The 55646-nt window shown below is 68.8% G+C and carries 56 protein-coding genes, 2 tRNA genes, 1 other RNA gene and 2 pseudogenes (1 of these 61 running past the window's edge); 34 read left to right on the top strand and 27 right to left on the bottom strand.

The window, feature by feature from the left end; genetic code table 11:
* Positions 1-484: the start of a DNA polymerase III subunit gamma and tau gene (locus D1832_RS15590; RefSeq protein ID WP_206609398.1), read on the bottom strand. 2441 nt of this gene lie to the left of the window's left edge; the window shows 484 of its 2925 coding nt (coding positions 1-484); it begins with the start codon at positions 482-484; its stop codon lies beyond the left edge, outside the window.
* Positions 485-618: 134 nt separating this feature from the next.
* Here D1832_RS15590 and ffs point away from each other — a divergent pair.
* Positions 619-713: signal recognition particle sRNA small type (ffs, locus tag D1832_RS12115), an RNA gene on the top strand.
* Between the two features lie 70 nt (positions 714-783).
* Here ffs and D1832_RS12110 read toward each other — a convergent pair.
* Both D1832_RS12110 and D1832_RS12105 read right to left on the bottom strand, forming a co-directional pair.
* Positions 784-2121, bottom strand: coding sequence for an MFS transporter (locus D1832_RS12110; RefSeq protein ID WP_129664804.1), 1338 nt, complete (start codon positions 2119-2121; stop codon positions 784-786).
* 106 nt (positions 2122-2227) lie between these two features.
* Positions 2228-2317, bottom strand: a tRNA-Ser gene (locus D1832_RS12105).
* Between the two features lie 146 nt (positions 2318-2463).
* Between D1832_RS12105 and D1832_RS12100 the strand changes: the two genes are divergently transcribed.
* Positions 2464-3270, top strand: coding sequence for a LytR C-terminal domain-containing protein (locus D1832_RS12100; protein ID WP_165357913.1), 807 nt, complete (start codon positions 2464-2466; stop codon positions 3268-3270).
* A gap of 92 nt (positions 3271-3362) precedes the next feature.
* On the opposite strand, the gene D1832_RS12095 is transcribed toward D1832_RS12100, so the two are convergent.
* On the bottom strand, positions 3363-4907 hold the full coding sequence (locus D1832_RS12095) for a helicase HerA-like domain-containing protein (RefSeq protein WP_118914334.1): 1545 nt from the start codon (positions 4905-4907) through the stop codon (positions 3363-3365).
* A gap of 61 nt (positions 4908-4968) precedes the next feature.
* Here D1832_RS12095 and D1832_RS12090 point away from each other — a divergent pair, with 61 nt between their 5' ends.
* The 4 genes from D1832_RS12090 (at position 4969) to D1832_RS12075 (ending at position 7233) form a co-directional block, all read left to right on the top strand.
* Positions 4969-5262, top strand: coding sequence for a type II toxin-antitoxin system VapB family antitoxin (locus D1832_RS12090; protein WP_047312530.1), 294 nt, complete (start codon positions 4969-4971; stop codon positions 5260-5262).
* The gene (locus tag D1832_RS12085; RefSeq protein WP_118914333.1) at positions 5259-5774 is read left to right on the top strand and encodes a LytR C-terminal domain-containing protein; all 516 of its coding nucleotides are present in this window, start codon (positions 5259-5261) and stop codon (positions 5772-5774) included. The genes D1832_RS12090 and D1832_RS12085 overlap by 4 nt, the downstream gene beginning before the upstream one ends.
* A gap of 81 nt (positions 5775-5855) precedes the next feature.
* Positions 5856-5945 (top strand) — tRNA-Ser (locus tag D1832_RS12080).
* Positions 5946-6651: 706 nt separating this feature from the next.
* On the top strand, positions 6652-7233 hold the full coding sequence (locus D1832_RS12075; RefSeq protein ID WP_182434779.1) for a TetR/AcrR family transcriptional regulator: 582 nt from the start codon (positions 6652-6654) through the stop codon (positions 7231-7233).
* 84 nt (positions 7234-7317) lie between these two features.
* Here D1832_RS12075 and D1832_RS12070 read toward each other — a convergent pair whose 3' ends face one another.
* Positions 7318-7827, bottom strand: coding sequence for a ferritin (locus D1832_RS12070; RefSeq protein WP_118914330.1), 510 nt, complete (start codon positions 7825-7827; stop codon positions 7318-7320).
* Positions 7828-7928: 101 nt separating this feature from the next.
* Between D1832_RS12070 and D1832_RS12065 the strand changes: the two genes are divergently transcribed.
* The 6 genes from D1832_RS12065 (at position 7929) to D1832_RS12040 (ending at position 15247) form a co-directional block, all read left to right on the top strand.
* Positions 7929-8906, top strand: a complete 978-nt coding sequence (locus D1832_RS12065) for an NAD(P)H-quinone oxidoreductase (protein WP_118914329.1) — start codon at positions 7929-7931, stop codon at positions 8904-8906.
* A gap of 213 nt (positions 8907-9119) precedes the next feature.
* On the top strand, positions 9120-9842 hold the full coding sequence (locus tag D1832_RS12060; protein WP_118914328.1) for an ABC transporter ATP-binding protein: 723 nt from the start codon (positions 9120-9122) through the stop codon (positions 9840-9842).
* Positions 9839-10144: a hypothetical protein gene (locus tag D1832_RS12055; protein ID WP_118914326.1), complete on the top strand. Its 306-nt coding sequence runs from the start codon at positions 9839-9841 to the stop codon at positions 10142-10144. Before D1832_RS12060 ends, D1832_RS12055 begins: the two co-directional genes overlap by 4 nt.
* A 1-nt stretch (position 10145) precedes the next feature.
* Complete coding sequence (locus D1832_RS12050; protein ID WP_118914325.1) at positions 10146-12803, top strand: ABC transporter permease; 2658 nt, start codon at positions 10146-10148, stop codon at positions 12801-12803.
* 10 nt (positions 12804-12813) lie between these two features.
* Positions 12814-13341: a PadR family transcriptional regulator gene (locus tag D1832_RS12045; protein ID WP_047312535.1), complete on the top strand. Its 528-nt coding sequence runs from the start codon at positions 12814-12816 to the stop codon at positions 13339-13341.
* A 118-nt stretch (positions 13342-13459) separates the two neighbouring features.
* Positions 13460-15247, top strand: a complete 1788-nt coding sequence (locus D1832_RS12040) for an FUSC family protein (protein WP_118914323.1) — start codon at positions 13460-13462, stop codon at positions 15245-15247.
* A gap of 4 nt (positions 15248-15251) precedes the next feature.
* Here the strand turns inward: D1832_RS12040 and D1832_RS12035 are convergent, their stop codons facing one another.
* The 3 genes from D1832_RS12035 to D1832_RS12025 all read right to left on the bottom strand — a co-directional run bounded on the left by D1832_RS12035 (position 15252) and on the right by D1832_RS12025 (position 17466).
* Positions 15252-15575 carry an ASCH domain-containing protein gene (locus tag D1832_RS12035; RefSeq protein ID WP_118914321.1) on the bottom strand — a complete coding sequence of 108 codons (324 nt, stop codon included), beginning with the start codon at positions 15573-15575 and terminating at the stop codon, positions 15252-15254.
* 128 nt (positions 15576-15703) lie between these two features.
* Complete coding sequence (locus D1832_RS12030) at positions 15704-16393, bottom strand: ABC transporter ATP-binding protein (RefSeq protein WP_118914320.1); 690 nt, start codon at positions 16391-16393, stop codon at positions 15704-15706.
* Positions 16390-17466, bottom strand: a complete 1077-nt coding sequence (locus D1832_RS12025; RefSeq protein WP_118914350.1) for an ABC transporter permease — start codon at positions 17464-17466, stop codon at positions 16390-16392. The genes D1832_RS12030 and D1832_RS12025 overlap by 4 nt, the downstream gene beginning before the upstream one ends.
* Before the next feature lie 146 nt (positions 17467-17612).
* Between D1832_RS12025 and D1832_RS15880 the strand changes: the two genes are divergently transcribed.
* The 3 genes from D1832_RS15880 to D1832_RS12015 are packed head-to-tail and all read left to right on the top strand — an operon-like array spanning position 17613 to position 19529.
* Entirely contained in the window at positions 17613-18401 is a 789-nt protein-coding gene (locus D1832_RS15880) for a hypothetical protein (protein WP_241510998.1), read from the top strand.
* The gene (locus D1832_RS15585) at positions 18311-18997 is read left to right on the top strand and encodes a sensor histidine kinase (RefSeq protein WP_241510999.1); all 687 of its coding nucleotides are present in this window, start codon (positions 18311-18313) and stop codon (positions 18995-18997) included. Before D1832_RS15880 ends, D1832_RS15585 begins: the two co-directional genes overlap by 91 nt.
* Entirely contained in the window at positions 18930-19529 is a 600-nt protein-coding gene (locus D1832_RS12015) for a LuxR C-terminal-related transcriptional regulator (RefSeq protein WP_274541971.1), read from the top strand. The genes D1832_RS15585 and D1832_RS12015 overlap by 68 nt, the downstream gene beginning before the upstream one ends.
* A 36-nt stretch (positions 19530-19565) precedes the next feature.
* On the opposite strand, the gene D1832_RS12010 is transcribed toward D1832_RS12015, so the two are convergent.
* From D1832_RS12010 to D1832_RS11995, 4 genes and pseudogenes are all read right to left on the bottom strand, one after another.
* Complete coding sequence (locus D1832_RS12010; RefSeq protein WP_047312541.1) at positions 19566-20072, bottom strand: NUDIX hydrolase; 507 nt, start codon at positions 20070-20072, stop codon at positions 19566-19568.
* Positions 20069-21211: an AI-2E family transporter gene (locus D1832_RS12005; protein WP_118914316.1), complete on the bottom strand. Its 1143-nt coding sequence runs from the start codon at positions 21209-21211 to the stop codon at positions 20069-20071. The genes D1832_RS12010 and D1832_RS12005 overlap by 4 nt, the downstream gene beginning before the upstream one ends.
* Before the next feature lie 25 nt (positions 21212-21236).
* A pseudogene (locus D1832_RS12000) lies at positions 21237-21797 on the bottom strand (TetR family transcriptional regulator); the annotation flags it as partial.
* Between the two features lie 194 nt (positions 21798-21991).
* Positions 21992-23671 (bottom strand): FAD-binding dehydrogenase, encoded by a 1680-nt coding sequence (locus D1832_RS11995; protein ID WP_118914313.1) that lies wholly within the window; start codon positions 23669-23671, stop codon positions 21992-21994.
* A 104-nt stretch (positions 23672-23775) separates the two neighbouring features.
* On the opposite strand from D1832_RS11995, the gene D1832_RS11990 reads away from it, so the two are divergent.
* Complete coding sequence (locus D1832_RS11990) at positions 23776-24288, top strand: GtrA family protein (protein WP_118914311.1); 513 nt, start codon at positions 23776-23778, stop codon at positions 24286-24288.
* A gap of 37 nt (positions 24289-24325) precedes the next feature.
* Here the strand turns inward: D1832_RS11990 and D1832_RS11985 are convergent, their stop codons facing one another.
* Positions 24326-25099 carry a polyprenol monophosphomannose synthase gene (locus D1832_RS11985; protein WP_118914309.1) on the bottom strand — a complete coding sequence of 258 codons (774 nt, stop codon included), beginning with the start codon at positions 25097-25099 and terminating at the stop codon, positions 24326-24328.
* Between the two features lie 67 nt (positions 25100-25166).
* Between D1832_RS11985 and D1832_RS11980 the strand changes: the two genes are divergently transcribed.
* On the top strand, positions 25167-25889 hold the full coding sequence (locus tag D1832_RS11980; RefSeq protein ID WP_147362693.1) for a hypothetical protein: 723 nt from the start codon (positions 25167-25169) through the stop codon (positions 25887-25889).
* A 44-nt stretch (positions 25890-25933) separates the two neighbouring features.
* On the opposite strand, the gene D1832_RS11975 is transcribed toward D1832_RS11980, so the two are convergent.
* The 4 genes from D1832_RS11975 to D1832_RS11960 all read right to left on the bottom strand — a co-directional run bounded on the left by D1832_RS11975 (position 25934) and on the right by D1832_RS11960 (position 28205).
* Entirely contained in the window at positions 25934-26437 is a 504-nt protein-coding gene (locus D1832_RS11975; RefSeq protein WP_118914306.1) for a hypothetical protein, read from the bottom strand.
* A 75-nt stretch (positions 26438-26512) separates the two neighbouring features.
* A complete protein-coding gene (locus tag D1832_RS11970) occupies positions 26513-27538 on the bottom strand; it encodes an alpha/beta fold hydrolase (RefSeq protein ID WP_118914304.1) in 1026 nt (341 codons plus the stop codon).
* Entirely contained in the window at positions 27535-27915 is a 381-nt protein-coding gene (locus D1832_RS11965) for a DUF488 domain-containing protein (protein WP_118914303.1), read from the bottom strand. The genes D1832_RS11970 and D1832_RS11965 overlap by 4 nt, the downstream gene beginning before the upstream one ends.
* Positions 27915-28205, bottom strand: a complete 291-nt coding sequence (locus D1832_RS11960) for a YciI family protein (RefSeq protein ID WP_118914301.1) — start codon at positions 28203-28205, stop codon at positions 27915-27917. The genes D1832_RS11965 and D1832_RS11960 overlap by 1 nt, the downstream gene beginning before the upstream one ends.
* 77 nt (positions 28206-28282) lie before the next feature.
* Between D1832_RS11960 and D1832_RS11955 the strand changes: the two genes are divergently transcribed.
* Positions 28283-29779 (top strand): serine/threonine-protein kinase, encoded by a 1497-nt coding sequence (locus D1832_RS11955; protein WP_118914299.1) that lies wholly within the window; start codon positions 28283-28285, stop codon positions 29777-29779.
* A 14-nt stretch (positions 29780-29793) separates the two neighbouring features.
* Here D1832_RS11955 and D1832_RS11950 read toward each other — a convergent pair whose 3' ends face one another.
* Positions 29794-30969, bottom strand: coding sequence for an MFS transporter (locus tag D1832_RS11950; RefSeq protein WP_118914298.1), 1176 nt, complete (start codon positions 30967-30969; stop codon positions 29794-29796).
* Positions 30970-31079: 110 nt separating this feature from the next.
* Between D1832_RS11950 and D1832_RS11945 the strand changes: the two genes are divergently transcribed.
* Both D1832_RS11945 and arfB read left to right on the top strand, forming a co-directional pair.
* The gene (locus tag D1832_RS11945; RefSeq protein ID WP_047312550.1) at positions 31080-31520 is read left to right on the top strand and encodes a MarR family winged helix-turn-helix transcriptional regulator; all 441 of its coding nucleotides are present in this window, start codon (positions 31080-31082) and stop codon (positions 31518-31520) included.
* Between the two features lie 8 nt (positions 31521-31528).
* Positions 31529-31969, top strand: coding sequence for an alternative ribosome rescue aminoacyl-tRNA hydrolase ArfB (arfB, locus tag D1832_RS11940; protein ID WP_118914296.1), 441 nt, complete (start codon positions 31529-31531; stop codon positions 31967-31969).
* Positions 31970-32026: 57 nt separating this feature from the next.
* Here arfB and D1832_RS11935 read toward each other — a convergent pair whose 3' ends face one another.
* The 3 genes from D1832_RS11935 to D1832_RS11925 form a co-directional block, all read right to left on the bottom strand.
* Positions 32027-32575 carry an LURP-one-related/scramblase family protein gene (locus D1832_RS11935; RefSeq protein WP_118914294.1) on the bottom strand — a complete coding sequence of 183 codons (549 nt, stop codon included), beginning with the start codon at positions 32573-32575 and terminating at the stop codon, positions 32027-32029.
* A gap of 142 nt (positions 32576-32717) precedes the next feature.
* A complete protein-coding gene (locus D1832_RS11930; protein WP_118914293.1) occupies positions 32718-36326 on the bottom strand; it encodes a proline dehydrogenase family protein in 3609 nt (1202 codons plus the stop codon).
* Positions 36327-36424: 98 nt separating this feature from the next.
* Positions 36425-37204 (bottom strand): GAP family protein, encoded by a 780-nt coding sequence (locus D1832_RS11925; protein ID WP_182434778.1) that lies wholly within the window; start codon positions 37202-37204, stop codon positions 36425-36427.
* Positions 37205-37253: 49 nt separating this feature from the next.
* Between D1832_RS11925 and D1832_RS11920 the strand changes: the two genes are divergently transcribed.
* The 3 genes from D1832_RS11920 to D1832_RS11910 all read left to right on the top strand — a co-directional run bounded on the left by D1832_RS11920 (position 37254) and on the right by D1832_RS11910 (position 39901).
* A complete protein-coding gene (locus D1832_RS11920) occupies positions 37254-38420 on the top strand; it encodes a sensor histidine kinase (RefSeq protein WP_182434777.1) in 1167 nt (388 codons plus the stop codon).
* Positions 38417-39073, top strand: coding sequence for a response regulator (locus tag D1832_RS11915; RefSeq protein ID WP_118914289.1), 657 nt, complete (start codon positions 38417-38419; stop codon positions 39071-39073). Before D1832_RS11920 ends, D1832_RS11915 begins: the two co-directional genes overlap by 4 nt.
* Positions 39074-39169: 96 nt before the next feature.
* Positions 39170-39901, top strand: a complete 732-nt coding sequence (locus tag D1832_RS11910; RefSeq protein ID WP_118914287.1) for an AraC family transcriptional regulator — start codon at positions 39170-39172, stop codon at positions 39899-39901.
* A 13-nt stretch (positions 39902-39914) separates the two neighbouring features.
* Here D1832_RS11910 and D1832_RS11905 read toward each other — a convergent pair whose 3' ends face one another.
* The gene (locus D1832_RS11905) at positions 39915-40292 is read right to left on the bottom strand and encodes a hypothetical protein (RefSeq protein WP_118914285.1); all 378 of its coding nucleotides are present in this window, start codon (positions 40290-40292) and stop codon (positions 39915-39917) included.
* Positions 40289-40726: a hypothetical protein gene (locus D1832_RS11900; RefSeq protein ID WP_147362692.1), complete on the bottom strand. Its 438-nt coding sequence runs from the start codon at positions 40724-40726 to the stop codon at positions 40289-40291. The genes D1832_RS11905 and D1832_RS11900 overlap by 4 nt, the downstream gene beginning before the upstream one ends.
* 433 nt (positions 40727-41159) lie before the next feature.
* Here D1832_RS11900 and rraA point away from each other — a divergent pair, with 433 nt between their 5' ends.
* The 6 genes from rraA (at position 41160) to D1832_RS16020 (ending at position 46745) form a co-directional block, all read left to right on the top strand.
* Entirely contained in the window at positions 41160-41675 is a 516-nt protein-coding gene (gene rraA, locus D1832_RS11890) for a ribonuclease E activity regulator RraA (protein WP_118914281.1), read from the top strand.
* Positions 41676-41756: 81 nt separating this feature from the next.
* Positions 41757-42962: a hypothetical protein gene (locus D1832_RS11885; protein ID WP_147362691.1), complete on the top strand. Its 1206-nt coding sequence runs from the start codon at positions 41757-41759 to the stop codon at positions 42960-42962.
* 88 nt (positions 42963-43050) lie between these two features.
* Positions 43051-44133, top strand: coding sequence for a ferredoxin reductase (locus D1832_RS11880; RefSeq protein WP_182434776.1), 1083 nt, complete (start codon positions 43051-43053; stop codon positions 44131-44133).
* A 14-nt stretch (positions 44134-44147) separates the two neighbouring features.
* Positions 44148-45404 (top strand): fatty acid desaturase family protein, encoded by a 1257-nt coding sequence (locus D1832_RS11875; RefSeq protein WP_118914276.1) that lies wholly within the window; start codon positions 44148-44150, stop codon positions 45402-45404.
* A gap of 119 nt (positions 45405-45523) precedes the next feature.
* Positions 45524-46168 (top strand): hypothetical protein, encoded by a 645-nt coding sequence (locus tag D1832_RS11870; protein ID WP_118914275.1) that lies wholly within the window; start codon positions 45524-45526, stop codon positions 46166-46168.
* A gap of 208 nt (positions 46169-46376) precedes the next feature.
* Positions 46377-46745, top strand: a complete 369-nt coding sequence (locus D1832_RS16020) for a transglycosylase family protein (protein ID WP_052947189.1) — start codon at positions 46377-46379, stop codon at positions 46743-46745.
* A 10-nt stretch (positions 46746-46755) separates the two neighbouring features.
* On the opposite strand, the gene D1832_RS11860 is transcribed toward D1832_RS16020, so the two are convergent.
* Complete coding sequence (locus D1832_RS11860; protein WP_118914273.1) at positions 46756-47472, bottom strand: response regulator transcription factor; 717 nt, start codon at positions 47470-47472, stop codon at positions 46756-46758.
* A 287-nt stretch (positions 47473-47759) separates the two neighbouring features.
* On the opposite strand from D1832_RS11860, the gene D1832_RS16015 reads away from it, so the two are divergent.
* The gene (locus D1832_RS16015; RefSeq protein WP_118914271.1) at positions 47760-48497 is read left to right on the top strand and encodes a transglycosylase family protein; all 738 of its coding nucleotides are present in this window, start codon (positions 47760-47762) and stop codon (positions 48495-48497) included.
* A 3-nt stretch (positions 48498-48500) separates the two neighbouring features.
* On the opposite strand, the gene D1832_RS11850 is transcribed toward D1832_RS16015, so the two are convergent.
* Together D1832_RS11850 and D1832_RS11845 are read right to left on the bottom strand one after the other, a co-directional pair.
* The gene (locus D1832_RS11850; protein ID WP_118914270.1) at positions 48501-48917 is read right to left on the bottom strand and encodes a hypothetical protein; all 417 of its coding nucleotides are present in this window, start codon (positions 48915-48917) and stop codon (positions 48501-48503) included.
* A gap of 262 nt (positions 48918-49179) precedes the next feature.
* Entirely contained in the window at positions 49180-50073 is an 894-nt protein-coding gene (locus tag D1832_RS11845; RefSeq protein WP_118914268.1) for an alpha/beta fold hydrolase, read from the bottom strand.
* Between the two features lie 48 nt (positions 50074-50121).
* On the opposite strand from D1832_RS11845, the gene D1832_RS11840 reads away from it, so the two are divergent.
* The 4 genes from D1832_RS11840 to D1832_RS11825 all read left to right on the top strand — a co-directional run bounded on the left by D1832_RS11840 (position 50122) and on the right by D1832_RS11825 (position 53865).
* Positions 50122-50961, top strand: coding sequence for a histidine phosphatase family protein (locus D1832_RS11840; RefSeq protein ID WP_118914266.1), 840 nt, complete (start codon positions 50122-50124; stop codon positions 50959-50961).
* 50 nt (positions 50962-51011) lie between these two features.
* Complete coding sequence (locus D1832_RS11835; protein WP_118914264.1) at positions 51012-51518, top strand: acyl-CoA thioesterase; 507 nt, start codon at positions 51012-51014, stop codon at positions 51516-51518.
* Positions 51515-52189 carry a leucine efflux protein LeuE gene (gene leuE, locus D1832_RS11830; protein ID WP_118914262.1) on the top strand — a complete coding sequence of 225 codons (675 nt, stop codon included), beginning with the start codon at positions 51515-51517 and terminating at the stop codon, positions 52187-52189. Before D1832_RS11835 ends, leuE begins: the two co-directional genes overlap by 4 nt.
* A gap of 80 nt (positions 52190-52269) precedes the next feature.
* Positions 52270-53865: a fatty acyl-CoA synthetase gene (locus D1832_RS11825; RefSeq protein WP_118914260.1), complete on the top strand. Its 1596-nt coding sequence runs from the start codon at positions 52270-52272 to the stop codon at positions 53863-53865.
* Here the strand turns inward: D1832_RS11825 and D1832_RS11820 are convergent.
* Positions 53856-55544: pseudogene (locus D1832_RS11820) on the bottom strand (long-chain-acyl-CoA synthetase); the annotation flags it as partial. The gene D1832_RS11825 and the pseudogene D1832_RS11820 overlap by 10 nt on opposite strands.
* Positions 55545-55646: the final 102 nt, after the last annotated feature.

Genomic DNA, 55646 nt, shown 5'->3' with positions numbered 1-55646 from the left:
TCTCCGGCTCCGTGGTCGCGAAGACGAACTTCACGTGCTCCGGCGGCTCCTCGACGATCTTGAGCAGGGCGTTGAAGCCCTGCGGCGTCACCATGTGCGCCTCGTCGATGATGTAGATCTTGAAACGGCTGCTCGCCGGACCGAACGACGCGCGCTCACGCAGGTCACGGGCGTCGTCGACACCACCGTGCGACGCGGCGTCGATCTCGATGACGTCGACCGAACCCGCACCTCCGCGCGCCAGCGCCTTACACGAATCGCACACCCCGCACGGCGTGGGCGTGGGGCCCTGCTCGCAGTTGAGGCAGCGCGCGAGGATGCGCGCGGACGTCGTCTTTCCGCACCCGCGCGGGCCGGAGAACAGGTAGGCGTGATTGACCCGCCCGGTGCGCAGTGCCTGCATCAGCGGTTCGGTGACGTGCTCCTGGCCGATGACGTCGGCGAACGTCTCGGGGCGGTAGCGGCGGTAGAGGGCCGTTGTCATGGCGTCAGCCTAGTAGTGGCCACCGACAACCCGATGTTTCCTGGACATGCGGGCACAGGGGCCGCGGCGACCGCTCATCATCGGGGCGGGGAATGCGATTCGCGGACGCCGCCGGGTGCCCGGTAGAGTACGGGCAAGCCCCCCACGTGGTGGTACCTCTCCGAACTCCCCCAGGGCAGGAATGCAGCAAGGGTAGGAGAGCTCTTCCAGGTACGTGGGGGGCGCTTACATGCCCCGGCAGACTCCGCGCGCGAGCGCACACCGCCGCCCGGGCCATCGCACTACGGCAACGCCGAGCGTCACTCCGTCGAGAGCTTCGCGCGCTGCACCTCGAGCGCCATCTCGCCCTCGACGTCGATCTCTTCCGGCGCGCTCACGCCGACGCCGTTGACCTTCGGCGACAGCTGTCGCTCGACGACGATCGTCACCCACGCAGCCACGGCGCATCCCGCGACGAGCGCGACGGCGTACCACCCGGCGAGTGCGTGCCCGATGAGCAGGCCGGCGAACGGCGGACCGACGATCTCCGCGATGTGGAAGGCACCGGCAGAGGCCGAGTTGTAGCGGCCGCGCAGGTGGTCGGGGGCGAGGTCGTTGACCATCGCGGGAAGCGTCGGCTGCAGGAAGGTCTCACCGACGCCGAAGATCGCGGCCGACGCGCACACGAGCACCGAGGCGAGCACGACGTTCGACTCCCCCGCCAGGCCGGCAACGCCGAGCACGCTCCACGAGATCGCCCACAGCACACACATGACGAGCAGCGCGCGGGTGCGTCGGCGTCCGGCGACGAACTTCAGCACGAACAGCTGCGCCACGACGATGACGGCCGTGTTGGCGGCGTACGCCCACCCGAGCACCTGGGTGGAGATGTGCGCGACCGTCCGCGAGAACGCCTGGAACCCGACGCCGAACTGGGCGTAACCGATGAACGCCGTGACGAACCCGAGCACGACGAGCAGCCGCATCGCCGGGTCGCGCAGCACGAGTCGGTACCCGCCGCTGACCGGCATCGCGCCGTCGTCGCCCGACGAAGCGCCGTGCGCCACCGGGCCGCCGTAGCGCCGCAGCGGGCCGAGGTAGAGCATCAGCGGAATGAGGAACGTGACCGCGTCGATGTAGTAGATGCGCTCGAACGTCCCGGGACGCTCCACGTCGACGACGGCACCGCCCAGCATCCCGCCGATGCCGAGGCCGAGGTTGAGCAGCGTGAAGCTGAGCCCGAAGTAGTGCTGACGTTGGTGGGTGGGCATGACGGTGGCGACCATCGCCTGCACCGCCGGGAAGATGACGCCTGTAGCCAAACCGGAGCAGACGAGCGACGTCGCGGCCACGGGCACGGTGAGCGCGTTGGCCATGAGCACCTGCGCCACGATCTCGAGTGACACCGCGGCGATGACGACGCGGCGCGCACCGAAGCGGTCGATGAGCACACCGCCCGGTCCGACAGCGAGCAACCCGACGATGGCGGGTAGCGCGAGGAGAACACCGGCCGTCTGGAGTGAGAAGTCGCGCACCTCGTGGAGGTAGACGACGGCGAACGGCATGATGAGGCCGGTGCCGACGAAGTCGAACACGAGACTGGTGAGCATCCACTTCGCGGGGCGTGGCAAGTCGCGGAACATCGAAGCGGAGGGCACCGACCAATGATGCCAGCCCCGCGACCTCTGGCGACACCCGGCTCCCATGTCGCCCCAAGACACGCGAAGGCCCCGAGACTCTGAAGTCTCGGGGCCAATCGCTGTGTGGCGGAGGATATGGGATTTGAACCCATGAGGGGTTTCATCCCCAACACGATTTCCAATCGTGCGCACTAGGCCGCTATGCGAATCCTCCGCCGGAAATCTTACTGCAAACCTGCGTTCAACTCCCAATCGTGCCGCCGTGGCGCACCCGGGGAAGCGCTCCTGGGGCCGGTAGACTGACGACGCATCGCGCATGCGATGACACCCGCCCCTCCAAGGTCGATCAGGAGCCTGCCGATGCCTCGTTACCGCGCTGCGGGCGCCGCCTGCCTCGCCATGGCGCTCACGGTGACGTTGGGGGCCTGCAGCAGCAAGGAAGAGCCGAAGAAGAAGGCTGCGCCCACCTGCCCGGCCGGCAACCCGAAGCCGTCTCGCACCGTCGCCTGGCCGACGATGTACGCCAACGTGTACAACGCGAGCGACTCCAAGGGTGAGGCGGCCACAGTCGCCAGGCGCCTCGGATGGCGAGGACTCAATCTGCTCGAGGTGGCGAACGACCCGCTCGCCGACGACCGGCCGACACCGAAGTACGCGGAGATCCGGTACGGCAAGTCCGGGCGCACGATCGCCCTCAACCTCGCCACTCAGATCCCGCACGCCAACCTGTACCAGGACGAACGGGCCGACCCGACGGTCGACGTCGTCATCGGCAACGACTTCACGCTGACGCCGCAGCCGCCGCGCCCCATCAAGGACGTCAAGGTGGCCGTGTTCAATACGACCTTCCAGAGCGGACTCGCTGCGACGGTGAGCAACCAGCTGGCCAAGCAGGGCTTCCACAGCGAGGCCAAGGCCAACGACCGCGCCTACTACCCCGACGACACGGCCGTCATCGTCTACGACGAGGAGGGCCTGCCCGACGCCCAGCGCGTCCAGATGAGCATCCCCGGCTCGCGACTTCTGCAGGACGAGAAGGCGAACGTCAGCATGACGGGACGCGACGTACGCCTCTACCTCGGGTCGAAGTGGCTCAAGGGCGGCAAGGTGGCCCCGCTCTCGCAGGCGACGAAGGCCCCGGGCTCCTCACCGACACCGAGCTGCTGACGTCGCAGTTCACGCCTCACCTCGACGGTTCAACGGACGAAGCGAGTCGCACCCCCGAAGGTGCGGCCCGCTTCGTCCGTGGGGAAGGCGCGTCAGCGACGGCGGCCCGTGCCGAACAGGCTGCGGGTGATCTCGCGGCCGATCTGTGTGCCTGCGGAGCGCATGAACGACTTGAACGCGCTGGAGCGCACGACCTGGCTCACCATGCCGGGCTCCTCCTTCGGCTTCGCTGCTTCCTTCGGAGCGGCCTTGGGCTTTTCCTCGGCGTTGTCGCTCTCGGCGGGAGCCTGGGCGAACTTGTTCTGAAGACGCTCGTACGCGGATTCGCGGTCGACGGCCTCGGAGTACTTCGAGGCGATGGCGGAGGCGCCGATGACGCGGTCCATCGTCTCCTCGCTCGCCGGGGCCATCTTCGACGTCGGTGCGAGCATGCGGGTCCACGCGACGGGCGTCGGCGCGCCCTTCTCGGAGAGCACCGTGACGACGGCCTCGCCGGTGCCGAGCGTCGTGAGGAGCTCCTCGAGGTCGTACCCACTCTTCGGGAAGGTACGTACGGTGGCGTTGAGCGCCTTCTGATCGTCCGGCGTGAACGCGCGCAGCGCGTGCTGCACCCGGTTACCGAGCTGACCGAGAACGCCGGCGGGCACGTCCTTCGGGGTCTGCGTGACGAAGAAGACACCGACGCCCTTGGAGCGGATGAGACGAACGGTCTGCTCGATCTGGTCGACGAACGCCTTGCTCGCCTCGTCGAAGAGCAGGTGCGCCTCGTCGAAGAAGAAGACGAGCTTCGGCTTGTCGAGGTCGCCGGCTTCCGGGAGCTCCTGGAACAGATCGGCGAGCATCCACATGAGGAACGTGGAGAACAGCGTCGGCTGCTCCTGGACGCTCGGCAGTTCGAGGCAGGTGATGATGCCGCGACCGTCGGCGCCGGTACGCAGCAGGTCCGAGGTCTCGAACTCCGGCTCACCGAAGAACGCCTCGGCGCCGCCGTCGGCGAACGCGATGAGATTGCGCAGGATGACTCCGGCCGTGGCCGACGAGAGACCGCCCAGTTCCTTGAGGTCGGCCTTCCCCTCGTCGGACGTGAGGTGAGTGATGACGGCGCGCAGATCCTTGAGGTCGAGCAGCGCGAGACCCTGGCTGTCGGCATAGTGGAAGATCAGCCCGAGGCTCGACTCCTGGGTCGAGTTGAGGCCCAGCACCTTCGACAGCAGCGTCGGGCCGAACGATGTGACGGTGGCGCGCACGGGAACACCCTTGCCCTGACCGCCCAGCGCGAGGTACTCGACCTCGAAGCCCTTCGCCTCCCACGTCTGACCCACGTCGGACGCACGCTGCGCGACCTTGTCGTTCGACTCGCCTGGCTCGGCCAGACCCGAGAGGTCGCCCTTGATGTCGGCCATGAAGACGGGTACGCCGTTCGTGGCGAGCTGCTCGGCCATGAGCTGGAGGGTCTTGGTCTTACCGGTACCGGTGGCTCCCGCGATGAGTCCGTGACGGTTCATCATCGCGAGCGGCAGACGCACCTGGACGTCTGGTGCTGCGGTGCCTGCGTCGACGGCAGCGCCGAGGTCGAGCGAGCCGCCCTCGAAGGCGTAACCCGTGCGGATGGCTTCAAGCTGATTGTTTTCGCTCACGCGGCGACAATATCCGGCGCGTGTGTGCACGCGCAGTAGACGACGCGCATAAAATGAGACCGTGATCTTCAAGGCCGTCGGCGACTCGCGCCCCTACCCCGACCACGGCCTCGTGACGCCCAAGGACTGGTCGCCGATCACGCCGCGTGTCGTCCGCCTCGCAGATCTGACGACCACCCGCGCCACGCTCGATCTCTCGGCGCTGCTTTCGCAGGATTCGACCTTCTACGGGGACATCTTCGCGCACGTCGTCGCCTACAGCGGCGAGCTGTACCTCGAGGACGGCCTGCACCGCGCCCTGCGCGCCGCGTTGCAGCAGCGTTCCACGTTCCACGCCAGGGTGCTTTCGCTGTGAGCTACGTCCGCGACAACGGTCTCGAGCGTGCCCGCCGTCGGCGCGAGCGGCGCTCGTTGGCGATCCTGACGCTCTGCGCCCTCCTGGTCATCGGCTCCGTCGTCTTCGCCGCCACGTTCATGTCCCAGCCGAGCAAGCCGAAGGCCGGCGAGTGCCCCAGCGGCACGACGACATCGCTGCCGCCTCAGGCCACGTTCCCCGTCAACGTCTACAACGCGGGCGGTCCGAAGGGCGCTGCCGGTGACGCCGCCGACGCCTTGCGCACGTACGAGTTCAATGTCGGCACGGTGAGCAACGACCCGTACAAGAAGAAGATCTCCAGCGTGGGCGAGATTCGGTTCGGTCCGGGCGGAGCCCAGAACGCCAAGAAGTACGTCGAGCCACGCGTCCCGGGCGCGAAGCTCGTCCAGGACGGGCGCGACGGCGCTGGTGTCGATGTTGTCGTCGGCCCGCAGTTCCCGACGCTCGAGAAGGCCGCGGAGAAGCCGTCCGCCTCACCCAGCTGCTCCTGATCACCAGCGGGCTTACGACATTCCTCACGCCCCGGTCATCCCGTTTTTGACTCAGTGACCCACTGTTGTAATCTTTCTGGCGGTGGCGTGTCCGAGCGGCCTAAGGAGCACGCCTCGAAAGCGTGTGTGGGGGTGACTCCACCGTGGGTTCAAATCCCACCGCCACCGCCAGATACGAATGACCCCCACCCAGGACCAGCGACGAAGTCGCCCTGGGTGGGGGTCCATTCGTATCTGATGAAGCACGGGGGATTTGGGAGGAGTGACGCGCGAGCGAGCGACAGCGAGCCCCGCGCGTCACGACGGCTCCCACCGCCACCGCCAGACGGAGAAGGCCCACCGCCTGTCGGTCGGACCACTCGACGAACCGATGACGCCCACTCCAGCCACTGAGGACGCACCCTCCACCCACAGGGAGGGGCCACACACCCCAAAGTGCCCCTCATTTCCACCAGATCGAAAAGTGGGGACCAAGGTCCCGTCACGCCGCTTTGCGCGCACTCGGGGCCGACGATCCCCCGACGTGACGGGCAAAACGGGCCACCTCACCACAGTTGGACGATTTTCCAACTCCGCGAAACGGAACCCGCTTCGCAGCGCATCCGGGCGATCTCAGTAAGAAGTCGCTGTGCTCTCTTCCGCTCGCCAACCCGGGCGTCCGGTATATTGACCAACAACCATCTGGTTTCTTCAGAGCCTTGCGCTCGGGCTGCCACCCATTGTTCGCCCAGGCTCAGGACCCAACTGGGATTCGTACAACCGTCCAAATACTCGCGTATCGTGTGCCATGCCAACGTCACTCGGCGTGGGACCACCAGTCAGCATGATCGCTCGCAGGCGGCACGACCGCACTGCAAGCCCCACAGGAGGATGTTTCATGGCCAAGAACGTGCGTCGGCGCATGATCGTGGGCGCTTGCGACCTGTTGTCGCGACGCGGCCTCCAATCCACCTCGTTCGCGGAGGTCACCCAGGCAACGGGCACCCCGCGCGGCTCGATCTACCACCACTTCCCCGGGGGAAAGCAGGAACTCGTCCTTGCTGCTCTCGATGCAAACGCAGAGACCTTCGTCGAGAAGATCGGCTCCATCCGCCGCGCCAACCCCGAGCAGTTCGTTCGTTCGGTGCTCGACGGCTACCGCGCGTACGTTCTCGACGGCGAATTCGAAGTGGGTTGCGCCGCCACCGCCGTCACCGTCGCAGCGGAGAACACCGAACAGCTCGACCGATGCGCCGTGGTCTTCGCCACGTTCGTCGACACCCTGAGCGACGGCCTCCGCGAGTGCGGCGTCGAGCCCGAGGCTGCCCGCTCCTTCGCCACCCTCGCCCTCTGCTCCCTCAACGGTGCCACGACCGTGGCACGCGCAGCCCGCACGGCCGCAGCGCTCGACACCGTCGAGCACCACCTCATCGATCAGGCACGCACGCTTCCCCGCGTGCACGTGGCTGCCACGGCCTGACGCCTCTCCGGCTCGTGAAAAGCGGCCGGTACCCGCTCGGATGAGCAGGTACCGGCCGCTTTCTGCGTCCGGAGGAACCGCGGATCAGCCCTCGGTCGAACGCGTGGGGCGCTGACCGAGCTCCTCGTCGAGGCGCAGGAGGCCGGGGCCGTCGTCCTTGATGAGTTCGACGCGACCGACGATCTCGCTGACCGTCGCCTCTTCCTCGATCTGCTCGGTGAGGAACCAGTTGAGCAGCGGACGCGAGTCGAGGTCACCCTCGGAATCGGCGGAGCGGTACAGCTCGCGGATCGATTCCGAGACCTTCTTCTCGTGCGCGTAGGCCACTTCGAAGGCGTCGAGCACGGTCGAAACCTCGACGCTCGGAGCCATCTGGGAGCCGATCTTCGGGTGGTTGTCGCGGTCGAGCAAGTGGTCGATGAACTTGTTGGCGTGGACGATCTCCTCGTCCGCCTGGTGCCGCAGCCACGCAGCCATGCCCGGGAGGTCCATGGCGTCGAGCTCGATGGCGAGCTGGCGGTAGACGATCGAGGCCTCGAACTCGAGGGTGATCTGGTCGTTGAATGCCTTTTCGAGATCTGCGCTGAGCTTCATATCTGCATCGTGCCACTTCATTCGGCGTGGCGCAGGTGAGACGAGGCAAGCCTGACCAACCGCCCCGTCCCGCGCGGAGCTTCGTCACATAGGCTCGAAACATGCTCGCTATCACGCTGCCCGAGTTCGGTGACGAGAGCGTCCTCACTCCCGCCGACGTCGACACGCCCAGCCCCGCAGACCTCGCCGGCGACGAGGTGCTCATCCGCGTCGCGGCTGCAGGCGTCAACCGCGCGGACCTCATGCAGCGTCAGGGTTTCTATCCGCCGCCGCCCGGCGAATCGGAGCTTCCGGGGCTCGAGGTCTCCGGCACGATCGAGGCCGTCGGAACCGACACGCTGGGGTGGAAGGTCGGCGACGAGGTCTGCGCGCTCCTTGCCGGAGGCGGTTACGCCGAGTACGTCGTGGCCCCGGTCGGCCAGATCCTGCCGGTCCCCCACGGCATTGACCTCGTCACCGCAGCAGCGCTCCCGGAGGTTGCCTCCACCGTCTGGTCGAACGTCTTCCTCACGGCCGACCTCCAACCCGGCGAACTCGTCCTCGTCCACGGCGGCGGCAGTGGCATCGGCACGATGGCCATCCAGCTCGCCAAGGCGTCCGGCGCCCGCGTCGCCGTGACGGCCGGCTCGGCGGAGAAGCTCGCCGCCTGCAAGGCGCTCGGAGCAGACATTCTCATCAACTATCGCGAGGACGACTTCGTCGACGCGATGGACGCCGAAGGCGGTGCGAACGTCATCCTCGATGTCGTCGGAGCCAAGTACCTCGAACGCAACATCGCGGCTCTCGCGCCAAGCGGGCGGCTCGTCGTCATCGGCATGCAGGGCGGGACGAAGGCCGAACTCGACCTGTCGAAGCTGCTCGCCAAGCGCGCGCAGATCACCGCGACGGGTCTGCGCTCACGCCCGCGCGAGGAGAAGGCCGCCATCGTCGCGCACGTGCGCGAAAACGTCTGGCCGCTCGTCGAATCCGGCGCGGTGCGTCCGATCGTGCACGCCACCTACCCCCTCACCCGGGCGGCAGACGCCCACCGCGAGCTCGCCGCCTCGCAGCACATCGGCAAGGTGCTCCTCACCGTCTGATCGCACAGCCACTCCGTTGACCGAGCCCACGACGAGCGCATTGCTCGCCGTGGGCTCGTGCGTGTCGCTCTTGCGCCCTCATCGACATACCCGGTATACATCTCCATACCGGGTATACATACTGCGTATGCGCGGATGGAACGGGAGCCGGTCCGGCTCGTTGTCTCGGGGAGGGAACGGCGAACCGGACCGATCCTCACGGAGGGAACGAAGATGAAGCCGACACTCGAGTTGCGACACGTCAGCAAGACCCACACGTCACCGGCCGGTGACGTCCATGCTCTGCGCGAGGTCGACCTCGCGCTCTACCCGGGCGAGCTCGTCGCCGTCATGGGGCCGTCGGGCTCGGGCAAGTCGACGCTCCTCAACATGGCCGGGGGCCTCGACGCTCCGACCTCCGGTGACGTACTCGTCGGCGGCGCCTCGATCGTCGGGCTGCCGCAGCGGGAGATGGCGGCGCTTCGCCGTACGCGCGTCGGATTCGTCTTTCAGGACCTCAACCTCGTCCCGGCACTGACCGCCGCCGAGAACGCCGCCCTGCCTCTCGAACTCGACGGCCTCAGCACCCGCGACGCCCGCAAGGCCGGCATCGCTGCGCTCGCGTCGGTCGGCCTCGAGGATCTCGCCGACCGCTACCCCGAGGAGATGTCGGGCGGCCAGCAGCAGCGCGTCGCGATCGCTCGGTCGCTCGTCGGCGACCGCAGCCTCGTGCTCGCCGACGAGCCGACCGGTGCCCTCGACTCCGTCACCGGCGAAGAGGTGCTCATGGTGCTGCGTGACCGCTGTGACGCTGGCGCTGCCGTTCTGCTCGTCACCCACGACTCGCGTCACGCCTCGTGGGCCGACCGCATCGTCAACCTGCGTGACGGTGCCGTCGTCGACGTCGTGGGCGACCTCCCGGAGGGCGCCGAGACGAGCGAGCAGGTGACGTCATGACGAAGTCCTCCCGCGTCCCGGCCCGCCGCATCGCCGCCGCATCGCTGCTGCTCACCCTGATGGGCGCCGGCGCCCAGGTCGCTACCGCGAGCGCCGAGCCCGCCCACGCCGAGCCTGCCGGGCCCGTCGCCGTGAGCACGTGGGCACCGACCCACGGCACGCCGTCGGCGGCGACGGCCGAGGACACGACCTACCTCGACGGTGTGCTTTTCGATTCCACGAGCGCTCAGATCGTGCTCGCTGCGTCCGCCGCCGGCGCTCTCGTCATGGCGGCCCGGGCCGCCACCCGCAAGGAGGGCTGACATGTCTGCTCCCCTCAGCGGTTGGCGCCTACCCCTCCGTCTCGCCTTACGCGACCTCAAGCGCTACAAGGGCCGCTCCGCTCTCGCCGCACTGCTCATCTTCCTGCCCGTCGTCGTCATGGCCGCGGGACTCACGGCCATCGCCACGGTGGACATCTCGCCCGACGAGGACGCCGCGATGCGCTCCCGGGGGGTCAGTGCCGTCGTGACGGTCAACGACGAGCAGGCATCCGGCGCGCGGGCGATCACGGCCTTCCCGGCCTCGGGTCGCAAAGTCACGCAGGCCGAGCCCCCCACTGCAACCGAGATCTCGCGCCAGGCCGACGCGCCTGCCATCGGCCTCAGCGAGGAGTACGGCGTCTTCTCGCCGGTACCGAACGGGTCAGGTTTCACGGCCACGAGAGGCTCGGTGGTGCTCACCGACCTCACCAGCCCCATCCTGCGCCAGCAGTTCAGGATCAAGGAGGGGCGGGCTCCCCAGCGGCCGGGTGAGGTCGTCATCACCGACTACGGACGGATCATCGGCCTGCCCACCAGCGGCCCGCTGGGCATGCGCGTGCACGACGGTAGCGCCAGCCCCGTGACAGTGGTCGGGGTGACCAGCGCCGGAGTGCCCGGCGTCGCCGTCGTCGGGCCGGCACCCGAGGGCGTTCGTCCGACGAACGTGAGCTTCCTCGTCTCCGACTCCCGGGCGTGGAGTTCTTCAGAAGCTCGGTCGTGGCAGAAGTACGGCCTCACCGTGAGCGCACCGGGTACCGCCATCGAGGAAGAAGTCGCACCCACGGCCACCGACCCCGGTATGGCTCTCGGCATTGCCGTCGGCACGATGGCGTTCGTCGCCGTGACGGCGCTGCTCGCCGCTCCCGCCTTCGCTGCGAGTGCCACGCGTCAACGCCGCACGCTCGGGCTCGTCGCCGCCAACGGTGGTACGCGCGGCATGTTGCGCCGCGTGGTCATGGCCGAGGCGATGCTCCTCGGCGCCCTGACGGCCGTGGTGGCCACGCTGCTCGGCACCGCGCTGGGCGCCGCTGCCGGTCACTTCATCCGGGTCCGCTTCTACGGCATCACTCCACCGATCGACATCCGCGTCAGCTGGATGCTCGCGATCGTCGCCGTCGCGACGTTCGCCTCGCTCGTCGCGGCATTCGCACCGGCGATGGCAGCCGGCCGCACCAACCTTCTCGCGGCTCTGCGCGGCCAGGTCTCGTCGCGCACGGTCAAGCGACGCCTGCCGGTCGTCGGCGTCATCGGTGTCGTCATCGGGACGCTGTGCCTCTACCGGGCCGTCACGCTCGACAATGACGACACCTCTCAGCAGACGCTCCTCGCCTACGTCGGCGTGCCACTGTTCTTCGGCGGCGCCGTCCTCGCCGTGCCGTACGTTCTCATGGCCGCCGGCAAACTGGCGGGGCACCTTCCCCTCACGGCACGCATCGCCGTGCGTGACGTCAGCCGTCAGCGCACACGGGCCACCGCGTCCGTGGGTGCCGTGCTGGCCACGGTGGCCGTGTGCACCGGCGTCACCGTCCTCGCGTCCAGCGTTGACGCGCACGAGCGCGCCACGTACACGCCGAGCGTCCCGATGGGGACCGGACAGTTCACGAACTACAGCGGCATCGGCACACAACCCCGCACGCAAGCGGAGGTCGACGCAGGCCTGGCCGCGGCACGCCGCATCGCGTCGCCGATCGTCCCCCTGTGGGTGAACAGGGACAACGGGATGAAATTCATCGGCTTCGCCGAGAGTTGTCCCACGGCCGGTGATTACCGTGACTCGGCGTCGCTGGAGACCACGTACATCGACGCCAGCGGCATGGACCGCCTCGGTCTGAGCGAGACACAGCGCTCGGTCCTCGAGAGCGGCGGGGTACTGCTCTCGACAGGGGCCAAGAGCTCGGTCTCGGCGAAGATCCTGACTCCGGCCCGTCAGGGCCCCCACACCATCACGCTGAAGCGCTTCGTGGCCGAGTGGAGCGACACCGGCCGAACCAAGACCAGCTCGTGCACGCCGGTTTCGCTCGAGGCGGCCCCGATTCCCGAGAAGCGGATCAACGACACGATGAAGACCGACCGTGGCACGACGGCGATCATGTTGCGTTCGACCGCCGAGAAGCACGAGGTGCCGACGGAGATCTATGCCCTGAACGTCGCGCCGGCAGGAGGTATCGACACGCGGATGGAAGCGCAGCTCAAAGCTGCAGCCCCGTTCGGCCTGGATCTCTATGTCGAGCGCGGCTACTCGAGCCCCATGAGTCAGATTCTGCTCGCGCTGACGGCGCTCGCCGGACTGCTCGTCATCATCACAACGGTCATCTCGACCCTGCTCAACGATGCCGAGTCACGCGCCGACGCGGCCACGCTCGCCACGGTCGGAGCACCGCTGGGGATGCGACGCCGCATCGTCGGCGCCCACGCCGCGGCGATCGGATTCATCGGCAGCGTGGTCGGCATCGCCATCGGTCTCGTGCCTGGCCTCATCCTGGCGCGGGACGCCACCGGAACGGCTTACACCGAGACCGGCGCCACGAGCGTCCCCGGAACCTATGTGGTTCCCTGGTGGCTGCTGCTCATCCTGCTCGTCGGCGTGCCCCTGCTCGCCGCGGCGATCTCGATGACGTTCGCCCGGCGCACGCCGCCGCTGACCCGCCGCGAAGCATGAGGAGGCTGTCATGAGTGTTCGTAACAGTCTTCTCGCCCTTCTCGACTCCCAGCCGATGTACGGCGCCCAGCTCAAGGCCGAGTTCGAGGCTCGCACCGGCGGTCAGTGGCCGCTGAACATCGGTCAGGTCTACACGACGTTGGGGCGCCTCGAGCGCGACGGTCTCGTCGAGGGCGCCGGTACGCCGGACGCCGACGGGCGCATCCCCTACCGGCTCACCGACGCCGGCCGCGCCGAGGTGCTCGGCTGGTGGGATCAGGCGGTGCCGCGGGACGTCACGCCCCGCAACGAACTGGCCATCAAGTTGGCCCTCGCCGTGACGATGCCGGGCGTCGACGTTCGGGCTATCGTCTCGGCGCAACGGGCTGCGACGTTGACGCACCTGCGCGAACTCAACCGCTCGAAACCGCGCCGGTCGTTCGGTGAGACCCCGCCTGGTGTGGGCGCCGACGAGCTCGTCCTCGAGTCGCTCATCTTCGCCGACGAGGCCGAACTGCGCTGGCTCGATTACGTCGAGGAGCGACTGGCGCGCAGCTGACCCCTGCGCGAACCACACCGTGCGCGGGTCCGGGTCACACCGGGCCCGCGTTCGTGTGTTCGGTATCCGGTGCACGCTCGGTGGCCGTGCACGGCGCCGGGCCGACAAAATAGGAGTCATGTCCCGGCTGACCATGCTCCTCGTCCCGCCCGAGGTGCGGCGCGTCGCGCGACGCCGTGGCGTGACGAAGAGGCGCGTGGCCGACGAGCTACACACCTTCGTCGAGGTGAAGCCCTCTCCGGGACGCTGGAAGGTGGCTGCGCACATCACGACCTGCGTGACCCTCACCGTGCTCACGCTGTCGCTGATCTTCGGTCCGAAGATGGGTTTGCTCGGCCTCACCGGAACGTTCCTGTGCACCGTCAGCGTGCGACGCACGTGGCGCCACCGCGTCACGATCCTCGCCTCGATGACACTCGCCTACGCCCTCGCCCTGACCATCGGCGTGAGCGTCGCGGGCAACGCGCTTCTCACCACCCTCGCCCTGACGGCGATTGCCGGCGTCAGTGTGTTGCTCTACCACGCGCTCGTCGGCGACCCGCCCGGGCCGGTGTTCCTCACGATCGGCCCGGCCATCGGCACCTACCTGCCCACGACAGGCGTGGCCGGTTCGACGTTCGTACTCGCCGCGTCCCTGGGCGCCGTGATGTCGAGCACACTCAGCCTCGCGCTGCAGTGGCCGTTCCGGCACACGCCCGAGGACGAAGCCGTCGAGGACGCACAGGAGGCGTGTGACGAATACTTCGCCAGCGACCCCGACGGCGACTTCGTCGAGACGGGCCGCCTGCGCGACGCCGCATACGGCTCGATCTTCAACGCCGCGTGGGCCGTCGCGTTCGCCGCGGGACGCCGCAACCGCAACCCGCACCTGCGTGATCTCACGGCGCAGGTGCGCAAGATGCACATCGCCGTCGTCCAACGCACCGCCGCCACCCGCCTGCCCGACGCCGACATCGCCGTCCCGACGATGCTCCAGGCGCGCTACCTCGGGCGTCCGCCGCGGCGTTACCTGCTCGAGTGGGGGCTGTCCCGCTCTTCCCTGCCCTCGCTCATCGCGCGCCGGGCCGCGCTCGCGGTGCTCGCCACCTGCGTCATCGCGTACGCCCTCGGCGTCTCACACCCGTACTGGGCCGTCATGACAACGGCGCTGCTCGTCTCCCTCAACGGTGACCGACTCTCGCTGACGCACCGCGCCGGCCACCGCTTCGTCGGCACCGTCGTCGGCGTCGGCCTGTTCTTCCTCGTCAGTCTGGCCGGACCGACCGACTGGTGGGTCATCGTCATCGCGCTCGTGTGCGTCTTCCTCCTGCAGTGGTCGGTCGTGAGCAACTACGCGCTCGGTTCGATGTTCATCACACCGATGGCGTTGCTCGTGGCCTCCGTCGGCTCGTCGCACGCACCGACGACCGAGTTGATGCTCGACCGCGTCTTCGAGACGGCGCTCTCGTGCGCCATCTGTGTCGTCATCTTGTGGGCGTTCGCGCGACGTCTGCCGATCCGTTTGGTGCGCAGGCAGTTCCGCCGCTCGCTGCGAGCGCTTCAGCGCGTGCTCGTGCTCATGGCCGACGGCCAGCAGGATTCGGACCGGGGCGTCGCCGCCCGGCGGGATCTCGTCTTCGAACAGCTCGAGGCCGACCACGTGCTCGCGATGGCGGCCACCGATCTGCCGCACACCCTCGGAACCTGGGAGGAGGTGGAGGCCAGCCTCAACTCCACGTCCTACGTGACGCTCGCCGCGTGCTGGACCGCGGACCCACTCAAGCTGCTCGACGCCGAAGCGATGAGCGCCCGCCTCACGCGCCTCATCCACGATCTGCCGCCGATCTCGACGCAGGTCGTCGACTCCACCACGGTGGCCACCGGCCTCGACGAGGTGCTCGCGGTCGGGCTCGCGCGCCGCAGCTGACGCACTACCCGGAGTTCTCGTCGTCCCTCTCGACGACGAACCGTACGACCTCGACCACCGCGTCGTCCGGCATCTCGGCGTAATAGTTACGTCGCAGAGCTTCCACGAACTCCCGCATGTCGGTGCCGGGCGGAGCGTCCGCCTGCTCGGCCGTGAGGGTCGCTGCCGCGTGGCTCGTGACCGACTCGACCCGGCCACGAAGACTGCGAGCACCGAAGGCGAACCGGGCAGCGCCGGGTGCGATGTTCTCCTTCCATCGCACGGTGGTGGCCTTCGTGCCGACGCTCACGGCGTCGAAGTATCCCTCGGCGAAGTCGACCTGCTGCATGCCGCCAGGATGGCACTCGGCGCCCACGAGGTGGGCGAGATCCCGACGTGTTCCCGACCGATGCACGAACGCGCGAGAAGCGACGATCGCTTCCCGCGCGTACGGTGCGCCTGTGAACTCGTGGTACGTCAGGCGGCCTCGGCCCGCTCGGAGCGGCTCAGCCGACCGTCGACCATCTCGTACACGGAGTCGACGGCGGTGAGCGTCGGCAGGTCGTGCGTCACCATGAGCGTCGCGACGCCGGAGTCACGCGTCACGTCGCCGATGAGGCGCATGACGGCAGAGCTGCGCTCGGAGTCGAGCGCCGACGTCGGTTCGTCGACGAGGAGCAGCTCGGGTGAGTTCATGAGCGCCCGGGCGATACCCACGCGCTGACGCTGACCGCCCGACAGCTGCGCCGGACGACGGCTCGCGGCGTCCTTGAGGTCGACTGCCTCGAGCAGTTCCATCGCGCGACCCTGGACGGCCTTGCCCTTGCGCCCGTCGAGGCGGGCCACGGCTTCGAGTTGTTCCGCGGCGGTGAGCGACGCGATGAGGTTGCTCTCCTGGAAGACGAAGCCGATCGACGACAGGCGCACCGCGGCCGCGTCCTTGCGCGACAGGCCCGAGACGACACGGCCACCGATCGCGACGCTGCCCGAGTCCGGCGTCTGCAGCAGACCCGCCACGGCGAGGAGCGACGACTTACCCGAACCGGACGGGCCGGTGACGGCGGCGAACTCGCCGGGTCCGACGCTGAGGCTGACGTGGTCGACCGCGGTGATGCGACCGGCGCCGTCGGGGAAGGTGAGAACGGCGTCATCGACGATGAGGCTCATCGTGCAGCTCCTAGCGCTGAGTTGGGGTCGACGGTCGCGATGCGGCGCAGGCTGACGAGCGCGCCGAGCAGACCGAGAACCATGAGAAGGACGAGGGGGACGAGGGTCGTCGTCGGGCTGACGACGAAGGGGACGACGTCTCGGGCGAGCAACCCGCCGACGGTCGCGATGAGCGTGCCCAGGCCACCGCCGATGAGGAGGAGAATCGCGGCCTGGCCGAGGGCGTCACGCACGAGGTAGCTCGTGCGGGCACCGATCGCCTTGAGCACGGCGAGGTCCTTCGTGCGCTGGATGGTCCAGATCGTGAAGAACGCTCCGACGACGAGGGCCGAGACGAGCATGAGCATGACGCGCATGAGAGTGAGCGAACCGTTCTCGGCCTGGTAGGCGGAGATGGTGGACAGGGAATCGTTCGGTGTCATCGCCACGAGGTCGCTCTGCTTCTCGAACGCTGCAGCATCGAACGAACCGTCGGTCTTCAGCAGGGCGAGCGAGGTGCCGCCCGCGGTCTGGACGCCCGCAGCCTTGGCGTCGGCCTGTGTCATCCAGACGACGGGAACGTGCTGGTAGGACGCGTCGTCGCTCACCGCCTGAACGCGAACGGACTTGTCGCCGAACGTGATCGAGTCACCGGCCGCGACGTTCGCGTCCTTGCCGAGGCCCGAACCGACGACGACCGAGCCGGGACGAACGCCCGACGGCGCGGCGAACGATCCGTCCTCGACGACGAAGACCGTGACGGCCGAGCGGACACCGTCGACGCTGACGCGGCTCTGCGCGATCGCCAGTGACGTCGCCTCCGTGACGCCGGGCTGGTCGGCCGCGTCCTTCACCGCGGACGACGCGACGCGAGAGGAGTCGAAGCCGACCTTCTGCCCCTGGGCCGGCTGCGAGAAGGCGATTTGGGAGACGCCGCGATCCGGCATCGTCGAGACGGCGGCAACGCTCTCACGCCCGAGGCCCGCCGCGAGCCCCGTCAGCATGACGACGAGCAGCGTGATGAGAGCGACCACGCCGCCGATGAGCGCGAACCTGCCCTTGGCGTGGCGCAGGTCGCGGGATCCGAGAAACATCTCAGCCTTTCCGAACAAGCGGTGCGGGAGTGACTATCTCCATTCCATCGCCGTTCCCGCGCGCACACATCGACCGCTCGGCGAGGCCCACCTCAACCGTTCGGTTGACACCGCCGCGCGCGTCGCCAAGGCAGAATGAAGGGACGATGAGTGCCCACCCGCCGCCGTCCGCCACAGCCCGACGCCCCGAGACGGCGCGCGCAATCCGCGCCATGCAGGCCGCCATGCACGTGCTCTTCGTCCTGCTCTTCGTCGTCGGGCTCGCGCGTGCGCTTCTCACGCAGACGACGACGGCGCCGCACCTCGCGCTCCTGTTCGTCGCGTCGGCGCTGTTCATGGGCCTCTACTGTTTCGGCCTCACGCTGGAGCGCCGTCCGGTCTCCGACGCGCGCCGCGAACAGCTCGCCCAGGTGTGGATCTCAGCGCTCGTCGTGGCGTGGATCGCGCTCCTCGCCGTGGCTGCCGACTTTGCGTGGCTGGCGTTCGCGTTCTACTTCCTCGTCCTCTACGTCGCGCGACGCGCGCTCGCCGCGGCCCTGGTCGCTGTCGTGCTCGTTGCGAGCGTCGTCGCTCTCGCGAGCTCGAACTCGACGCGGGGACCGGGCAGCCTCATCGGCCCGTTCATGGGCATGCTCGTCGCCCTCGGTATCGCATGGGTGTACGTCAACTGCGGCGTGAGAACGACGCCCGCAACCTCCTCGTCGACCAGCTCGTCGCTGCGCAGGACGCCGTCCTCGCCGCCCAGGAGGAACTGGCGCACGCTCAGCACCGCGCCGGTGTCCTCGCCGAGCGCGAGCGCCTCGCCCGCGACATCCACGACACCCTCGCCCAGCGCTTCTCCAGCATCCTGCTCCTCGCGCGCGCCGGGCTGGCGCGCGAGGACGGCGACCGCACGCTGCTGTGTCAGATCGAGGAACAGGCCGCGGAAGGGCTGACGCAGTCCCGCGAGGTCGTCCGCGCCCTCGCGCCGACGGAACTCGCCGACGCTCCCCTGTTCGCGGCCCTCCGCCGCCTCGCCGAGCGCCTCGGCGAACAGACGGGCATCGCGGTGTCCACGACGTGCGACGGAGAGGCCCGCCCGCTGCCGTCCCCCGTCGAGGTCGCGTTGCTGCGCATGGCACAGAGCGGTCTCGCCAACGTGCGCATCCATGCCCAGGCTTCGCGCACCGGGGTGACGCTCGCCTACTCGCCCACCGACGTGACGCTCGAGATCATCGACGACGGTATCGGCTTCGACGAGGCCGCCGTCGAGCGCGCCCCGCTCGGTGGCAGCGGATTCGGCCTGCGTGCCATCCGCGAGCGCTCGTCGAACTCGGCGGGCAGCTCGAGGTCGAGTCGGCCCCCGGTGAAGGGGCGGCGCTCTTCGTCAGGATCCCGACGGCCACCTCGCCTGCCGCACCATCGCCCGTCACGACGAACGGAGGCGCCCTGTGACCACGGTGCTGCTCACCGACGACCATCCCGTGGTCCGCGCCGGCCTGCGGGCCCTGCTCGTGGCGTCGGGCATCGACGTTCTCGCCGAAGCGAGTGACGGCGCGGAGGCCATCGCCGAACTCGATCGGCTCACGGCCACCGGAACACCGCCCGACGTCGTCCTCATGGACCTGCAGATGGGCGACGGCATGGACGGTGTGAGTGCGACGGCGGCCATCCGTGGCCGCGGATGCGCCCCCGCGGTGCTCATCCTCACGACCTACGACACGGACACCGACATCCTGCGCGCCGTCGAGGCGGGCGCCGGCGGCTATCTGCTCAAGGACGCCCCACCGGAGACCCTCGTCGACGCCGTCCACCGCGCGGCACGCGGCGAGACGGTGCTCGCACCGGCCGTAGCGCAGCGCCTCGTCACCCGCCTCGCGCAGCCGACAGCCTCTCTCACGGCGCGCGAGGTGGACGTTCTGGAACGGGTCGCCGACGGCGCGACGAACCGCGCGATCGCCAAGGCACTCTTCGTTTCCGAGGCCACCGTGAAGACCCACCTCGTGCACATCAACGAGAAGCTCGGGGCCACCTCCCGCACCGACGCCGTCGCCAAGGCCCGCACTGCCGGCATCCTGCGCTGACGGAATTCGATGTGGTGAGGCAATCACCATGTCAGTTCAGGAGGGGTCGACGAGGTGACCCGGCTGCGGAGCCACGCGCGCGAGTTTCACGGCGTGTTGGATGCGGCGCGTCGAGTCGTCGGGTTCGGGCAGTTCCTCGAGGGCGAACCAGCCCGATTCGAGGGCCTCACTGGCCACCTCGACGTGCGGTTTCGTTTCGCAGTGGACGCGGAAGATGACGTCGATGTGCCGAATCTCCGGCACGAAGTACGTGGCCATCGCGCCACCCGGTTCGATCGTCAGGCCGGTCTCCTCGCGCACCTCACGGATGACGGCGTCGCGCGGCTGTTCACCGCCGTCGATGAGCCCGCCGGGCAGCGACCAGCCCTTGCGGTGCACCTGACGCAGCGCGAGCACCCGACCGTCGTACTCGATGATCGCAACGGCACCCGCCGTGAACGTCGGCTGGATCGCGTGGACGATGCGGTGGCTGATGCCGACCGGCAGCCACTTGTAGAGGCGCAGCGCCGCCATCCGCAGGGGTGAAGGGTTCGCAGCGTTCACAGTGACTCCTCGACGAGGTTCTCAAGACGCGCCTCCGGGACGTGGTCGAGGTCCTCGTCCACCTCTCCCGAGACGTGGTAGCGGCGCATCACCTTGACCATGTTGTTGACGACGGCGATCAGCGGCACCGCGGTGAAGGCGCCGAAAGCCCCTCCGAGCACGGTGCCGGCGGTGACGCCGAGCAGGATGACGAGCGGGTGGAGATCGACGAACTTGCCCAGAATGATCGGGTTGACGAGATTGCCGAACAGCTGGATGACGAGGGCGAGCGCCACCATCATCACGATCGCGGTGACGATGCCCTTGCTGACGAGAGCGATGACGAACAGCAGGACCGCCGCGACGAGCACGCCGACGAGCGGCACCAGGGAGCCGAGGAACAGCGCCACGGTGAGGGGGACGGCCAGTGGGACACCGGCGATCCACATGACCGGCAGCATCGCCCCGGCGTTGAGTACGGCGAGCAGGACGAGCGATCGCATGTAGACGACGAGCGTCCTCCATGCTGCCGCGCCGGCGAGATCCGCATAGTTGTGGGCGGGGCGCGGGAGCACCCGCACGCACCAGCGCCAGATGGAGCCGTCGTCGGCGAGAAGGAAGAGAACACAGAAAAGCGTCAGGACGAAACCCGACAGCGCGCCTGCCGCCTGACCGAGATAGCCGCCGGCCTGTGCGGTGATGTCGCCGGAGTGCTCGCTCACCGTTTTGGCCAGATCGACGGTGTAGGTGTTCGCAGTGGCCGGGTCGAGGCCGAGCGGACCGTCGACCAACCAGTCACGCGCACCGCGCTGGGCGCCGCCGAACTGACTCGCGAACTCGCCGCTGGAACCGGCCACCTGGGCCCAGACGAACCACACGAGCAGCGCGACGAACCCGAATCCGACGAAGAAGGAGATGACGGCCGAGAGCCCGCGCCCGAGGCCTCGGCGCACGAGCCACGCCACGAGCGGCTGCAGGAGCGCCGCCACCATGATGCCGGTGACGAGCGCAACGGTCACGAGGCCAAGCTTTGCCAGGGCCCAGAACACGAGCGCCACTGCGGCTGCGATGAGCAGGAGGTAGCCCGACCAGGCACCCGCGAGGCGGATGCCGAACGGGACGCTCGCGCGCGCCTTGTCAGGGGAAACCGGCTCGTTCATCGGGCCAGTTTCCCACGTCGAGAGCTCAGGCCGGACGGCTCAGTTCGAGGGCCTCGTACTCGGAGGGGGCAATGAGCACCGGGGCGATGGTTCGCCAGAAGTACTCCACTTCCTCGTGCAGGCCCTGCTCGTGCCCGGCGGCCTGCCACGTGAGGTGCAACCCGAGCAGGGCCACGGTGAGCATCCGCGCCACGCGTTCGGCGTCGATCCTCTTGGCAAAAGCGCCGTCGCAGTCCAGGCTCTCGATCAGGTGGCGCGCCATCGACTCCCACATGTGGAAGGACGCCGGGCGTCCCTCGCCGTAGGTTTCACGCTCGACGGCGAGCCGGGCCGTGGCCTGGAAAAGGACATCCGTGGCCAGCGCGTTGCACACGACATAACCGAGATTGATCAGCTTCTGCGCGCCGCGTCCGGGCACCGACTCGGCGGCCTTCACCATCCAATCTCCGTGGGCCGCAAGTACCGCGTCGGCGACTTCTTCCTTCGTCTCGAAGTGGAAGTACCGGGTGCCCTTCGTGACTCCCGACCGCTTCAGCATGTCAGCAACCGTCGCGCCGGCGAACCCGCGCTCTGCGAACGCTTCAGTAGCACCCTCGAGATTCGCGCTCGAGTCTCATGGGCCCGATCCTGTTTTATTTCGCGACGTGACATGCGATCCACGGACTCCCCTTTCCTGAATTACGCAGCGTAGTGCAATTACAGGACAAGTCGGACGCCTGTCATACGCGTTTGAAGCCGTAAAAAGACTTCTAGGTACAGATTATTAGGCCAGAGGCCGAATCACCCCGCCGCCGCTTGCCCGGCCGCGCGCCCGGAAAAAAGGCAGCCGCCGAGGAACGTCCCCTCGAGTGCGTTGTATCCGTGCACGCCTCCACCTCCGAACCCAGCGGCTTCACCGGCCGCGAAGAGACCCGGGACGGCGTTCCCGTCGGCGTCCAACACGCGAGACTGCAGGTCGGTCTGGATGCCGCCGAGGCTCTTGCGGGTCAGGACGTGCAGCTTGATACCGACAAGTGGGCCGGCCTTCGGGTCGAGAACCCGGTGCGGCGAACTCACCCGGACGAGCTTGTCCCCGAGGTAGTTGCGGGCGTTGTGGATCGTCATGACCTGAACGTCCTTGGAGTACGGGTTGCCCATTTGCCGGTCCCGCTCCTCGATCTGCGTGCGCACAGCGTCGGCGTCGAGCAGCGGTTCGTCCGTGAGTGTGTTCATCTTCGCCACGAGTTCGTCGATCGTGTCGGCGACGACGAAATCGGCGCCGTGTTCGACGAAGTCGGCCACGGCCTTCGGCGCGCCGGAGGCCAGGCGGGCCTTGACGACTTCCTTGCGACTGCCCGAGGTGAGGTCGAGATTCTGCTCCGAACCCGAGAGCGCGAATTCCTTCTCCAGCATCTTGCTCGTCACGATGAACCAGGAGTGGTCGAACGCGCTGATCGCAGGGTCGGTACGCAGGTGGCGCAGCGTGCCGAGCGTGTCGAAACCGGGCAGGCAGGGCTGCGGCATGCGTCGGCCGATCGCGTCGAACCACAACGGCGACGGGCCGGGCAGGATACGGATGGCGTGCTGCGGCCACACGGGGTTCCAGTTGCGGATGCCCTCGGTGTAGTGCCACATGCGGTCACGGTTGACGAGGCGCGCGCCGGCACTCTCGGCCACGTCGAGCATGCGTCCGTCCACGTATTCCGGCACGCCGGTGATCATCGACGACGGCGGGGTGCCGAGGCTCTCGGGCCACCAGCGACGCACGAGGTCGTGATTGCCACCGATTCCGCCGCTCGCCACGATCACAGAGGGTGCTTCGAGCTCGAAGTCACCTTCGGCATCGCGGTTCGAGGCGACGCCGCGCTCGGCGTCGTCCGGCGCGAGCACCGTGCCGCGCACACCGGTGACGGCGCCGCTCGTCGTCACGAGGTCGTCGACGCGGTGGCGGTGGAAGAAGGTGAGCAGCCCGCGCTTCTCGGCGTCGAGCGCCTTCTCGACGAAGGGCCCGCTGACGCCCGTGCCCGTCCCCCAGGCGATGTGGAAGCGCGGCACCGAGTTGCCGTGGCCGTCGGCACGCCCGTCACCGCGCTCGGCCCAGCCGACCATCGGCGTGAGGTTGATGCCGTTCTCGCGCAGCCACTCGCGCTTGCCGCCGGCCGCCCACTCGACGTAGGCACGAGCCCAGGCGCGCCCCCACGTGTCCTCGGCGTTCTCGCCGTCGAGGCGGTCCCACTGAGCACTGTTGCACCAGTCGGCCCACGCCAGCTCGAGGCTGTCGCGCACACGCAGGCGACGCTGCTCAGGAGAGTCGACGAGGAAGAGACCGCCGAAGGACCAGTGAGCCTGCCCACCGAGGTTCGCCCGGTTCTCCTGCTCGACGACGGCGACCCGGCGCCCCCGCGCCGTCAGCTCCGCGGCCGCCACGAGACCGGCGAGCCCTGCTCCCACGACGATCGTGTCGAACGTTCGTTCAGTCATGCCCCATCACTCCCTCTGCATCGTTGCCGTCACGATAAGTGAGGCCTCCTGTCACCCGGGCCGTTTACCGTCGAGCCGAGGGGGCGCCGCTAGACTCGGGCACCATGACGACCCAGGACACCGCGGCTTCGAAACCCGAAGCGGAACAGGAGCCCTCGTCGTCCCCCTTGTCGACGTTCTGGCGCGAGGTAAGCACATTCGGTTTCGTCGGCGCCTTCGCCGCCGTCATCGACCTCGGCCTGTTCAACGTCCTCATCCACGGTGCGCTGAGCGACAAGTACACGACGGCGAAGATCCTCTCGGGTGCCGTCGCCACCGTCTTCGCCTGGCTCGGCAACCGGTACTGGACGTTCCGCGAACGCGAGGGGCGCCCGGTCCATCACGAGGTGGCCCTGTTCTTCGGCGTCAACGGCGTCGCGCTCGCGGTCACCTCGGCGTGGGTCGCGTTCGCCCACTACGTCCTCGACGTGACGAAGCCGTTCTGGGTCAACGTGCACGTGGTTCTGGGCATCGGCCTGGGCACGCTCATGCGGTTCGTGCTCTACCGCACGGTCGTCTTTGGCAAGGCCGCCGAACAGGGTGCACCGCCCACGCACCGCGACGCACACGAGAAGTAGCCGCGACGCAGCCGCTACCTGCGCCCGGCGACCGCGATCAGCGCCCCGGCAGGAGCGCCTTCATCTGGCGGGCCCGATGCTGCAGACCGCTCGTCGTCACGAGCGTGAAGGCCTCGGCGATGATGTCGCGCGACATCTTCGAGACGCCGAACTCTCGCTCCGCGAAGCAGATCGGGTGCTCGACGACGACGCCGCCAGCCTCGAGGACACGCAGGGTGAGGTCGACCTGGAAGCCGTATCCGCTCGTCGTGATCCCGTCGAGGTCGATGGCCCGCAACATCGGGGCGCGGTACACGCGGTACCCGGCCGTGGCGTCGTGGACGTGCGTACCGAGCAACGCGCGCACGTAGAGGTTGGCTCCTCGGCTGAGGACCTCGCGCTGCTTGGGCCAGTTGACCACCGACCCGCCCTTGATCCAGCGCGAGCCGATGACGAGGTCGGCTTGGCGAGCCAGCTCGAGCATCGCCGGTAGTTCCTCTGCGGGGTGCGAGCCGTCGGCATCGATCTCGACAAGAGCGTCGTAACCGCGTTCGAGACCCCAGGCGAATCCTGCGAGGTACGCCTTCCCGAGCCCCTCCTTGCCCCGACGGTGCAGCACGTGGATGTGCGCGCTTGAGGCGGCGAAATCGTCGGCCATCTCACCGGTGCCGTCGGGCGAGTTGTCATCGATGACGAGGATGTCCGCATGCGGAACAGCGGCATGGACGCGCTCGAGGATCCGAGGAAGGTTCTCGCGCTCGTCGTAAGTCGGCAGGAGCACGAGCACGCGATCGATCGCGGGGCGCTCCTGCGCCGAGGGCAACGCGGGCATGGGTAACTTTCGTCAGGCGACGGGGACGAGACAGCAAACGTAACCCATGGGCCGCACAATGGTGAGCATGCCCGCGCCGATCAGCCTCGATGACGCCGTCCGTCGCCTCTACGACGGACCGGCAGCCGATTTCGTGCGGGTCCGCAAGGAACTCGCGGCTCGGGCGAAGAGTGAGGGCGCCGCCGATGTCGCCCGCGCGATCACGGCGCTGCGCAAACCCACGATGGCCGCGGAGACCGTCAATCACCTGGAGGATCAGCCGCTCGGTGAACTCCTCGCCGTCGGCACCGCCCTACGGGCTGCTCAGACGCGCCTCGACACCGACGAGATGAAACGCCTCACGTCCGAACGTCACCGCCTGCTCGACGCCGTCCTCGCAACCGTCTCCGTCTCACCGGCGGCGCGCGACGAGGTTCGCTGCACGCTGCTCGCCGCGACAGCCGACCCCAGCGCCGAGGCCGCCGTCGCGAGCCGCACCCTGGTGCGGGGCCTGCGCTATTCGGGGTGGGGTGAGGTTGACCTGTCGGACGCGCTCGCACATCGGGACGCAGCCGCGCGCGGCCGTGCCGCTCTTCGCATCGTGAACACCGACTCAGCCGACCGGGAGGCCGAGCGAGAGGCTGCCGCGCGGGACGCCGAACGTCGCACGGCGATGCAGGAGGTCGAGCGGGCCCGCCGCCGGTTGAGCGCTGCGGAAGACGCTTATGCCGCCGCGAAGGCGGCCCGTGACAGTGCACAGGCCGCCCTCGCGGTGGCGGAGACTCGCATCAGAGCCCTCGACGAGAGGTGAGGGGCCCGGGAATCGAGCGGCTCAACTCTGCCCGATGAAGTGCGTCAGGCCGACTTCTTCGTCGCCGACGGGAACATCTGGCCGCAGTAGGACGTGAGGTCGTCGACCGCGTCGTTGTAGGTGTTCGTGTCGACGGTCTTCGAGGGCGTCTTGGCCTTCGTCAGCGTGTCAACGTTCTTGGCGACGGCGTCCGCCTTCTGCTTGAAGCTGGCGTTACCGGACTTCTTGCCCTGCTCGCGCAGTTCGTGCGCGAGCTTGCCCATCGAGGTCGACGCCTTGCTGAGGTCGGCCGCCTTGCGCGAGTCGACAGCCTTGTTCCAGGTGGAGTTGGCCGAGACGACCTTCTCGTTCGTGTCGATGCAGGCTGCGCGCAGGGCCGGCGTCGCGCCGGGCTTGCCCGCGTTCGTCGTCGCGCTGGAGGTCGTGACAGTGGGGCTGGCGTCGTCGCTGTTCGCACTGCCGCAGGCGGCCATCGTCATCGCGAGCCCGAGGCTCGCCGCGGTTGCCGGCAGGATGCGGCGAGTTCGGGTGAAAGCGTGGTGGTGCACGGTTTTCCTCTCGTCGGGCCCGTGGTTCTGGCCTCTCGTTCGGTCATGGGTTCATCGCCCACGAGTCACCCACCGTTACATATTCGTGATGTTTCCGCGAATCCGGCCCGCAATGACGGCAGCCGTCCAGGTCGCAGCCTCGAACATCGGCACGTGGCCGACGCCCTCGGCCTCGACGTAGTTCCACTCCGGAACCCTCGCGAGCGCCGCGCGCACGCCGCGGGCAGGCACGAGCGCGTCCGCGTCTCCCTGGAGGAACGTGACGGGCACCGTCACCTCGGCCAGCGCGCGGCGGTAGCTTCGCGACGCTCCTGCGATGACGATCGACTGCGCAGCACGCACGAGGGAGGGCACCGCGCTCTGGATCTCGGTGAGTGCCCGCGCCTCCTCGACGGCCCGGCGCCACACCCAGCGCGGCACGCGACGACGGTCGGCCACCACAACAAGTACGCCGTCGAGGCCCATCTGGTCGGTGCCGCGACGCTGGACGTAGCGCGGCACGACGAAGCGCGCGAGGGGCGGGCACATGTAGAGCGCGAAGGTGAGACCGACCCGGGGGTTCGGACGCACCTTGGGGCCGAACGGCACGACCGCGTCAACGAGCACGAGCCGCTCGAGCTGCGGGTGGCCCTTCGCGGCGAGCAGCAGCGAGATCATCCCGCCCATCGAGTTGCCGACGAGCACGACGTTTCGCGCGTCCACGACGTCGAGGTAGGCGCTCAACAGGTCGACGTTGTCGCCGACCGCGGAACGGCCGGCGTCGGCCTCGGTGCGCCCGAAGCCGGCGAGGTCGGGTGTCAGTACCCGCCCGAGGCGCGCGAGGTAGGGCCAGACGGGCTCCCAGTTCGCGAGGCTCCCGCCGAGGCCGTGGACGAGGACGTAGGTGGGCCCCGAGACGTGGTGGCCGCTGTCGCGGTGATGCACCGTGACGCCGTCGACCTCGACGGTCGTGATGGGCGGCAGGTCGGGTTCGGGTTCGTCGACGTTCGTGGCGAGAGACTCGGCGAGCAGCGCCTCGGCCGCGGCAGCGTCGAGAACGTCGACGTCGGCGGCCAGGGCTGCGCTCGAGTTGCCCGGTTCGTTTTCTGAGGCGGGACTCACGAGCTCTCTCCGATCTGCTCTCGCAGCGCCTGCGCGAGCACCTGAGCGTGGTTGTCACCGGTCGGGTCACCGGCGATGAGGAGGAGGACGCGCCCGTCGGCGCCGCGAACGGTCTCGGCGAGCTTCTCCAGCCCGTCGGCACCGTCACCGTCGGCCAGCTCGGCTCGGTAGCGGTCGGCGAACTGCTCGAAGCTCAGATCTCCGCCGTGGAACTCCTTGCGCAGGTCCGTGCTCGGGGAGGCGTCCTTCGCCCACTCGTCGAGGTCTGCTCGTTCCTTCGAGACTCCGCGGGGCCACAACCGGTCGACGAGCACGCGCATCGCCTCACCGTCACGCGCGGTGTGGACCTTGCCCACCTCGATGTCGGGGGTGGCCATCAGCGGTGGGCGGCGACGGCGCCCGCGAGGCTGCCGAGCAACGGGTCGTAGGAGCGGACGACGCGTTCGACGATGACCCCTTCACGGCGGAACGGGTCGCCGTCGAGACGCTGCTCGACCTGCTCGGCGCTGTCGGCTGCGACGAGCAGCAGCGCGCCGGGCGGGTCGGTGAGCGGCCCGGAGAGCAGGAGGCCCTTGCACTGCGCGAGGAACTCGCGATGCTCGGGGCGGTGGGTGTCGCGCGCGGCGACGTCGTCGCTGTAGCGGTAGGAGACCGCGAAAATCGCCATGCCTTCGAGCCTACTCGCCACCAGTGACACCGGGCAGACCATAAGATCGAGGCGATCGGGGCAGGGAGGGAAACCACGTGTCGGAGAGTTGGCAGCTGGGCAGCCGGTACGTGCTCGAACGTCGAATCGGCGCGGGCGCGATGGGTCAGGTGTGGGCCGGTCGCGATGTCGACGGCCGCCCCCTCGCGTTCAAGCTGTTGCGCCCCGAGATGGCTGACGACCCCACCGTCGTCGCGCGTTTCCTCCAGGAACGCAACCTGCTCGTCAATCTGCGCAGCCCTCACGTCATCCGCGTCCACGACCTCGTCGTCGAGGGCCCGCGCCTCGCCATCGTCATGGATTACATCGGCGGGCCGTCGTTGCGCGGCCTGCTCCAGCAGCGCGGCAATCTTCCGCCTGCGGAGGTGGCGTCCCTCGGTTCGCGGATCGCGGCCGGCCTCGCAGCGGTGCACGGCGCGGGCGTCCTGCACCGCGACCTCAAGCCCGAGAACGTGCTTCTCGACGAAACCCCGAACGGCCTCGAGCCGAAGTTGGCGGACTTCGGCATCGCCTCGCTCGCCGTGACGGCGACGGGGCACGTCGGCACGGCGAACGTCATCGGCACCCCGCAGTATCTCGCGCCCGAGCTCGGCGACGGGTTGCCGAGCGGACGTGCCAGCGACCTCTACGCCCTCGGCATCACGCTGTACGAAATGGCGTGCGGCATTGTGCCGTTCAGCTCCGATTCGCCGGTCGCGCTCCTGCGGATGCACGCCGACCACGCGCCCGGACGCCCGGACGGCATGCCGGACGAGCTGTGGCACCTCGTCGCGGCGCTCATGGCGAAGAACCCGGGAGACAGGCCCGACGACGCCTCCGCCGTCGCGGCGCAGCTGGCCGACATGGTGCCGCGCTTCGCCGGGATGCCGGCCCCCGCTCCCCTGCACGCCTCTCCCCCCACGCGACTCATCGGTTCGGCACTGCCGACCTCCGGAAGCACTCCCGAGACCGTCTCCGACGATGACGACGAGAGCACGTCGCACCGTCGCAGCATCGCGCTCGGCGTCGGGCTCGTCGTCGGGCTGTGCCTCGTCGCGCTCGTCGCGTGGCTGTTGTTGCGCGACACCGGCTCGGAGCAGACGAAGGCGAAACCATCGGCCACCACCTCCTCGTCGACGACACGGGCGCAACCGACGGTGGTTCCGCTGTCCAGTCGTCTCGCCGGCTCCGAGGCGGAGAAGAACAGCGCCACGATCGACGGGCGTGACTTCGACGACGCCGTCGTCGCCCGCGATCTCACGCCCCCCACCTGCACACGTCCGGTGCGTTTCACCCTCGACGGTGAGTTCACTCAGATGGAGTTGCTCGCTGGCTTCAACGCGCGCCCCAACCCCTCGGGGGACACCGGCACCGTCGTCGTGCGCCTGGACGGCGACACGAAGCAGACCGTGAACTTCTCGAGCGAAAAGGCGAAAGCACTCTCGCTCGACGTCACGGGGGTGCGCAGCCTCGTGCTCGAGCTGAGAGCGCAGCGCTGCTCGCCGCAGGATCATCAGAGCATTGCACTCGCCGAGGGCAAGCTTCGCCGCCAGTAGGCGCAACTCGGCGGTCAGCAGGCCACTGCCGCCGCTGCCGTCGAGCGGGCGCTGCTGCGGGCGTCGGCGAACAGGAGCACTCCGAGGCCCGCGAACGCGAAGCCTGCGCCGACCCAGAGCGGCGAACCGAAGCCGTGGCCGGCCGCGATGGCGAGGCCGCCGATCCACACGCCGAGGAAGTTGCCCACGTTGAACGCGGCGATGTTCGCGCTGCTCGCGAGCGTCGGCGCTTCGTCGGCGTAGCGCATGACACGCATCTGCAGGCCGGGCACCGTGCCGAACCCGAAGAAGCCCATGGCGAGCAGGAGTGCTGCCGCCGCCACCTTGTTGCCCGGCACGAGCGCAAAGACCACGAGAACGATGCCGAGCGCGAGCGTCCACGTCGTCAGGGTGCGGCGCAGGGCTGCGTCGGCGAGGCGCCCACCGAGGAGATTGCCGCCGAAGAGCCCGACGCCGAAGAGGACGAGGAGCCACGGCACTGCGCCGTCGTCGAAACCGGTGACGCGAGTCAGCAGCGGCTCGATGTACATGAACGCACCGAACATGCCGCCGAAGACGAGCACTGTCATGCCGAGGGAGTACCAGACCTGGGCCCGGGAGAAGACGGCCAGTTCGGCCCGGAGGCTACGTTCGGACGACTCGGCGTGGGCGTCCGGAACGAGCGCTGCGATGCCGGCGAAGGAGACGACTCCGACGACGGCAATGGTGGCGAACGTCGCGCGCCAGCCCCACTGTTGACCGACGAAGGTGCCCATCGGCACGCCGAGGACGTTGGCAAGCGTCAGCCCACCGAACATGATGCTGATGGCGCCGGCCTGCTTCTCCTTGGCCACGAGGGCCGAGGCGAGCACGGACCCGATGCCGAAGAAGGCGCCGTGCGCGAGGGCCGCGACGACACGTCCGGCGAGGAGCGCGGCGTAGCCGGGTGCCAGTGTCGAGATCGCGTTGCCCACGACGAACAGCACCATGAGGAGCAGCAGCGCACGCTTCGGCGCCCACTTCGCGAGGAGCGGCGGCAGCGCCAGCGCACCGAAGACGACCGCGAGGGCGTAACCGCTCACGAGGTAGCCGGCCATGGGCACGGAGACCCCGAGGTCGTTCGCGACCGGGGTGAGCAGGCCGGCGATGACGAATTCGGTGAGCCCGATGCCGAAGCCACCGAGGGCCAGGGCGAGCAGTCCGACAGGCATGAGTGCAACCTTTCGAGGTTCATTCCATGCGGCAAAATATTGCGCGTGCAACTAACTTGCGTGACGTTAGTTGCACACGCGCTCTATTGCAAGCGGCGTACACTGAATTCATGGGTATCGCTGACACCGCCGTCGAGGTCCGCGCCTCGGGCTGGCGCACGCTCGCCGCACTCCACGGACACATCGAGACCTGTCTCGAGAAGGAGCTCGTCGCGGGCCACGGCCTGACCGTCGTGGAGTACACGGTGCTCGACGCCCTGTCGCGCCAGGACGGCACGTTCCACCTCCGCATGGCGCAGGTGGCGCGCGCAGCAGCCCTCTCCCCCTCCGCGACCACGAGGCTCGTCAACCGACTCGAAGACCGCGGTTACCTCACGCGCATCATCTGCGCGGACGACCGGCGCGGCATCTACACGGAGCTGACGCCGGAAGGTCGCGCCGCCTACGAGAAGGCCCGCCCCACGCACGACCGTGTCCTCGCCGCCTCGCTCGAATCAGCCCGGGAAAAGCCAGAACTCGCCGACCTCGTCGCCTTCGTCGAGAAGCACTGACTTCTGACGTGGACGATCTGTCGGTGATGCCGGGGCCTGGCGCCCCGCGTGGCCTGCGCGTCCCCGCCGCCGAGCTGCAGGAGCAGTTCTCCCACGCCTCCGGCCCGGGCGGTCAGGGCGTCAACACCACCGACTCGCGCGTGCAGCTCAGCCTCGACCTCACGACGACGAGCGCGCTCGACGACACCCAGCGCGCCCGCGTGCTCGCAGCCCTCGACGCGCGGCTCGCGGCCGGGGTGCTGACGGTGACCGCAGCCGAGCACCGCTCGCAACGCCGTAACCGCACAGCCGCCCGCGAGCGCCTGGCTACCCTCCTGCGTGAGGCGGTCGCCCCACCGGTGCCTCGCCGGCCGACGCAGCCGACGCGCGGTTCGAAGCGGCGGCGCCTCGAGGCGAAGAAGCAGCGCAGCGTGACGAAGCAGCAGCGTCGCAAGCCCGGCCTCGACTGAGACGCCTGACCCGGCGCCCGGGGGACGCTCACCCGGTTCAGCCGAGGAGAAGCCGGATTAACCCTGTTGGCCCTTGGCTCGGATGAGGTCGAGCGCGACGACCGCGCCCAGTGTCGCGGCGCGAGTCGGGCCGGGAACCCCAGGAGTGAACCCGAGGACGTAACGCTCCTTGCCGAGGAACGCCGCGCCGATGCCCGGCCACCGGCGCGACACGCGAGCCACCGGTCCACCGGGGCCGACCACCTCGAACTCGCGCTCGAAGAAGCTGCCCGACAACTGCAGCGTCGCGTCCGGGAGGTTCACGGTGAGCCGCTTGGAGAACAACGTGAACTCCTTGACCACCTCGCCGAACTGATGACCGCTTGGGTCTAAGAGCACGTAGCGGTCGCGCCCGAAGTTCATCACGTCGTCGATGCGCATGAACAGGGAGCCGTCGGTGTCCAGAATGGTGAGTTCACGGTTGCCGAGGGCCAAGCGCTTCAGAGCACCACCGTCGGTGCCGATGCGCCCGATCGGCTGCCCACCGGCGTCCATGATGGCGAAGTCGTTACCCATGAAGCTCGTGACCTGGTCGATGACGAGAACGTCCGACTGAAGAAGTGCCACGGATTCATGGTGCCCGATTCCCGACACGAGATGGTGGCCGCGCGGCTGCCACCGTCACTCCCCGACGCCGCGACACCGGGCCGATGACACGAGAACGCGCCCCACAGCGTCGACTGCGAGGCGCGTCCTTTCGTGGCGTCGATCAGCGCACGAGCTCCGGCGGCACGTGACCGAAGCGGTGCAGGGTGCGGCTGATCGCCTGCTCGCGCAGGAACGTCAGCAGCTCACGACGGCCGGTCGAGAGCACCTCGCCGAACAGCGGCGTGATGCTGGCGCCCTGGTCGGCAGCAGGTGCCTCGGCGAGCGCCGCAGCGGTCTCACCGTCGGCGTCCGCGCCGACCATGCGGATACGCAGCGACTCGCCGTCGAGCGCCTGCGCGCGAGCCCACGACACGAACTGCGCGGAGCTCTCCACCTCGCCGACGCGGTCGAGCCACGCGAGCGCCTGGCGGCCCTCACCCGTCTCCTCGAGTCGCTTGAGCGCCGGCTGCAGAGCGATGTCCCACGACAGGCGAACCGACGAACCGACGAGGTGCGCGGCCAGCACGAGACGCGCCACCTCGACGAGGGTGCGGTCGGCTGCCCGGTCATCGGCGTCGAGACCCTCGCTGAGTTCCGCGCGCACGACGACGCGCGGCTGCGGGCGGTAACGGAAGATGTTGCTCTCCGCGCGCAGCGACGACGGGTCGGACTCGATACCGAGTTCCTCACGCCACGCGTAGGCGTCCGAACGCAGCGACGCGAGCAGCCACGCCGCGTCGTCCTCGGCACGCGCGAGGGGCGCGAGGATCTCCTGCAGGTCCCGCACGCGCGGCATGACCGGCGCACCCTGACGAGCAACGCCGTCCGCCACCCACGTACCGAACTGCGCGACGTAGTTGGGGCCACCGGCCTTGGCGCCCGGGCCCATGACCGATTCCTTCCAGCCACCGAAGCTCTGACGCTGCACGATGGCGCCGGTGATGTGCCGGTTGACGTAGCCGTTGCCGGCCTCGACGTGCTCGCGCCAGTACTCGATCTCGTCCTCGTCGAGGCTGTGAATGCCTGCCGTGAGGCCGAACTGCGTCGCGTTCTGCAGTTCGAGCGCCTCCTCGAGGGAGTCGGCGTGCATGAGGCCGAGCACGGGCCCGAAGACCTCGGTCATGTGGAAGAAGGAGCCGGGCTTCACGCCGTCCTTGAGGCCGGGCGACCACAGGCGACCCGTCTCGTCGAGCTGCTTCGGCTCGACGAGCCACGTCTCGCCCTCCTCGAGGGTCGTGAGCGCCTTGAGCAACTTGCCCGACGGCGGCTCGATGACCGGGCCCATCGTCGTGCCGAGGTCGCTCGGCCAGCCGACGCGCAGCGACTCCACGGCGTCGATGAGCTGCTCACGGAAACGACGCGAGGAGCCGACCGAGCCGACGAGGATACCGAGCGAGGCCGCCGAACACTTCTGCCCGGCGTGGCCGAACGCCGACTTCATGAGGTCGGCGGCCGCGAGGTCGAGGTCCGCCGCAGGCGTGACGACGAGGGCGTTCTTACCGCTCGTCTCGCCGAACACGCGCGGGCCACCGGCGTGACGCGAACGCCAGCCGGCGAACAGGCGCCCCGTCTCGATCGAGCCGGTGAGGATGACGGTGTCGACGTCCTCGTGGGACACGAGCGCCTTGCCGTTCTCGTTCTCCTCGACGCGCACGACCTGGGCCACCTCGCGCGGGATGCCGGCGGCCCACAGGGCCTCCATCGCGACCTCGACGCAGCCGACCGTCTGCGGCGCCGGCTTGATGATGACGGCCGATCCGCTCGCGAGCGCCGCGAGCACGGAACCGATAGGAATGGCGACGGGGAAGTTCCACGGCGGCGTGACCAGCGTCAGCTTGTGAGGCTCGAATCGCGCTCCGTCCGAGGCCATTCCGCTGACGAGGTCTTCGCACCTGTCGGCGTAGTAGCGCGCGAAGTCGATGGCTTCGGAGACCTCGGGGTCGACCTGATCGATCGTCTTGCCACCCTCGGCGGCCGCGACGGTGATGAGGTCACCACGACGCTTCTCGAGTTCGCGTGCGGCCTCGCGCAGCAGCGCGGCACGCTCCGCGTTGGGGCGAGCGGCCCAGGCCTCGTGCGCGCCGACGCCACGGCTCACGACCTCGTCGACGGCCTCGAGCGACGTGAGTTCGGGCGAGGTCAGCGGCGCGGGTTCACGCGTCACTGCCGCGAGCGCCCACTCACGCACGGCCGGCAGCGCCGGGTCGGAGTCGGCGGTGTTCTCGAAGTAGTCGCCGATCGGCTTGCGCTCGGCGCTGCGGCGCGGCCCGACGGGCGTCGAGGCCAGAGCGTCCACGGACTCGCGGAAACGACGCTCCTGATCCTCCATGGGCGTGAGGCGACCGGTGCCGGTGAGGCCGTCGCGCACGTACTTGTACTTGTCGTCGGCCTCGTCGTCGTGGCTGAACATGGCGTGCAGGAAGTTCTGCTCGGCCGCGTTCTCCTCGAGACGGCGGATGAGGTAGGAGACGGCGACGTCGAAGTCCTCCGACTTCACGACCGGCGTGTAGAGCAGCACCGTGCCCACGTCGGCCTTGACGGCGCGCGCCTGCGAGGGCGCCATGCCCTGCAGCATCTCGACGTCGAGGTGGTCGCTCACGCCACGCTTCTCCGACAGCAGGTGCGCGACGGCGACGTCGAAGAGGTTGTGCGAGGCGACACCGAGTCGGCAAACCTCCATCGCGTCGGGGCGCGTGGCGCGCTCGATGAACGCGAGGTAGTTGGCGTCCACGTCCTCCTTGGAGGTGTACGGTGCCTGCTCCCAGTCGTGCACCTCGGCCTCGACGCGCTCCATCGCGAGGTTGGCCCCCTTGACGAGACGCACCTTGATGCCGGCGCCACCGGCCGCCTTGCGCTTCTTCGCGAAGTCGATGAGTCGCTCGAGCGCGGGCACGGCGTCGGGCAGGTAGGCCTGCAGCACGATGCCGGCCTCGAGGTCATGGAACTCGGGCTCGGAAAGGAGTCGCGTGAACAGCTCGATCGTCAGGTCGAGGTCGCGGTATTCCTCCATGTCGAGGTTGACGAACTTCTTGGGCGAGGCCTCGTTCGCCACCCGGTAGATCGGGCGCAGGCGCTCGAGGGCGCGCTCGACCGTTCCCTCCGTGTCCCAGGTCGAGATCTGCGAGACGAGGCAGCTGATCTTGATCGAGACGTAGTCGACGTCGTCGCGCGCGAGCAGCTTGCGGGTCGACTCGGTGCGACGAGCGGCCTCGGCCTCACCGAGCACGGCTTCGCCGAGCAGGTTGATGTTGAGGCGGAACCCGTCCGCCTGCGCCTTGGCGAGGTGCTTGCCCAGCGTCGGGTCACTGGCGTCGACGACGAGGTGACCGACGAGCTGACGCAGGCGCTTGCGCGCGGCGGGCACGACGACGGGCGGCGCGAGGGTGGCGACGCGCGAACCGATGCCCATGAGCGCGGCGTCGATGCGCCCCATGAACCCGGTGGCCTCGTTGGACGACAGGCGCGCGAGTTCGCGCGCGGCCGCCGTGTTGTCCTCGGGACGGGCGACGCGGTCGACGAACTTCACCGCGAGGTCGAGGCCCTTCTCGTCACGCAGCAGCGCGCCGAGCTGATCGCTCGTGCGCTTCTCGGCCTTCGTCTGGCCGGCTTCGGTGGCGTCGCCCCACTTCTTGGCGAGGGCGACGGCTTCGTCCGCGAGGTCGCGCAAGACGGCGGTGGGGTCGATGTCGGGCGCCGCGGGGGTGTGCGGCGCGTCAGTGATCTGGCTCATACCGTCAGTGTTCGCCCTACCGGTCCGTATGTCTTGCCCAAATGCCGCAGCGTGGCCGCGGATTGCGCGCAATGACGGGGCAGAAGCGAATGTTCCGGTCACATCCAGGGCGGGCGGGCGCCGGCCATCCACGCGTGGCGCACGAGGAGGAACCCGATGATGGCGAGCGCCCAGGCGAGGTTCTCGTGGCTCGTGCGTTCGATCCAGGCCCCGAAGCGCTGGAGCGGTCGCTCGATGCGCTCGTGCAGGATGAGCCTCGCCGCCAGGCACAGGAGGGCGGGCACCACCATGACGAGGCAGTACGCGACGAGCGCGAGGCCCCGCTCCGGCGTCGACATCGGTGCCGCCGAGAGCAGACCGATCGCCGCGAGATAGGGCACCATCGACGCCGCTTCGACGAGGACGGCCACCACGGCGAGCGCCACGACGGCCTTGACGCCGGCGTCGCCGTCGGCGCCCATCGCCCGGTCGCGCCAGGTGGTGATCCTGCGCATGAGGCGTCCTGGTTCGGCGTCCTTCTTCGTCGGCATGCACACGCCGACGAGAAACATGGCGGCTCCGACGGCGAGCAGAACGTGGGCTCCGCTCGACCCTGCGAACCAGGCCGAGATCCGTTCGAGGAAGACGAGGGCACCGGCGAGCAACACGAAACCGAGCACGACGTACGAGCCGACGACGGCCGCAAGGTAGGTGAGCATCCGACCCACGCGTGGCCGTCCGGGCATGAGGAGAAACCACACCGGGATGACGAGGGTACCGAGACTCGTCGCGTCGACGAGCGCGAGCACCACGAGGGTGAGAGCGAGTTCGAGGTCCATGCGCTCAGCGTGCTCGCGCGCGCCGTACTCGCGCGTCGGCAGGAAGTGCCGTTCGCGCACACCGGCGTCATCCTTTCGAGGGACGCACCGCGCCCCGCGGCATGCTGCAATGACTGACGTGGCCCCCGCCGAACCTGCATCCGCTGACGTGACGAGCCGTGACCTGCGCGGCGCATTCGGCATGTTCGCGCTGGGTGTCGCCCTCGTGCCGATCGGTCTTGTCGAGACGTGGACGGACACGCCGTGGACACTCGAACGGTGGTGGCATCTCGCACCCCTCGCGGTGCTCTGTGCGCTCATGGCCGTTCGGCGTGGGCGCCCGCTCACCGCGATCGGCGTCGGCGTTCTCGTCTTCGTCGCCGAGGGGTTCTTCGGCGGGAGCCTCGCGTCGTTGCTCGTGTTCATCGAACTCGTCCACGCGGCCGGGCGTTACGGGCGGGGACGGATCGCCGACCACCTCGCCCACGTCATCGTCGCCGTCATCGCAGCCGTCGGTGTGCTGACGCTCGTGGCGACCCGCGACCTACGCGTCGCCATCATGGCGGCGCTCACTGTCTTCGCGGTCCTCGGCACGTCGTACTGGTGGGGCGAGTCGGCGAAGCAGCAGGCCGACCTCGTCGAGGCCGAACGAGCTCGCGCCGAGGATCTGGCGCGCATGGCGGCGCTTCGCGAGGAGCAGGCCCGTCGAGGCGAGCGCGAGGCGATGGCCGGCGAGATTCACGACGCACTGTCGGGCAACCTCGCGGCCATCACGATCCACGCCGAGGCGGGCCTCGCGAATCCGGAGGTCGCACCGCAGGCTCTGCAGGGGGTCCGGACGACGTCGAAGCAGGCCATGGGCGAACTGCGCTCGATGCTCGCCGTTCTGCGGCCTGACGGGGGCCCGGCGATGCCGCCGTCGAACCTCGAGGATGCGGTGGACGCAGCCCGCGGTCGCGGCCTCGAGATCGATGCCCGGTACGAGCCGGCACTTCTCGGCGATCTGCCACCCCAGGTCGCGCACGCGGCCTACCGGGTCGCCCAGGAGTCGCTGACCAACGTCGAGCGTCACTGCCCCGGAGGGCAAGCCGAGCTCGTCGTGACGCGTGACGGCGACCTCGCCATCACCGTCGACTCGCCGTGTGGAGTCGGTCCGAGGAGCGACGGCGGGTACGGCCTCACGTCGATGTCGGAGCGTGTCACCTCGCTCGGCGGCGTTTTCGAGGCCGGTCCGCACGACGGAGGGTGGCGCGTTCACGCCGTCATTCCGCTCGACTCTGGTGAGGTGGTGGCATGACCGACATTCGCGTCCTGCTCGCCGACGACCACACGGCGATCCGCTCCGGGCTGCGCCTCATCCTCGACGGATGCGACGACATCGAGGTCGTCGGCGAGGCGCGCGATGGCGCCGTTGCCATCGCGCAGGCGCGCAGCCTGCGCCCCGACGTCACGCTCATGGACGTGCGAATGCCGGGCACGGACGGCATCGCGGCGACCCGCGAGATCGTCGCGAACGGTTGGTCACGCGTTCTGGTGCTCACGAGTTTCGAGATCGACGAGTACGTCGTCGGAGCCCTCGGCGCCGGCGCCGACGGCTATCTCGTCAAGACGATCGACGCCGGCCCTCTCGCCGACGCGGTGCGTCGCGTCGCCGCCGGTGAAGCCGTGCTCTCGCCTGAGGTGACGCGCCGCGTCATCACGGGCTTCGTCGCGACCGAGCGCCCGCCTGCAGTTGACGAACGATCAACATGGCCAAGCGATCTCACCGACCGCGAGCGCGAGATCCTCGCAGCGCTGGGCGAGGGATTGTCGAACGCCGACATCGCGTCGTCGCTCTTCATCGCCGAGTCGACGGTGAAGACCCACGTCTCGCGTATCCTGACGAAGCTGGGGTGCACCACCCGGGTTCAGGCCGCCATTGCGGCCCGCCGCGCCGGCCTCGTCCCCTGAGCGCGTCGCGTCCGGGTGATTCTGTAGACATTCGGCGTCCTATACAGCGCGGAACGTCTACAAAATCCCGGGCTGAAGCACCCGTATTCTTGATCCATGCCCGACGGCCCCGAACTCAGCGCCCTCGCAGGCGCTCTGGGGCCCGCGGTGCTCGAACTCGTCGACCACCTTCCCGGCACGATGTTCTGCGTCAAGGGCGCCGACGGCCGTTACATCGCGGTCAACCCCACCTTCGTCGAACGCACGAACAAGCGCTCCCGCGCCGAGGTGCTCGGGCGCCGGGCCGGTGAACTGTTCGTCGCCGAACTCGCCGACCGCTACGAGGAGCAGGACGCCCGCGTCCACTCGAGCGGACGCCCCCTGTTCAACGAGTTGGAACTCATCCGCGCTCCGGGCGGCCCGTTCCGCTGGCACGTCACCGCCAAGGTGCCGCTGCGTGACGAGGACGGGCGGGTGACGGGCGTCGTCAGCATGTCGCAGGACGTCGGGGAAGGTGCGGCGGACGACCGGACGATGACGTCCCTCGGTGCCGTCGTCGCGCACATCCGCGCCCATCTCGGCGAGAACGTCACGTCCGAGGATCTCGCCCGCGTGGCGGGATGCTCGGTCGACACCCTCGAACGCCGCTGCCGTCGGGTGTTCGGGCGTTCGCCCGGCCAACTCATCCTCTCGACGCGCATCGACGTGGCCCGCGGGCTGCTCACCGGCTCCGACATGCCGCTCGCCCAGATCGCCGACCTCTGCGGCTACGCCGACCAGGCGGGGTTCAGCCGTACGTTCACCCGCCTCGTCGGCATCCCGCCGGGCCGTTACCGCAAGTCCATGTGACGCCGAACGGGCGTCACGACGCCGAGTTCTCCGCCATGTTGTCCGGGTTGTCGGGGGCGCCGGGGTTGTCGTCGCGGCCCGTCGCGAGATAGGCGTGACGCACCCGCAGGGCCTCCTCGACCTCCTCGAAGGCGGGGTCGACGAACGTGCGACGGTACGTCGCATCGCTCGTGGAGACGGCGGTGAAGTTCAGCCCACTGACTGCAGCCATGATGAGGCTCACCTGCACGAGACTCTGACTGACCGGCAGCACCGACCACGTGCCGGTGAAGGACACGGGCGCGGACCCCATCCAGGCCGTGGCCGTCGCGTCGGGCACCGCGAGCCACCCGATGCCGATGAAGAAGCAGAAGACGACGGCAGCGAGCAGGACGTTCTGCACGAGTGTCACGACGAACCGAGGACGAGCACGTTGATTCGCTCGCCGGGACGCAGGCGCGGGGCGCCGGGCTCGGCTCGCGCGAAACGGTCCTGAAGGTCACCGAGCACGTCGCGCGAGACGAACAGTGCGAACACCAGGCCCAATCCGTTGCCGACGAGCGCCAACAGCCACGTCCTGCCCATCGAGAGGTGGCGGACGACCTGCCACACCTCGGCGTTGAAGCACATGAAAAGGGTCGTGAGCGTCATCACCGGAAGGACGCGTCCGACCATCGTCCCGAGGGTGTCGAGCTCGCGCCCCACGCATCGCAAGGCCCACAGGCCGACGGCGCCGGCTCCGACGTAGGCGGCGAGCACAACAAGGATCACGAGGACGAGCCGTTCGCGGAAGGAAGCCACCCAGGAGACACCGTGCACGACGTTGGACCCCAGGAGTGCCACCACCGCCACGGCGGATACGCCGACGCGAGCCCCCCCTCCCGACGGCGCCGTAGCACCCAGGCGAACACGGCGAGCCACACAGGCGAAAGCACGAGAACGCTCATGGTCACGAGGATGTCGGCCTGCGTGCTCCCCGCGACCTGCTCGACAGGCGTCGACCCGAGACCCTCCGCCACGCCCACGAGGTGTCCAAGAGCAACAAGGACGACGAGCACGGTGAGCAAGGGCGCGGCGCAACGCCCGGACAGCCCCCGAAGCCGGTCCTTCGGCCGCACGAACATCGGGACGCCGGAAGCGAAGAGTTGGGCACGCAGCTGTGCGTCGGACGAGTGGGTCACGTCACCATCCTGACCGATCGCGCGCACTGCGCCCCATTACGAGCGCTCGACTTCTACGGTGGTACCCACGTCAGGCCGCACCCACACGAGAGGCACCCATGTCCGAGACGAACGCCGAAATCACGACCGCTGACCTCTACGACGAACTCGAGGACGCCCTCGACTCGTGCTCGACGCAGTTCCGCCGCTTCGGACGCAAGGCCCGCTTCCACGGCACGATCGTCACGGTCCGCTGCTTCCGCGACAACCAGATCGTCAAGGAGACCCTCAACTCCCCCGGCGAGGGCAAGGTGCTCGTCGTCGACGGCGACGCCAACGTCGAGAGCGCCCTCATGGGCGACATGATCGCCGAGGCCGCGGTGAAGAACGGCTGGGCGGGCGTCGTCATCAACGGAGCCATCCGCGACAGCGTTGCCGTCGACGAGCTCGACCTCGGCGTCAAGGCGCTCGGCACCAACCCGCGCAAGTCGGCCAAGGCCGGCGAGGGCGAGAAAGACGTACCCGTCAGCTTCGGCGGCGCCACGTTCACCCCGGGCGATCACCTGTGGAGCGACGAGGACGGCGTCGTCGTCACCTCAGCAGAGAACGCGAAGCGCCTCTCCACCGTCGCCTGACACCGACCGGCGCGCCCTGCGACTCGACTGATCGCCCCTCGATAGGTGGCACCGGGCACGGCGCTCGCCTACCTTTGGATCATGAGTTCCACAGTCGCGTGCATCGGTTTCACCGACCCTTCGTCGTTGGCGAGCATCGTCCGTGAGAAGGGCGAGCCGGTGCACGAGCTGTCGAGCACCAACCTCTGGGTCGACTCCAGCGGCGCAACGCTGTTCCTCGACCGCAACGCGCAGTACGCGCGCCCCGGCTTCTCAACGCCTGTTCGCACGCCGTACCGCGGCATCACGCCGATGGAGAACGGGCTCGCGCAGGTCGTCTTCACCGATGTCTCGGGCTTCGAGCTCGACCCGTTCACGGTTGTGCCCAACAACCGCTACACCGTCGGCTGGGCGCCCGTCGGACGTGTGGCGCTCGTGGCCATGGGTATCGACACCGAGTTCTTCCCGACGGCCGAGGACTTCTTCGACTCGCCCCGCAGCGCACTACCCGGCTTCGAGGGCGAACCGCCCGCCGAGGTCAAGCAGTTCGGGCTCGCGTGGCCGCCCACGATGGAGATCGAGACCTTCCTCCCGAGCGACAACGCGGATGACGCGCTCGCCACGTTGAGCGGCACCGTCCAGTTCGCCGAGGTGCAGAAGAACTCCCTCACGGGCCACGAGTTCCTCGTCTCGCGAATCGCCACGGTGTGCGGTGAGGTCGACCTGTGCACCCCGTTGCCTCTCGAAGGCGCCCCGACGCCGGGGTCCGTCGTCGTGGGTCAGGTCGAACTGCTCGCGGGGTTCCCGCCGTTCGGCGTCGCAGACACCTCGAGCTACCAGGCACCCGACGAGCGAGTCGGCCCCACCTTCCGCGACGAAGAGCCCGAGATTCCCTCCGACCTGCCGCCTGCTGACGAAGACCTGCCCGAGGGCCTCGTGCTCGGCGAGGACGGCGTCGTGCGGACCGACGAGGAACACCGCGCCTGGAAGGGCGGTGACACCGAGGCGGGTTCCCGCCCGCCGGCAGGCGTCTCACGTGACACCCGCGACCCCGCCTCCCCCGAGGACGAGTTCGATGCCCGCCGTGAGGTGCCCGAATTCGAGGTCGACCCCGAGGCTCCCGAAACCGTCGAGGGTCAGAGCACGTCGAGCGCTCCCCCGCCGACCGATGCCCCTGCGGATCCTGAGTCGGGCTTCTCGGAGAGCCACGACGACAGTGCGAGCGAGGGTGAAACCGACGCCTCCTCCGATGACCTGCCTCGGCCCGGTGAGACGCGGCGTGAGTGGCGAGCACGCACCGGACGCTGACCCCGGTTGTGCTCAAGGGACGAAAAGCCCAGTGCGTTTTACCCCCTCCTCGGAGGAATGTGATCCTGACGTACTGGACAATGGCTCAGTGACTCCTTCGGCTTCGCAGCAGCCTGCCCGCTTCCGGCGGGCCGCTTGGCGTGCCGCCGAGGTCTTCACCTCGCCGGTGCCGCCGCAGGAGTTCGCGCGGTTGTTCAACCCGCTCGTCTCGAGCCGCCAGCTGCGCGGCGTCGTCACGGCCGTGCGTCACGAGACGCCGAACTCCGCCACCATCGAGTTCAAGCCGGGCGGCGGGTGGGATCCGCACAAGGCCGGTCAATACGCGCGCATCGGCGTCGAGATCGACGGTGCCCGTAACTGGCGCTCCTACTCCCTCGCCACGGCCGAGGGCCACGACCCGGCCATCACCGTCACCGCGGTGGGTCGCGTGTCGACGCACCTCGTCCGCACGACGAAGCGCGGTGATGTGCTCTTCCTCGCGCCGCCGCAGGGCGACTTCCTTCTGCCCAGCGGCCCGCGTCCGCTCCTCATGCTGACGGCCGGCAGTGGCCTCACGCCCGTCATGTCGATGCTGCGCACCCTGCTGCCGAAGCGGCACGACGCGGACGTCGTCGTCGTTCACTCCTCACGCACGCCGGACGAGACGCTGTTCCTCGACGAGTTGAAGCGCATGAACGACGAGCACCACAGCCTGACGCTCGTGCACCGCTTCACCGCACACGAGGGGCGTCTCGATCTCGCGACGACGCACGAGCTCGACGAGCTGTGCCCTGACTGGCGCTCCCGCAAGACGTTCGTCTGCGGCCCGCAAGCCATGCTCGACGACGCCGAGAAGCTCTGGCACACCGAAGAGTTGCCGCACGAGCTCACGGTCGAGCGCTTCATGCCGACGCTGTTCGCCGACCCCAACGCGCGTGGCGGGCTCGTCACGTTCGAGAAGTCCGACAAGGAAGCCACGGCGGAGGGCAACACCTCCCTCCTCGAGGTCGGCGAGGACGCCGGCGTCCTGCTTCCCTCCGGGTGCCGCATGGGCATCTGCCGCACGTGCCTCACGCCGCTCGTCAGCGGCACCGTCCGTAACCTTGCTTCGGGCGAACTGTGTTCCGACGAAGGTGAACTCATCCAGACCTGCATCAGCGCAGCCGTTGGGCCTGTGCACCTCGACGCGTAAGTTCAGGAGTTGTCATGACTGTCACGACCACCGAGCCCAAGGCCGGGGCGTTCGACCGCAAAACGGGTCGCGCCGCGGCGAACCCCGAACGTCGTACCGGCGTTCTGCCCACGAGCGGCCACGTCGCCGTCCGCCCGCCGACGGCGGCGCACCTGTCCGACGAGGACGTCGAGCGCCTGGGCGCCGAACTCGACGCCATCCGTGACGAGGTTCTCGCCCAGCGCGGCGCCAAGGACGCGGCCTACATCAAGAAGATGGTCAAGATCCAGCGCGTCACAGAGCTCGCCGGTCGCGTCGCCATGATCGGTGCGCGCAGCCGCATCGCGTGGAGCGCGGGCGTCGGGCTCATCGCGCTCGGCAAGGTGCTCGACAACATGGAACTCGGGCACAACATCCTGCACGGGCAGTGGGATTGGATGCGCGACCCCGACATCCACTCCACGACGTGGGAGTGGGATTTCGTGGCGCCGGCCAAGGGCTGGCAACACACGCACAACGACCTGCACCACACGTGGACCAACGTCATCGGCAAGGACCGCGACGTGGGCTACAACATCCTGCGTGTCTCCGACGACCAGCCGTGGAAGCCGCGCGACGTCTTCAACCCACTCGTCAACGCGCTGCTCGCGCCCACGTTCGAGTGGGGCATCGCGAGCTACGACATCGAATGGGATCAGTACAAGGCCGGGTACAAGACCCGCGAGCAGATGATGTCCGACATGCGCGACCTGCGCGACAAGGCCGTCGGCATGGTGCTCAAGGACTACATCGCGACGCCGCTCGCGGCAGCAGCGGTCGGCGCCGTCGTCGGCAAGGCGTTCGGACGCCCCGCACGGTTCGCGTCGATCGCCGCACGTGCCCTCGGGGGCACGGTGGCCGCCAACGCGCTGCGCAACGTGTGGGCGCACTCGGTCATCTTCTGCGGGCACTTCCCCGACGGCGTCGACACCTTCGAGGAGGAGATGATCGACGGAGAGACGCGCGGTGACTGGTACGTGCGTCAGATGCTCGGCTCGGCCAACATCGACGGCACCCGCGTCTTCCACACCCTCACCGGCAACCTCAGCCACCAGATCGAGCACCACCTCTTCCCGGACCTGCCGAGCAACCGCTACATCGAGGTAGCCCCGAAGGTGCGCGACATCTGCCGCCGCTACGGGCTTCCCTACAACACCGGACGCTTCGGCCGTCAGCTCGGTTCGACGTGGAAGAACATCTGCGTGCTCGCCGTGCCGACCCGCGAGGAGTGGGCCGCCTACCGGGCTGCCTGAGTTCCCCGATGGGCGCGCCACAGGAATCGCAAGATTCCTGTGGCGTACCGCATAATGACCTGTATCACGCCCGCATGCTCCGATCGGAACGATATGGGCCCCGACGAAAGTTGACTCCCATGTCGCTCAAGACCCGTGCGCTCGCGGGCCTCGGCACCGCTGCTGTGGCCCTCTCCTTCGCCGCCCCCGCCGTCGCTGCTCCGACGCCGACACCCACGGTGCCTCCGGCCGTCGCCCAGGCCGCCACGAAGCTTCCCCCGTTCCCGGGTGCGAACGCCACGGACGCCGAGATCGAGGCGTGGCTGACGCACGCCGCCAAGACCATGGGTCTGCCGGCCTTCCCGGGCGCCGACGCCACCGAGGCCGAGGCTTACGCCTTCGTCAACGCTGTCGTGAAGATGTTCGGCCTGCCGGCCCTGCCCGCCATGAACGCCTCCGATGCCGAGTTCGAGGCGTGGGCGAACAAGGTCGCGAAGATGTTCGGTCTGCCGGCTCTGCCCTCCATGGACGCTTCCGAAGCCGAGTGGGAGGCCTGGTTCACCAAGCTCATCGGCATGGAAGGGGAGATGCCGAGCGTGCCCGGCGCCACCCCGTCGCAGCCCGCCGAGACGGCCCCGCCGGCCGCCGGCCCCATTGTCCAGACCGACCGCGTCGTCCCGCAGTCGTCCAACGCCACCGCCCTGACCGCCACGGGCTCCGCGGCAGCGCTCATCGCAGGTGCCGGCGTCGTCCTCGTCGCACGCCGCCGTCGCGCGATGCGCTGATCGATCGCTCCAGGCGAGCAAGTGGCGTCCGGCTTCGGCCGGGCGCCACTTTGTGTTTGCCGCGCCAGGGCGGGGTTCTCACGGGGTGTGGTGGCTGTTCGGGTAGCGGTTGCCTTTGCATCACGCCCCGCGCCCTTGTTAGGAAGGAAGATCAGCCGGGAGGGCGAACGTGCCCTCCCACCCCCATCGTCGACACGAGAGGTGACCCATGTTCCACTCGAGCCGAAACCTTCGTCAGCGCGCAGCCGGAGTCGCCGGAGGCCTTGCCCTCCTCGGCACGGCGGGCATGGGTCTCGCGAGCGGCGCGAACGCCGCGACGTGGAGCCAGGCCAAGCCGACGCTTGACGCCATCAAGTTCTGCGAGAGCTCCAACAACTACCAGGCACAGAACCCGACGAGCACCGCCTCGGGCGCCTACCAGTTCCTCGACACCACGTGGCAGAGCCTCGACGCCTCGGCCGGGTACTCCCGCGCCAAGTTCGCGCCGGCCTCGGTGCAGGACGCCGCTGCTCTCGAGCTCTACAACGAGATGGGCACCTCGCCCTGGGCTGCCAGCAGCAGCTGCTGGGCCAAGTAAAGCCCTCGCTTCACGATGCGGCGCTCATCCCCGATGCGGGATGGGCGCCGTTCGTCATGCGGTATCCCGCGCCACGCACCGTCACGATGTCGCGGCGCCCGAAGGGACGGTCTAGCTTCGCACGCAGGTGACTGACGACCTGGTCGACGACGTTGGAACCCGCTTCGTGGCCCGCGCCCCATACGTGATCGGCGATCCGAGCGCGCGAGATGACCTGGCCGGGATGACGCATGAGGAGTTCGAGCAGGGCGAACTCACGCGCCGACAGCGCGATCGTCACGGGCTCACCCTTATCCTCGCGGACGGCACAGCGTGCCGCGCGATCGAGGCGAAGGTCGCCCAGGGTGAGGTCGTCCGGCAGGAGCGTCGGCGGGCGGCGCGTCAGAGCCCGCAGGCGTGCCGCCACCTCCGCGAATGGCACGGGTGAGACGACGACATCGTCGGCGCCGGCATCGAGGGCCGCGACCGTCTCGTTGCTGCTGCCGCGGCGAGCCATGACGAGAATCGGCGCACTCTCGCCCTCCTCGCGCAGCGCCGCAATCGTGGGCACGTCGTGAACTCCCGGGCGTGAGGAGCAGACGACGACCACGTCGACGTCGGACTCGCCCGCCAGCCACAACGCCTCGCCCCGCGCATGCGCCGACTCGACGACGTACCCCTCCTGCTCGAGGGCCGGATGCAGTCGTTCGGCCACACGGCCGCCTTCGTCCACGATGAGTGCTTTCATGCCGCAGAACGTAGGGAGCACGGCTTTGAGTTCGATAAGAACGGTCGCCGCGCTGAGGAGCGCCGTCGGGCGGCGAGGCGAGGCTGCGAAGGCGTCACTCGGACGGCGCCCTCCCCACGTAACTCACTGCAGATCAACGGGTTCCATCTCCACTTCGGCCACACTCCCGCTGCCTCGCGGCTGCTCACAGAAGGCACACAGCGTGTCGGCGGCGACATCCGGACGTCAGGCGGGGGCAACGAAGCCTCGTCACGGTTGATGACGTCAACCGATGAAAGGAACACCAGATGTCCCCCATGAAGAAGCCCATGCGAGTTCGAGCCATGACGGTCGCCGGTGGTATCGCCCTGCTCGGTGCAACCGGAGCCGGCCTCGCCGGCACCGCGAACGCCGCCACCACGTCGTCCGCGAGTTCCACGCTCGCCAAGATCAAGTACTGCGAGAGCGGCGGCAACTACCAGGCCGTGAACGCCTCGAGCGGCGCGTCCGGCGCCTACCAATTCCTCGACTCGACGTGGCGCAGCCTCTCGGCCGCGTCCGGCTACTCGACGGCCGCGTCGGCGCCTGCCTCCGTGCAGGACGCTGCGGCTCAGGAGCTCTACGCGCAGATGGGCACCTCGCCCTGGGCCGCGAGCAGCAGTTGCTGGTCGAGCATGACGAGCGCACCGGCCACGTCGTCGACGAGCACGACCGCGAGCGCGAACACCACTGCGACCTCCAGCGCGTCGACCGCTGCGACCACGAGCACGACCACGACCTCCTCCACGTCGTCCACCTCACCGACGACGCAAACGGGCAAGGCCGCGAAGCCGCACGCCCCGAAGGCCCAGAAGCCGGGGGCCAAGCACGCCCACGCCCCCGCGAAGAAGGCTGCGAAGCCGCACGGCAAGGACGCGAACAACCACGCGCCGCACGCACACGGCGGCAAGCATCACGCGAAGCCGAACACGCCAAAGCCGGCGAAGAAGGCGTCGAACACGCTGTCGCCGAAGGCAGCTCACGCCCCGGAACAGGCCGCTGCCTGACGTTCACCGGCCCCCGCCGGCTCGCACCTGCTCGCCCCCCGAGGGCAGGACGCGGGTCGGCGGGCATGTCGCGTCAGGCGGGGACGCGCGTCCGTCTCGACGCGTCGACTCGTACCACTCGGTGTACTCCTCGTGCGTCATGTCCCCGCTGATGACACGCGTGTACTCCTCGCTGAATCCGCCCTCGTCCGCGGACTTCGGCCCCGACTCCATCTCACCGAGCGACTGCGCGTTCGGATGGACCTTCCCACCTGAGGTCGCGCTCCCGCGCTCGTCGACGAACTCGGGGGCGAGGTTCGACTGCGGCGCCGGCGCGGGGCTCTCGCTCGGCTCGGCGTCGGGATCCACACCGTCGACCAGCGTGGAAATCTTCTTCGCGAGTTCCCGGTTCTCCGGCAGTACCTGGCGCTCCGGGCTCACCGAACAGGTAATCGGCCATCTCCTGACGAGGCACCCACACACCGCGCCCGGGCAGGTAGCGCTCGATGTTGCTGTTCGGGAGTTGCCGGATGAGAGCCCACGGCTCGCCGCCCGGATCCGAGATGACGAACCACCGCTCTTCGAGTCTGAATTCCATTTCTGACCACGCCCCTTCTGACGCGATCGTATCGAGCACGGGTCGTTCGAATCCTTGACTCCGGCGAGGACAAGACCGCGCGCATGGCGGATCGGGCGACGCGGTTCAGGCCTGCACGTCGACGCCCGTCGTTGCCCGAGCGTTCGGACTCTGCTCGGCTTCCTGGGTGTGCACCCACTCGGCGATGAGTCCGACGATCTCCTCGTGGCGGCGCACCCATTGGATGTGCCCAACGCGGATGGCGGCGTGACGGCGCGTCACCCGGGCTCGCGGCACGATTTTCAACAATTCCTCGAGCGCCGTGACAGGCGCGAGTGGGTCCTCGGGCAACGAGATGGCCAGCACGTCACCGGTGTAGGCGGCGAGGGCATCGTCGTAGCTGCGCTCGGCGCCCTTGGGCCGCACGTGCCCCGTTCGGGCCAACCGGGCCCAATCCGCGACGAGAACGCCCGACTGGCGCCCCCAGAACTTGAGTCGATCGCCGGGCCAGTACCCCACGGTGCGCGCCACGAACGCCATGAAACCCGTGCCCAGGTAGGAGCGCAGGAACCCGTTGCGCTCGAAGCCTCGCCAGTAGGGGCTGCCCGTCGCGACCAGGGCGAGGCCACGCGGCGAGAAGCCGGCCCGGGTGGCATCGTCGCCGGCGTGCATCGCCGCTGCGAACAGTGCGATGTGGGCACCCAAGCTGTGACCGAGGATGTAGACGGGTGCCTCGGGGCGCTCCCGGTGCGCGTACGTCATCACTGCTTCGTGAACCTTCGTCGCGAGCGCGTCGTACCCGTACGAGGAGTGACGCCCGACGCCGCGCGGAGTCTCCCGGCCCGGGTACTCGACAACGACGTTCGCGAGGCCCGCGGCGGCAAGCGCCGGCGCCAGATGACGGTAGAAGCGAGCGGGCGTTCCGAACGCCGGCCAGACGACGAGCAGCGGTGCGGCCTCGTCCTCGGCGGGGGTGAACGTAACCTCGACGTGCTCTCCGGGCGCCCATTCCAGCTTCACTCGCCGAACATTACCGACGAGTCACATGGCATGAGACAAGATTGGGTCATGGAAACGCGTTCGTTGTGGCTCGTGCGCCACGGGCAGGCGTCGTTCGGCAAGTCCGACTACGACAACCTCTCCGAGGCCGGGCACGAGCAGGCCTACCTGCTCGGCAAGGACTTCGCCCGCCGCGGCATCACGCCGTCCCTGCTCGTGAGCGGATCCATGAAGAGACATCGCCAGACGCTCGCGGAGATCGCCGCCGGCGCAGGGTGGACGCTCACCGACGTCACGGACGACACCGAGACGGCCGAAGCATCGGCCAAGGGTGACAAGACCAAGAAGGACAAAGCCGACAGGGCCAAGTCCGCCACGACGGACGTTCCCGACCTCGGTGCCGACATCAGCGTCACGCACGCCCCGCCCGTTCTTCGTCGGCGCCTCGACGAGCGGTGGAACGAGCTCGACCACCGCGCACTGCTCACGGCCTACAAGCCGGCGTACAAGAACATGCTCGTGCTCAAGGCCGACATGGTGCGCACGCTGCGCCCCCGCATCGCCTTCGAGGACACCTTCGCCAAGGCCGTCGACCGCTGGAGCAGCGGCGACTTCGACCACGACTACCCGGAGAGCTTCACCGAGTTCGCGACGCGCATCAACGATGCTCTCGGCTCGATCGTCGACGGCACCGAAGAGCACGTTGTCGTCGTGACGTCGGCGGGTCCGGTGTGCTGGACGATGGCGCACCTCGCCGCGGCCGACAGCCTCGACGCGTGGAAGCAGTTCACCCTCGCGGCGGTCAACACCGGCGTCACCCGCATCACGATCGACCGTCACGGCCCACACGTGCTCACGTTCAACGAGTTCACCCACCTCGACGGCCCGGATCTCGTGACGAACCGCTGAGCGGTGAACGCCCTGTCCGAGCCCAGGTTCGAGTGCGCGACAATGGCGGCATGACCGCACCGTCGACGACCCAGCTCCAGCTCACCCAGATGATGGGGACGCAGCAGACGAACCTTCTCGGAACGGTGCACGGCGGCAACGTCATGAAGTTCGTCGACGAGGCCGCCGGCTCCACGGCGGCCCGGTTCAGCGGCGGCCCCGCCGTGACGGCCGCGATGGACGAGATGGTGTTCCTCGCGCCGGTTCGCGTCGGTGATCTCCTTACCGTGAAGGCGCAGGTCAACTGGGCGGGCCGCACCTCCGTCGAGGTGGGCGTGCGCGTCGAGACGACACGCTGGGACGAGCTCACCGCACCCGTCCACGTCGCCACGGCCTTCCTCGTCATGGTGGCGGTCGACGAGAACGGAGCGCCGCGCACCGTGCCCGAACTCGTGCCGGAGACCGACGAGGACCGCCGCCGCTACCGCGCAGCCGAACTGCGTCGCGAGCACCGCCTGGCACGCCGTTCGGCCATTCAGGAGTTGGGCGCCGGCGAGGCGTCGCTCGAGCGTCCATGACGCTCACCCTGACGCAGCTCGCACAGTTCACGCTCGGGGCGGTTCTCATCGCCCTGCTGCCCGGCCCGAACTCCCTCTTCGTCGCGACGACGGCCGCAAAGGTTTCCCGCGCCGCGGGATGGCGTGCCGCTCTCGGCGTCTTCATCGGTGACGGCGTGCTCATGGTGCTGGCCGTGCTCGGCGCCGGCACGCTGCTGGCCGGCGGGTCGGTCTTCTTCCGCCTCCTGACGCTCGCAGGTGGCGCCTACCTCGCGTGGCTGGGTTTCGGTCTCATCCGCCAGGGCATCGCCCTGCGCCGCGAAGCTCGCCCTTCTGCCGCGGCGACAGGAGCAGAGCCGACGGAGACGACGCTCACGATGCACGACGCGCGCTACTCCCCGTTCCGCCGTTCGCTCGCGACGAGCCTGCTCAACCCCAAGGCGATCCTTTTCTTCGCGGCGTTCTTCGTGCAGTTCGTCCACCCCGACGATCCGCACCTGTGGAGCAACTTCGGCGTGCTGGCCGTTATCATGCAGTGCATCAGCGCCGCCTACCTCGCCACCGTCATCGCGGTGAGTGCGCGGCTGGGTCACCGCGCGAGCGGCCGCCCGGGCCTGGTGATCGGCGCTCACCTCGTCGCCGGAACGGCCTTCTGCCTCTTCGCCATCAAGCTGGCCTCCGCCTCGTTCTGAGACGGTTGCGGCGTGGGTGCCCGCACGGCGAGGCCGCTCGGTAATGTGACTCGGGTCACGTCCCCGTGGAGAGGTCCGCCATGTTCAGCGCCGCCGTGTCCGAGTCCGTCGCCACCGCCCGTCGCAACGCCCTCGGAGACGTGCTGCGGCGCAGCGCTGCGCGTGAGCCGAACAAGCTCGCGCTCGTCCACCGTGACACGAGCTACACCTACGCCGAGCTGAACGAGCGTGTCAACGCGTGCGCGAACGCCTTGGCCGAACGCGGTGTGACGAAGGGCCAGCGCGTCGCCCTGCTGTCGCACAACAACGCCGGGTTCGTCGTCGTGACGTTCGCGCTCGCCAAGCTCGGTGCCATCTGCGTTCCGGTCAACTTCATGCTCAACGCCGACGAGGTCGCCTACATCCTCGAGCACTCGGGCGCCCGCGGCCTCATCGTCGAGGACGCTCTCGTGCGGACGGCGGAGCGCGCCATGGGCAAGGCGAGCACCGACATCGGCCTACGCGTCGTCATCGGCGCCGCGGCTCCCGAGGGTTGGGAGGCGAGCGACACGCTGCTCGCCCACGAGGATACGAGCGAACCCGTCGTCGACATCGCCGACGACGACCCGCTGCAGCTCATGTACACGAGCGGCACCGAATCGCGCCCCAAGGGCACGATCATGACGAGCCGCAGCCTGCTTGCGCAGTACGTGAGCTGCATCGTCGAAGGGCGCTTCTCGCGTGACGACGTCGCCCTGCACGCGTTGCCGCTCTTCCACGTGGCCGCACAGCACTGCATGCTGACGCCGTACGCCTCCCTCGGCGCGACGAACGTCGTCCTCGACGGCCCGGAGCCGGGCGCGTTGCTCGAGGCGATCGAGCGGCACGGCGCCACGAGCCTGTTCTGCCCGCCGACCGTCTGGATCTCGCTCCTGCGTCACCCGGATTTCGACACGCGTGACCTGTCGTCGCTCAAGCGTGGGTACTACGGCGCATCGATCATGCCGGTTGAGATCGTCAAGGAGCTGAGCAAGCGGCTGCCGAACATCGACCTGTTCAATTTCTACGGCCAGACGGAGATGAGTGCACTCGCCCTCGTCCTCGGCCCGGAGGACCAACTGCGCAAGCCGGGATCCGCCGGTCGTGCGGCGATCTACGTCGAGACGCGCCTGATCGACGACGCCGGCGACGACGTGGCCCCCGGAGAGGTGGGCGAGATCGTCCACCGCAGCCCGCACGCGACGTGGGGATACTGGAACGACGAGGAGAAGACGGCCGCAGCCTTCGAGGGCGACTGGTTCCACTCGGGCGATCTCGGCACGCGTGACGACGAGGGCTACATCACGATCGTCGACCGCAAGAAGGACATGATCAAGACCGGCGGCGAGAACGTCGCGAGCCGCGAGGTCGAGGAGGCCATCTACACCCACCCGGCCGTCTCGGAGGTCGCGGTGTTCGGTGTGCCGCACCCGACGTGGATCGAGACCGTCGCCGCTGCCGTCACGCCCAAGGAGGGCCTCGACGTGACGGTCGAGGAGTTGCGCGCCTACTGCCGCGAACGGCTGGCGGGCTTCAAGACCCCGACCGTCATCGTCATCGTCGATGCGCTACCGAAGAACGCGAGCGGCAAGATCCTCAAGCGTGACCTACGTCAGGAGCACGCCCAGGCGCAGCCGCTGGACGTGCCTCAGGGCTGACGCGCGCCGGCGACGTCCTCGGGGTAGCCCTCGTAGAACGGCACGTAGCCCTCCTTCGTCAGCACCCAGACGCGGTCGTCGCCCGCACCGGCGTAGCCCGCGTCGCGCAGTTCGACCTTTCGCGACTTGAACGTCGACGTCTGCTCGAGCGACTGGACCTCACGCACGAACAGCGGCACGGCGTACTTGGGCAGCATCTCGGCGAGGCGGCCGGCCACGTCACTGGAGTCGAAGTCCTCGCGCAGGACGACGGCAGCCATGCCCGCACGGCCGTCGCTCCCCGGAACCTCGACGCCGTAGACGGCACAGTCCTGCACCTGCGGGAGGCGCTCGAGCGCAGCCTCGACCTCGGTCGTCGCGACGTTCTCACCCTTCCAGCGGAAGGTGTCGCCGAGGCGGTCGACGAAGGCCACGTGTTGGAAGCCCTGACGGCGCACGAGGTCGCCGGTGACGAACCAGCAGTCACCCTTGCGGAAGCCGTCACGCAGCAGCTTCTTCTCGGTCTCACCCTCGTCGGTGTAGCCGTCGAACGGCTGGCCGGAGGTCACCTTGGCGAGTAGGAGGCCGACTTCGCCGGTCTTGACCTGCTCGAGGCGGCCCTTCGCGTTGCGCAGCGCGTCGCCGGTGTCCGGGTCGTAGCGGACGACCTTGTGCGGCAGCGGGCACGTGCCGGCGGTCTCGTCGAGGTTGTAGGCGTTGATGAACGCGATGTTGCACTCGCTGGCGCCGTAGAACTCGGCGATGCGCTCGATGCCGAACCGTTCCTGGAACTCGCGCCAGATGTCGGTGCGCAGACCGTTGCCGACGATGACACGCACACGATGCTGACGCTCGATCGGACGCTCGGGCTGGCCGAGCAGGTAGCGGCACAGTTCACCGATGTAGACGAACGAGCTCGCGTCGAAGCGGACGATGTCGTCCCAGAAGTTCGAGACCGAGAACTTGCCCGCAATGGCCATGGACGCGCCGCCGTTGAGCACTGCACCGAGCGCGACCGTCACGGCGTTGTTGTGGTACAGCGGGAGGCAGCAGTAGAGCGTGTCGTCCGCCCGCAGGCGCACGCCGAGACCGCCGAGACCGGAGTAGGACTTGAGCCAGCGGTGGTGGCTCATGATCGAGGCCTTGGGCATGCCCGTCGTGCCCGACGTGAAGATGTAGTAGGCCTTCTCGTGGCCACGCGTCTCGGCGCACTCGGAAGGGTTCTGCGCGGCAGGTGCGGGCGCACCATCGGCGGCGGCGCGCATCTCGTCGAGCGTCATGACGTTCTGCTGCCCCGCGGAGGGCGCGGTCTCGAGGCTCTCGCGCAGCGACTCCTCGAGGACGACGACGCGGGCGTCGAGAATGCCGAGGCTGTGGTCGAGTACGTCCCCGCGCTGGTTGTAGTTGAGCAGGCCGCTCACCGCGCCGAGCTTCACCGTCGCGAGCATGACGAGCAGCATGTCGATGGAGTTGTGGGAGAGCAGCCCCACGACGTCCCCGCGCTGCACCCCGGCGTCGCGCAGCACAGACGCGTACCGGTTGACGCGTTCATTGGCCTCGCCGTAGGTGAGGCGGCCCTCGTCGGCGATGACGAAGGTGCGCTCGGGCTGCTTGCCCGCAAGATCCTGGAAGACGGCACCGATGGAGGACTTCGTCGTCGGCCGCCGCACGAGCAGACCAGGGGCGTTGCGAGCCACCTGCCCGGGCGTGTCAACTTGTCTGTGTAAGCGGGGTGGTCACAGGTAGGGGTTGATCCGGTCGGGGTAGGCCGCGGCGAGCTGGGCGAGGGCCTGCTTCCAGTT

This window comes from Dermacoccus abyssi (assembly GCF_003515945.1).
In the GTDB taxonomy this organism is placed as follows: Bacteria; Actinomycetota; Actinomycetes; order Actinomycetales; family Dermatophilaceae; genus Dermacoccus; species Dermacoccus abyssi.
Note: the sequence above shows the minus strand (reverse complement) of the source record. Positions and strands in the feature narration are given on the sequence as shown.

What these genes read in the sequence shown, in the direction of transcription:
- D1832_RS12100 (WP_165357913.1), top strand. Translation starts at nt 2,464, where the DNA reads ATGCCTCGTTACCGCGCTGCGGGCGCCGCCTGCCTCGCCATGGCGCTC.
- D1832_RS12075 (WP_182434779.1), top strand. Translation starts at nt 6,652, where the DNA reads ATGGCCAAGAACGTGCGTCGGCGCATGATCGTGGGCGCTTGCGACCTG.
- D1832_RS12070 (WP_118914330.1), bottom strand. Translation starts at nt 7,827, where the DNA reads ATGAAGCTCAGCGCAGATCTCGAAAAGGCATTCAACGACCAGATCACC.
- D1832_RS12065 (WP_118914329.1), top strand. Translation starts at nt 7,929, where the DNA reads ATGCTCGCTATCACGCTGCCCGAGTTCGGTGACGAGAGCGTCCTCACT.
- D1832_RS12060 (WP_118914328.1), top strand. Translation starts at nt 9,120, where the DNA reads ATGAAGCCGACACTCGAGTTGCGACACGTCAGCAAGACCCACACGTCA.
- D1832_RS12055 (WP_118914326.1), top strand. Translation starts at nt 9,839, where the DNA reads ATGACGAAGTCCTCCCGCGTCCCGGCCCGCCGCATCGCCGCCGCATCG.
- D1832_RS12050 (WP_118914325.1), top strand. Translation starts at nt 10,146, where the DNA reads ATGTCTGCTCCCCTCAGCGGTTGGCGCCTACCCCTCCGTCTCGCCTTA.
- D1832_RS12045 (WP_047312535.1), top strand. Translation starts at nt 12,814, where the DNA reads ATGAGTGTTCGTAACAGTCTTCTCGCCCTTCTCGACTCCCAGCCGATG.
- D1832_RS12040 (WP_118914323.1), top strand. Translation starts at nt 13,460, where the DNA reads ATGTCCCGGCTGACCATGCTCCTCGTCCCGCCCGAGGTGCGGCGCGTC.
- D1832_RS12035 (WP_118914321.1), bottom strand. Translation starts at nt 15,575, where the DNA reads ATGCAGCAGGTCGACTTCGCCGAGGGATACTTCGACGCCGTGAGCGTC.
- D1832_RS12030 (WP_118914320.1), bottom strand. Translation starts at nt 16,393, where the DNA reads ATGAGCCTCATCGTCGATGACGCCGTTCTCACCTTCCCCGACGGCGCC.
- D1832_RS12025 (WP_118914350.1), bottom strand. Translation starts at nt 17,466, where the DNA reads ATGTTTCTCGGATCCCGCGACCTGCGCCACGCCAAGGGCAGGTTCGCG.
- D1832_RS15880 (WP_241510998.1), top strand. Translation starts at nt 17,613, where the DNA reads ATGAGTGCCCACCCGCCGCCGTCCGCCACAGCCCGACGCCCCGAGACG.
- D1832_RS12005 (WP_118914316.1), bottom strand. Translation starts at nt 21,211, where the DNA reads ATGAACGAGCCGGTTTCCCCTGACAAGGCGCGCGCGAGCGTCCCGTTC.
- D1832_RS11995 (WP_118914313.1), bottom strand. Translation starts at nt 23,671, where the DNA reads ATGACTGAACGAACGTTCGACACGATCGTCGTGGGAGCAGGGCTCGCC.
- D1832_RS11990 (WP_118914311.1), top strand. Translation starts at nt 23,776, where the DNA reads ATGACGACCCAGGACACCGCGGCTTCGAAACCCGAAGCGGAACAGGAG.
- D1832_RS11985 (WP_118914309.1), bottom strand. Translation starts at nt 25,099, where the DNA reads ATGCCCGCGTTGCCCTCGGCGCAGGAGCGCCCCGCGATCGATCGCGTG.
- D1832_RS11980 (WP_147362693.1), top strand. Translation starts at nt 25,167, where the DNA reads ATGCCCGCGCCGATCAGCCTCGATGACGCCGTCCGTCGCCTCTACGAC.
- D1832_RS11965 (WP_118914303.1), bottom strand. Translation starts at nt 27,915, where the DNA reads ATGGCCACCCCCGACATCGAGGTGGGCAAGGTCCACACCGCGCGTGAC.
- D1832_RS11960 (WP_118914301.1), bottom strand. Translation starts at nt 28,205, where the DNA reads ATGGCGATTTTCGCGGTCTCCTACCGCTACAGCGACGACGTCGCCGCG.
- D1832_RS11950 (WP_118914298.1), bottom strand. Translation starts at nt 30,969, where the DNA reads ATGCCTGTCGGACTGCTCGCCCTGGCCCTCGGTGGCTTCGGCATCGGG.
- D1832_RS11945 (WP_047312550.1), top strand. Translation starts at nt 31,080, where the DNA reads ATGGGTATCGCTGACACCGCCGTCGAGGTCCGCGCCTCGGGCTGGCGC.
- D1832_RS11930 (WP_118914293.1), bottom strand. Translation starts at nt 36,326, where the DNA reads ATGAGCCAGATCACTGACGCGCCGCACACCCCCGCGGCGCCCGACATC.
- D1832_RS11920 (WP_182434777.1), top strand. Translation starts at nt 37,254, where the DNA reads ATGACTGACGTGGCCCCCGCCGAACCTGCATCCGCTGACGTGACGAGC.
- D1832_RS11915 (WP_118914289.1), top strand. Translation starts at nt 38,417, where the DNA reads ATGACCGACATTCGCGTCCTGCTCGCCGACGACCACACGGCGATCCGC.
- D1832_RS11910 (WP_118914287.1), top strand. Translation starts at nt 39,170, where the DNA reads ATGCCCGACGGCCCCGAACTCAGCGCCCTCGCAGGCGCTCTGGGGCCC.
- rraA (WP_118914281.1), top strand. Translation starts at nt 41,160, where the DNA reads ATGTCCGAGACGAACGCCGAAATCACGACCGCTGACCTCTACGACGAA.
- D1832_RS11885 (WP_147362691.1), top strand. Translation starts at nt 41,757, where the DNA reads ATGAGTTCCACAGTCGCGTGCATCGGTTTCACCGACCCTTCGTCGTTG.
- D1832_RS11875 (WP_118914276.1), top strand. Translation starts at nt 44,148, where the DNA reads ATGACTGTCACGACCACCGAGCCCAAGGCCGGGGCGTTCGACCGCAAA.
- D1832_RS11870 (WP_118914275.1), top strand. Translation starts at nt 45,524, where the DNA reads ATGTCGCTCAAGACCCGTGCGCTCGCGGGCCTCGGCACCGCTGCTGTG.
- D1832_RS16020 (WP_052947189.1), top strand. Translation starts at nt 46,377, where the DNA reads ATGTTCCACTCGAGCCGAAACCTTCGTCAGCGCGCAGCCGGAGTCGCC.
- D1832_RS11860 (WP_118914273.1), bottom strand. Translation starts at nt 47,472, where the DNA reads ATGAAAGCACTCATCGTGGACGAAGGCGGCCGTGTGGCCGAACGACTG.
- D1832_RS16015 (WP_118914271.1), top strand. Translation starts at nt 47,760, where the DNA reads ATGTCCCCCATGAAGAAGCCCATGCGAGTTCGAGCCATGACGGTCGCC.
- D1832_RS11840 (WP_118914266.1), top strand. Translation starts at nt 50,122, where the DNA reads ATGGAAACGCGTTCGTTGTGGCTCGTGCGCCACGGGCAGGCGTCGTTC.
- D1832_RS11835 (WP_118914264.1), top strand. Translation starts at nt 51,012, where the DNA reads ATGACCGCACCGTCGACGACCCAGCTCCAGCTCACCCAGATGATGGGG.
- leuE (WP_118914262.1), top strand. Translation starts at nt 51,515, where the DNA reads ATGACGCTCACCCTGACGCAGCTCGCACAGTTCACGCTCGGGGCGGTT.
- D1832_RS11825 (WP_118914260.1), top strand. Translation starts at nt 52,270, where the DNA reads ATGTTCAGCGCCGCCGTGTCCGAGTCCGTCGCCACCGCCCGTCGCAAC.